General features: G+C 71.3%; 50 protein-coding genes and 1 pseudogene (2 of these 51 cut by a window edge). 29 read left to right on the top strand and 22 right to left on the bottom strand.

The window, feature by feature from the left end:
- Window positions 1-244 carry the 3' portion of a VOC family protein gene (locus tag ACXJKD_RS11640; RefSeq protein ID WP_457254718.1) on the top strand. It extends 149 nt beyond the left edge of the window, so the window shows 244 of its 393 coding nt (coding positions 150-393); its start codon lies beyond the left edge, outside the window; the stop codon is at window positions 242-244.
- Entirely contained in the window at window positions 244-1,293 is a 1,050-nt protein-coding gene (locus tag ACXJKD_RS11635) for a P1 family peptidase (RefSeq protein ID WP_457254716.1), read from the top strand. The genes ACXJKD_RS11640 and ACXJKD_RS11635 overlap by 1 nt, the downstream gene beginning before the upstream one ends.
- Here the strand turns inward: ACXJKD_RS11635 and ACXJKD_RS11630 are convergent.
- Window positions 1,290-1,727 (bottom strand): phage tail protein, encoded by a 438-nt coding sequence (locus ACXJKD_RS11630; RefSeq protein ID WP_457254714.1) that lies wholly within the window; start codon window positions 1,725-1,727, stop codon window positions 1,290-1,292. The two genes, ACXJKD_RS11635 and ACXJKD_RS11630, sit on opposite strands and share 4 nt — an antisense overlap.
- Before the next feature lie 245 nt (window positions 1,728-1,972).
- Here ACXJKD_RS11630 and groL point away from each other — a divergent pair, with 245 nt between their 5' ends.
- The 4 genes from groL to ACXJKD_RS11610 all read left to right on the top strand — a co-directional run bounded on the left by groL (window position 1,973) and on the right by ACXJKD_RS11610 (window position 9,035).
- A complete protein-coding gene (gene groL / locus ACXJKD_RS11625; RefSeq protein WP_457254713.1) occupies window positions 1,973-3,598 on the top strand; it encodes a chaperonin GroEL in 1,626 nt (541 codons plus the stop codon).
- Window positions 3,599-3,737: 139 nt separating this feature from the next.
- Window positions 3,738-5,435 (top strand): alkaline phosphatase D family protein, encoded by a 1,698-nt coding sequence (locus ACXJKD_RS11620; RefSeq protein ID WP_457254712.1) that lies wholly within the window; start codon window positions 3,738-3,740, stop codon window positions 5,433-5,435.
- A gap of 256 nt (window positions 5,436-5,691) precedes the next feature.
- Entirely contained in the window at window positions 5,692-6,492 is an 801-nt protein-coding gene (locus ACXJKD_RS11615; RefSeq protein WP_457254711.1) for an ABC transporter ATP-binding protein, read from the top strand.
- 2 nt (window positions 6,493-6,494) lie between these two features.
- The gene (locus ACXJKD_RS11610) at window positions 6,495-9,035 is read left to right on the top strand and encodes an ABC transporter permease (protein ID WP_457254710.1); all 2,541 of its coding nucleotides are present in this window, start codon (window positions 6,495-6,497) and stop codon (window positions 9,033-9,035) included.
- 80 nt (window positions 9,036-9,115) lie between these two features.
- Here the strand turns inward: ACXJKD_RS11610 and ACXJKD_RS11605 are convergent, their stop codons facing one another.
- Entirely contained in the window at window positions 9,116-9,406 is a 291-nt protein-coding gene (locus ACXJKD_RS11605; protein ID WP_457254709.1) for a WXG100 family type VII secretion target, read from the bottom strand.
- A gap of 122 nt (window positions 9,407-9,528) precedes the next feature.
- On the opposite strand from ACXJKD_RS11605, the gene ACXJKD_RS11600 reads away from it, so the two are divergent.
- Both ACXJKD_RS11600 and ACXJKD_RS11595 read left to right on the top strand, forming a co-directional pair.
- Window positions 9,529-10,269, top strand: coding sequence for a DUF4031 domain-containing protein (locus ACXJKD_RS11600; protein WP_457254708.1), 741 nt, complete (start codon window positions 9,529-9,531; stop codon window positions 10,267-10,269).
- Window positions 10,266-10,781: an NUDIX hydrolase gene (locus ACXJKD_RS11595; RefSeq protein ID WP_457254707.1), complete on the top strand. Its 516-nt coding sequence runs from the start codon at window positions 10,266-10,268 to the stop codon at window positions 10,779-10,781. Before ACXJKD_RS11600 ends, ACXJKD_RS11595 begins: the two co-directional genes overlap by 4 nt.
- Before the next feature lie 20 nt (window positions 10,782-10,801).
- Here ACXJKD_RS11595 and ACXJKD_RS11590 read toward each other — a convergent pair whose 3' ends face one another.
- The 7 genes from ACXJKD_RS11590 to ACXJKD_RS11560 all read right to left on the bottom strand — a co-directional run bounded on the left by ACXJKD_RS11590 (window position 10,802) and on the right by ACXJKD_RS11560 (window position 20,180).
- Window positions 10,802-11,452, bottom strand: a complete 651-nt coding sequence (locus ACXJKD_RS11590; protein ID WP_457254706.1) for an HD domain-containing protein — start codon at window positions 11,450-11,452, stop codon at window positions 10,802-10,804.
- 29 nt (window positions 11,453-11,481) lie between these two features.
- On the bottom strand, window positions 11,482-13,503 hold the full coding sequence (locus ACXJKD_RS11585; RefSeq protein WP_457254705.1) for a HelD family protein: 2,022 nt from the start codon (window positions 13,501-13,503) through the stop codon (window positions 11,482-11,484).
- A 364-nt stretch (window positions 13,504-13,867) separates the two neighbouring features.
- Complete coding sequence (locus ACXJKD_RS11580; protein WP_457254704.1) at window positions 13,868-15,367, bottom strand: S1C family serine protease; 1,500 nt, start codon at window positions 15,365-15,367, stop codon at window positions 13,868-13,870.
- Window positions 15,368-15,418: 51 nt separating this feature from the next.
- The gene (locus ACXJKD_RS11575; RefSeq protein WP_457254703.1) at window positions 15,419-16,954 is read right to left on the bottom strand and encodes a sensor histidine kinase; all 1,536 of its coding nucleotides are present in this window, start codon (window positions 16,952-16,954) and stop codon (window positions 15,419-15,421) included.
- Window positions 16,955-17,662 (bottom strand): response regulator transcription factor, encoded by a 708-nt coding sequence (locus ACXJKD_RS11570; RefSeq protein ID WP_457254702.1) that lies wholly within the window; start codon window positions 17,660-17,662, stop codon window positions 16,955-16,957.
- A gap of 64 nt (window positions 17,663-17,726) precedes the next feature.
- Complete coding sequence (locus ACXJKD_RS11565; RefSeq protein WP_457254701.1) at window positions 17,727-19,373, bottom strand: DNA repair helicase XPB; 1,647 nt, start codon at window positions 19,371-19,373, stop codon at window positions 17,727-17,729.
- Between the two features lie 3 nt (window positions 19,374-19,376).
- Window positions 19,377-20,180 (bottom strand): hypothetical protein, encoded by an 804-nt coding sequence (locus ACXJKD_RS11560; RefSeq protein WP_457254700.1) that lies wholly within the window; start codon window positions 20,178-20,180, stop codon window positions 19,377-19,379.
- A 100-nt stretch (window positions 20,181-20,280) separates the two neighbouring features.
- Between ACXJKD_RS11560 and ACXJKD_RS11555 the strand changes: the two genes are divergently transcribed.
- The 3 genes from ACXJKD_RS11555 to ACXJKD_RS11545 all read left to right on the top strand — a co-directional run bounded on the left by ACXJKD_RS11555 (window position 20,281) and on the right by ACXJKD_RS11545 (window position 22,405).
- Complete coding sequence (locus ACXJKD_RS11555; protein ID WP_457254857.1) at window positions 20,281-21,213, top strand: hydroxymethylglutaryl-CoA lyase; 933 nt, start codon at window positions 20,281-20,283, stop codon at window positions 21,211-21,213.
- Window positions 21,214-21,380: 167 nt separating this feature from the next.
- Window positions 21,381-22,184 carry a hypothetical protein gene (locus ACXJKD_RS11550; protein ID WP_457254699.1) on the top strand — a complete coding sequence of 268 codons (804 nt, stop codon included), beginning with the start codon at window positions 21,381-21,383 and terminating at the stop codon, window positions 22,182-22,184.
- Window positions 22,185-22,225: 41 nt separating this feature from the next.
- Window positions 22,226-22,405: a hypothetical protein gene (locus tag ACXJKD_RS11545; RefSeq protein ID WP_457254698.1), complete on the top strand. Its 180-nt coding sequence runs from the start codon at window positions 22,226-22,228 to the stop codon at window positions 22,403-22,405.
- 43 nt (window positions 22,406-22,448) lie between these two features.
- Here the strand turns inward: ACXJKD_RS11545 and ACXJKD_RS11540 are convergent, their stop codons facing one another.
- A complete protein-coding gene (locus ACXJKD_RS11540; protein ID WP_457254697.1) occupies window positions 22,449-24,785 on the bottom strand; it encodes a helicase-associated domain-containing protein in 2,337 nt (778 codons plus the stop codon).
- 102 nt (window positions 24,786-24,887) lie between these two features.
- Between ACXJKD_RS11540 and ACXJKD_RS11535 the strand changes: the two genes are divergently transcribed.
- A complete protein-coding gene (locus tag ACXJKD_RS11535) occupies window positions 24,888-25,799 on the top strand; it encodes a hypothetical protein (RefSeq protein WP_457254696.1) in 912 nt (303 codons plus the stop codon).
- Window positions 25,800-25,839: 40 nt separating this feature from the next.
- Window positions 25,840-26,769, top strand: coding sequence for an aldose 1-epimerase family protein (locus ACXJKD_RS11530; RefSeq protein WP_457254695.1), 930 nt, complete (start codon window positions 25,840-25,842; stop codon window positions 26,767-26,769).
- On the opposite strand, the gene ACXJKD_RS11525 is transcribed toward ACXJKD_RS11530, so the two are convergent.
- Complete coding sequence (locus tag ACXJKD_RS11525; RefSeq protein WP_457254693.1) at window positions 26,762-28,111, bottom strand: MFS transporter; 1,350 nt, start codon at window positions 28,109-28,111, stop codon at window positions 26,762-26,764. The genes ACXJKD_RS11530 and ACXJKD_RS11525 overlap by 8 nt on opposite strands.
- 115 nt (window positions 28,112-28,226) lie before the next feature.
- Here ACXJKD_RS11525 and ACXJKD_RS11520 point away from each other — a divergent pair, with 115 nt between their 5' ends.
- The 3 genes from ACXJKD_RS11520 to ACXJKD_RS11510 are packed head-to-tail and all read left to right on the top strand — an operon-like array spanning window position 28,227 to window position 30,282.
- Entirely contained in the window at window positions 28,227-28,622 is a 396-nt protein-coding gene (locus ACXJKD_RS11520) for a cold-shock protein (RefSeq protein WP_056922210.1), read from the top strand.
- Window positions 28,622-29,359: a DUF3027 domain-containing protein gene (locus ACXJKD_RS11515; RefSeq protein WP_457254692.1), complete on the top strand. Its 738-nt coding sequence runs from the start codon at window positions 28,622-28,624 to the stop codon at window positions 29,357-29,359. Before ACXJKD_RS11520 ends, ACXJKD_RS11515 begins: the two co-directional genes overlap by 1 nt.
- 17 nt (window positions 29,360-29,376) lie before the next feature.
- Window positions 29,377-30,282 carry a helix-turn-helix domain-containing protein gene (locus ACXJKD_RS11510; RefSeq protein ID WP_457254691.1) on the top strand — a complete coding sequence of 302 codons (906 nt, stop codon included), beginning with the start codon at window positions 29,377-29,379 and terminating at the stop codon, window positions 30,280-30,282.
- Between the two features lie 249 nt (window positions 30,283-30,531).
- Here the strand turns inward: ACXJKD_RS11510 and ACXJKD_RS11505 are convergent, their stop codons facing one another.
- Window positions 30,532-30,798 (bottom strand): DUF2530 domain-containing protein, encoded by a 267-nt coding sequence (locus ACXJKD_RS11505; RefSeq protein ID WP_457254690.1) that lies wholly within the window; start codon window positions 30,796-30,798, stop codon window positions 30,532-30,534.
- 54 nt (window positions 30,799-30,852) lie between these two features.
- Between ACXJKD_RS11505 and ACXJKD_RS11500 the strand changes: the two genes are divergently transcribed.
- The 3 genes from ACXJKD_RS11500 to ACXJKD_RS11490 all read left to right on the top strand — a co-directional run bounded on the left by ACXJKD_RS11500 (window position 30,853) and on the right by ACXJKD_RS11490 (window position 34,277).
- On the top strand, window positions 30,853-32,364 hold the full coding sequence (locus ACXJKD_RS11500; protein ID WP_457254689.1) for an NCS2 family permease: 1,512 nt from the start codon (window positions 30,853-30,855) through the stop codon (window positions 32,362-32,364).
- A 150-nt stretch (window positions 32,365-32,514) separates the two neighbouring features.
- Window positions 32,515-32,982 carry a MarR family winged helix-turn-helix transcriptional regulator gene (locus ACXJKD_RS11495; RefSeq protein ID WP_457254688.1) on the top strand — a complete coding sequence of 156 codons (468 nt, stop codon included), beginning with the start codon at window positions 32,515-32,517 and terminating at the stop codon, window positions 32,980-32,982.
- On the top strand, window positions 32,979-34,277 hold the full coding sequence (locus tag ACXJKD_RS11490; RefSeq protein WP_457254686.1) for an MFS transporter: 1,299 nt from the start codon (window positions 32,979-32,981) through the stop codon (window positions 34,275-34,277). The genes ACXJKD_RS11495 and ACXJKD_RS11490 overlap by 4 nt, the downstream gene beginning before the upstream one ends.
- Window positions 34,278-34,476: 199 nt before the next feature.
- On the opposite strand, the gene ACXJKD_RS11485 is transcribed toward ACXJKD_RS11490, so the two are convergent.
- From ACXJKD_RS11485 to ACXJKD_RS11475, 3 genes are all read right to left on the bottom strand, one after another.
- Complete coding sequence (locus ACXJKD_RS11485; RefSeq protein WP_457254685.1) at window positions 34,477-35,730, bottom strand: lytic transglycosylase domain-containing protein; 1,254 nt, start codon at window positions 35,728-35,730, stop codon at window positions 34,477-34,479.
- A 126-nt stretch (window positions 35,731-35,856) separates the two neighbouring features.
- Window positions 35,857-36,978, bottom strand: a complete 1,122-nt coding sequence (serC, locus tag ACXJKD_RS11480; RefSeq protein WP_457254684.1) for a phosphoserine transaminase — start codon at window positions 36,976-36,978, stop codon at window positions 35,857-35,859.
- A 164-nt stretch (window positions 36,979-37,142) separates the two neighbouring features.
- On the bottom strand, window positions 37,143-38,240 hold the full coding sequence (locus ACXJKD_RS11475) for a citrate synthase 2 (protein ID WP_457254682.1): 1,098 nt from the start codon (window positions 38,238-38,240) through the stop codon (window positions 37,143-37,145).
- A 91-nt stretch (window positions 38,241-38,331) separates the two neighbouring features.
- Between ACXJKD_RS11475 and ACXJKD_RS11470 the strand changes: the two genes are divergently transcribed.
- Window positions 38,332-38,931, top strand: coding sequence for a pentapeptide repeat-containing protein (locus tag ACXJKD_RS11470; RefSeq protein WP_457254681.1), 600 nt, complete (start codon window positions 38,332-38,334; stop codon window positions 38,929-38,931).
- Between the two features lie 9 nt (window positions 38,932-38,940).
- Here the strand turns inward: ACXJKD_RS11470 and ACXJKD_RS11465 are convergent, their stop codons facing one another.
- Window positions 38,941-39,816, bottom strand: a complete 876-nt coding sequence (locus ACXJKD_RS11465; RefSeq protein WP_457254680.1) for an NYN domain-containing protein — start codon at window positions 39,814-39,816, stop codon at window positions 38,941-38,943.
- Between the two features lie 59 nt (window positions 39,817-39,875).
- Here ACXJKD_RS11465 and ACXJKD_RS11460 point away from each other — a divergent pair, with 59 nt between their 5' ends.
- Window positions 39,876-41,150, top strand: coding sequence for an MFS transporter (locus ACXJKD_RS11460; protein ID WP_457254679.1), 1,275 nt, complete (start codon window positions 39,876-39,878; stop codon window positions 41,148-41,150).
- Window positions 41,151-41,267: 117 nt separating this feature from the next.
- Here ACXJKD_RS11460 and ACXJKD_RS11455 read toward each other — a convergent pair whose 3' ends face one another.
- Window positions 41,268-42,155 (bottom strand): oxygenase MpaB family protein, encoded by an 888-nt coding sequence (locus ACXJKD_RS11455; protein ID WP_457254856.1) that lies wholly within the window; start codon window positions 42,153-42,155, stop codon window positions 41,268-41,270.
- A gap of 23 nt (window positions 42,156-42,178) precedes the next feature.
- The gene (locus tag ACXJKD_RS11450) at window positions 42,179-42,580 is read right to left on the bottom strand and encodes a hypothetical protein (RefSeq protein ID WP_457254678.1); all 402 of its coding nucleotides are present in this window, start codon (window positions 42,578-42,580) and stop codon (window positions 42,179-42,181) included.
- Window positions 42,581-42,637: 57 nt separating this feature from the next.
- Between ACXJKD_RS11450 and pdxH the strand changes: the two genes are divergently transcribed.
- Complete coding sequence (pdxH, locus tag ACXJKD_RS11445; protein WP_457254677.1) at window positions 42,638-43,318, top strand: pyridoxamine 5'-phosphate oxidase; 681 nt, start codon at window positions 42,638-42,640, stop codon at window positions 43,316-43,318.
- 127 nt (window positions 43,319-43,445) lie between these two features.
- Here pdxH and ACXJKD_RS11440 read toward each other — a convergent pair whose 3' ends face one another.
- A complete protein-coding gene (locus ACXJKD_RS11440; protein WP_457254676.1) occupies window positions 43,446-43,949 on the bottom strand; it encodes a phosphate-starvation-inducible PsiE family protein in 504 nt (167 codons plus the stop codon).
- Between the two features lie 260 nt (window positions 43,950-44,209).
- Here ACXJKD_RS11440 and edd point away from each other — a divergent pair, with 260 nt between their 5' ends.
- Together edd and eda are read left to right on the top strand one after the other, a co-directional pair.
- Window positions 44,210-46,072 carry a phosphogluconate dehydratase gene (gene edd / locus ACXJKD_RS11435; protein ID WP_457254675.1) on the top strand — a complete coding sequence of 621 codons (1,863 nt, stop codon included), beginning with the start codon at window positions 44,210-44,212 and terminating at the stop codon, window positions 46,070-46,072.
- Entirely contained in the window at window positions 46,069-46,749 is a 681-nt protein-coding gene (eda, locus tag ACXJKD_RS11430; RefSeq protein ID WP_457254674.1) for a bifunctional 4-hydroxy-2-oxoglutarate aldolase/2-dehydro-3-deoxy-phosphogluconate aldolase, read from the top strand. Before edd ends, eda begins: the two co-directional genes overlap by 4 nt.
- A 394-nt stretch (window positions 46,750-47,143) precedes the next feature.
- Here the strand turns inward: eda and ACXJKD_RS11425 are convergent, their stop codons facing one another.
- The gene (locus ACXJKD_RS11425) at window positions 47,144-47,788 is read right to left on the bottom strand and encodes a malonic semialdehyde reductase (RefSeq protein ID WP_457254673.1); all 645 of its coding nucleotides are present in this window, start codon (window positions 47,786-47,788) and stop codon (window positions 47,144-47,146) included.
- Between the two features lie 299 nt (window positions 47,789-48,087).
- Between ACXJKD_RS11425 and ACXJKD_RS11420 the strand changes: the two genes are divergently transcribed.
- Together ACXJKD_RS11420 and ACXJKD_RS11415 are read left to right on the top strand one after the other, a co-directional pair.
- Window positions 48,088-51,477 carry a GH36-type glycosyl hydrolase domain-containing protein gene (locus tag ACXJKD_RS11420; RefSeq protein WP_457254672.1) on the top strand — a complete coding sequence of 1,130 codons (3,390 nt, stop codon included), beginning with the start codon at window positions 48,088-48,090 and terminating at the stop codon, window positions 51,475-51,477.
- Between the two features lie 104 nt (window positions 51,478-51,581).
- Entirely contained in the window at window positions 51,582-53,948 is a 2,367-nt protein-coding gene (locus ACXJKD_RS11415) for a beta-galactosidase (RefSeq protein WP_457254671.1), read from the top strand.
- Between the two features lie 64 nt (window positions 53,949-54,012).
- Here the strand turns inward: ACXJKD_RS11415 and ACXJKD_RS11410 are convergent, their stop codons facing one another.
- On the bottom strand, window positions 54,013-54,753 hold the full coding sequence (locus ACXJKD_RS11410) for an SDR family NAD(P)-dependent oxidoreductase (protein ID WP_457254670.1): 741 nt from the start codon (window positions 54,751-54,753) through the stop codon (window positions 54,013-54,015).
- Window positions 54,750-55,502 (bottom strand): hypothetical protein, encoded by a 753-nt coding sequence (locus tag ACXJKD_RS11405; RefSeq protein ID WP_457254669.1) that lies wholly within the window; start codon window positions 55,500-55,502, stop codon window positions 54,750-54,752. The genes ACXJKD_RS11410 and ACXJKD_RS11405 overlap by 4 nt, the downstream gene beginning before the upstream one ends.
- 112 nt (window positions 55,503-55,614) lie before the next feature.
- On the opposite strand from ACXJKD_RS11405, the pseudogene ACXJKD_RS11400 reads away from it, so the two are divergent.
- The 3 genes and pseudogenes from ACXJKD_RS11400 to ACXJKD_RS11390 all read left to right on the top strand — a co-directional run.
- Window positions 55,615-56,115: pseudogene (locus ACXJKD_RS11400) on the top strand (MFS transporter); the annotation flags it as partial.
- Window positions 56,116-56,159: 44 nt separating this feature from the next.
- A complete protein-coding gene (locus tag ACXJKD_RS11395; RefSeq protein ID WP_457254668.1) occupies window positions 56,160-56,903 on the top strand; it encodes an MFS transporter in 744 nt (247 codons plus the stop codon).
- A gap of 34 nt (window positions 56,904-56,937) precedes the next feature.
- Window positions 56,938-56,983, top strand: the start of a protein-coding gene (locus ACXJKD_RS11390) for an iron dependent repressor, metal binding and dimerization domain protein (protein WP_457254667.1). It continues 653 nt past the right edge of the window; the window shows 46 of its 699 coding nt (coding positions 1-46); it begins with the start codon at window positions 56,938-56,940; its stop codon lies off the right edge, out of view.

Here is a 56,983-nt window from a genome sequence, read left to right as displayed (position 1 = left end):
GCCCAACCTCTCGCTGAACCTCGGCGACACCCGACCCCTGCTGCACCCCCACATCCACCTCGACCTCTACGCCCACGACCAACAGGCCGAGATCGAGCGACTCGTCGGGTTGGGCGCCCACCTCGTCGAGGACTGGCACTACCCGGAGGGGGAGCGCGACTTCGAGGTGCTCGAGGACCCCGACGGCAACCGGTTCTGCATCATCGACGCGCGGCCTGACGCACCCGACGCGACCGACGACTGATGCGCCCGGGGCCCACGAACTCACTCACCGACGTCGCCGGGCTGCGGGTCGGCCACGCCACCCGCCGCGAGGAGGGCTGGCTCACCGGGTGCACCGTGGTGGTTGCCCCTGATGCGGGGGCCATGGCGGGCGTGGACGTCAGAGGTGGCGCGCCGGGCACGCGCGAGACCGACCTGCTCGACCCCCGCAACCTCGTCGACCGCGTCAACGCCGTGGTGCTCACCGGCGGGAGCGCGTTCGGCCTCGCCGTCGCCGACGGCGTCGTGCAGCAGCTGTATGCCGCCGGGCTGGGTTGGCCGATGGGCGAGCCCGGGCAGGTGGTCCCGATCGTCCCTGCGGCGGTGCTGTTCGACCTCGGGCGGGGTGGCGTGTTCGCGAACACCCCGACTGCCGCGGACGGTGCCGACGCGTTGGCTGTCGCGTCCGCCGACGCCGTGCTTCAGGGGTGTGTCGGCGCGGGGACGGGAGCGCGGGCCGGCGGGCTCAAGGGGGCGATCGGCTCGGCGAGCGCGGTCCTCGACGACGGCACGACCGTCGCGGCCCTCGTCGCGCTCAACTCGTTCGGCGCGCCCCACGACGATCGGACCGGTGAGCTGCTCGCGGCCCGCTACGGGCTCGGCGACGAGTTCGCCCACGTCGGGGTCCCGAGCGCGGACGAGCTGGCCGCGGCGCGCGCCCGGGCCGACGCGGCATACGAGGGGCAGCGGGTGCGGCCGGGGATGGCCACGGTGATCGGCGTCATCGCCACGGACGCGACGCTCACCAAGGCGCAGTGCGCGAAGGTCAGCGGGCTCGGGCACGACGGGCTCGCCCGGGCCATCCACCCGGTGCACACGCTGCTCGACGGCGACACGCTGTTCACCCTCGCGACCGGTGCGCGGCCGGCCCCGGAGCTGCCTGCCCTGCACTCCCTCATGGTGGCCGCCGGCGACTGCGTGAGCAGGGCCGTGGGCCACGCCGTGCTGGCCGCCGAGTCGGTCGCCAACGGCGCCGTCGACCTGCGGTCCTACCGCGACGCGTTCCCGTCGGCGGTCCGAACCTCCAGCTAGACCTCGACGTCCATGGAGTCGAAGGCGAGCTCGACCGTCTCGATGACGAGGTCGCTGGACGCGGCGTCGAGGGGGCTCAGCCGGTAGACGGCCGGGAAGGCGTTGCGGAACTTCCAGGTCAGGACGAGCTGACCGGTCCCGTCCAGCAGCTTCACGACGACGGTGCGGTCCACGGCGGGGTCGGCGTTGCGGGCGGCCTCCCACCAGTTCCAGAGGTCGAGGTTGGCGGTCAGGCCCCGACTGAGGACCAGGTGGGAGTAGCTGGCGAGCCCGGGCTGCTTGCGCGGCTCGTTCGCGCGGTCGTCGCCGGAGCGGTAGGCGACCTCGTCGAGCAGGGCCACCGGCAGGTCGACGTGGGAGAACGACGCGTCGTCCGTGCCGGCGAAGTCGACGATGAAGTTGGAGCCCTCGAGCGGGTCGGGGTGTGCGGCCATGTCTCAGGGTGGCACCAGCCGCACGCGACGGCGACCCCCAGCGCCGTTCGCCGGGCGCGGACACGTTTGCACTCTCCCGGTGAGAGTGCCAATAATGGCGTTAGCACTCTCACCCTGAGAGTGACAATCCAGGCCAGTCCAGGTGAGGTCCGGGGAACGCGGCGACGTGAGCCGCGCGAGCCGGGTCGTCCGTCGCGGGCACCCACTGGCCACCGCTTACGTTTCGCGTGGGAGGAACCACCCGAATGGCCAAGATCATCGCATTCGATGAAGAGGCTCGCCGCGGTCTCGAGCGGGGAATGAACATCCTCGCCGACGCCGTGCGCGTCACCCTCGGTCCGAAGGGCCGCAACGTCGTCCTCGAGAAGAAGTGGGGAGCCCCCACGATCACCAACGATGGTGTGTCCATCGCCAAGGAGATCGAGCTCGACGACCCGTACGAGAAGATCGGCGCAGAGCTGGTCAAGGAAGTTGCCAAGAAGACGGATGACGTCGCTGGCGACGGCACGACCACTGCCACCGTCCTCGCCCAGGCCCTCGTCAAGGAGGGTCTGCGCAACGTCGCCGCAGGCGCCAACCCGATGGCCCTCAAGCGTGGCATCGAGAAGGCCGTCGAGGCCGTCTCCGCCCAGCTGCTCGAGATGGCCAAGGACGTCGAGACCAAGGAGCAGATCGCTTCGACGGCCTCGATCTCCGCTGCTGACCCCCAGATCGGCGAGATGATCGCCGAGGCCATGGACAAGGTCGGCAAGGAAGGCGTCATCACCGTCGAGGAGTCCAACACCTTCGGCCTCGAGCTCGAGCTCACCGAGGGCATGCGCTTCGACAAGGGCTACATCAGCCACTACTTCGTCACCGACACCGAGCGCATGGAAGCCGTCCTCGAGGACCCCTACGTCCTCGTGGTCAACTCCAAGATCTCCGGCATCAAGGACCTGCTGCCCCTCCTCGAGAAGGTCATGCAGTCCGGCAAGCCGCTGCTGATCATCTCGGAGGACGTGGACGGCGAGGCGCTGTCGACCCTGGTGGTCAACAAGATCCGTGGCACCTTCAAGTCGGTCGCCGTGAAGGCCCCCGGCTTCGGTGACCGTCGCAAGGCCATGCTGGCCGACATCGCCATCCTCACCGGTGGCCAGGTCATCTCCGAGGAGGTCGGCCTCAAGCTCGACACCGCGGAGCTCGACCTGCTCGGCCGCGCCCGCAAGGTCGTCGTCACCAAGGACGAGACGACCATCGTCGAGGGTGCTGGCGACGCCGACCAGATCCAGGGTCGCGTCAACCAGATCCGCGCCGAGATCGAGAAGTCGGACAGCGACTACGACCGCGAGAAGCTGCAGGAGCGCCTGGCCAAGCTGGCCGGCGGTGTTGCGGTCATCAAGGCCGGTGCCGCGACCGAGGTCGAGCTCAAGGAGCGCAAGCACCGCATCGAGGATGCCGTGCGCAACGCCAAGGCTGCCGTCGAGGAGGGGATCGTCGCCGGTGGTGGCGTGGCCCTGCTCCAGGCGACCAAGGCCGCGTTCGAGAAGCTCGAGCTCGAAGGTGACGAGGCCACCGGTGCGAACATCGTTCGCGTCGCAGCCTCCGCTCCGCTCAAGCAGATCGCGATCAACGCTGGTCTCGAGGGTGGCGTCGTGACGGAGAAGGTCAGCACGCTCGCAGCTGGGTGGGGCCTCAACGCCGCCACCGGCGAGTACGTCGACCTCATCGCCGCGGGCATCATCGACCCGGCCAAGGTGACGCGTTCCGCGCTCCAGAACGCCGCGTCGATCGCCGCGCTGTTCCTCACCACCGAGGCCGTCATCGCCGACAAGCCCGAGAAGGCTGCGCCGATGGCCCCCGGTGGCGACGAGATGGGTGGCATGGGCTTCTGACGAAGCCAGCCACGCGGCATACGCCACACCGCTGAAGGGCGGTCCACCGAGAGGTGGGCCGCCCTTTCGCCATCCCCCGAACGGGTCGACGCCCGGCGACGTTACCCAAGCGGGGGGTATGCCGTGTAGAACGGTCCTCGTGCCGACTTCCCCTCCCGATGTTCCCCTCGTCCTGGGGCCGCTGCTCCGCTACATCGGTGAGAGGTCGGCGACGATCTGGGTCCAGACCCGTGATGCGGGCACGGTGCGGGTCCGCGCCTTCGGCCGGGAGTGGTCGGCGCCGACGTTCGGGGCGCACGGGCGCCACTACGCACTGGTCGTCCTCGACGGCCTGGAGCCGGGTTCGGCCAGCGACTACGAGGTCGACATCGACGACGAGCGGGTCTGGCCGGAGGCCGAGCCGGAGCGCACCGACCTGCCGCCCAGCCGGATCAGGACCCTGCTGCACAGCGAGCCCACCCGGCTCGCCTTCGGCTCCTGCCGCACGAGCGTGTCCCACGACGCCGAGGGGAACGCGAGCAACGGCGTGGACGCCCTGCGCGCTTACGCCCACCACCTGAGCCGGCCCGAGCGCCAGGAGGGCGACTGGCCACACCTGCTGTGCTTCCTCGGCGACCAGGTGTACGCCGACGAGACCAGCGGGCAGATGCGCGAGTACATCGCGTCCCGCCGCAGCCTCGACGAGCCGCCGGGCGAGGAGCTCAAGGACTTCGTGGAGTACTCGCACCTCTACTGGCTGGCGTGGACCGACCCGCTCAACCGCTGGCTGCTCTCGACGCTGCCGAGCGCGATGATCTTCGACGACCACGACATCCGGGACGACTGGAACACCTCGCAGAGCTGGCACCGCGAGATGAACCAGACCTCCTGGTGGCACGAGCGGATCGTGGGTGGGCTCTCCTCCTACTGGGTGTACCAGCACGTCGGCAACCTCTCGCCCGAGGAGCTGGCCGACGACGAGGTCTGGCAGCAGATCGTGGCCCACGCGGAGTCGGGCGCGACCGACGAGCCCGACCTGACGCAGGTGCTCGACCAGCTCGCCGAGCGGGTGGACGCCAAGCCGGAGACCTACCGGTGGAGCTACGCGCGCGACCTGGGCGAGTCCAAGCTGGTGGTGGTGGACTCCCGGGCGGCGCGGGTCCTGGCACCCGAACGACGCTCGATCCTCGACGACGACGAGCTCGCCTGGCTCGACGGTCAGCTGCGTGGCGACGTGGACCACCTGTTCATCGGCACCTCGCTGCCGTTCTTCATCGCGCAGGGCATCCACGACCTCGAGGCGATCAACGAGGCGATGGCCACCGGGGCCTGGGGCCCGTGGGTGGCGAACCTGGGCGAGAAGATGCGACGTGCGCTCGACCTCGAGCACTGGGCCGCCTTCCAGGAAGGCTTCGCCGCGGTGCTCGACATGGTGGTGCAGGTCGCGCACGGCGAGCGCGGGACGGCGCCCGGGACCATCACCTTCCTGTCCGGCGACGTGCACAACTCCTACGTGACCGAGATCGGCTCCGACCAGCTCGGGGGCGGCAGCAGCACGATCCTCCAGGCAGTGTGCTCACCCATCCGCAACCCGTTGCCACGTCAGGTCCGCATCGCGCAGGCCTTCCTCGGCAAGGGTCTGGCTCGTCCGCTCCAGTTCCTCGTGGGTCGCACCGAGAAGGTGCCCAGCGCGCCATACCGGTGGTCGGTGACCCACGGCCCCTGGTTCGACAACAACCTCGCCACCCTCGAGGTCCGCGGCCGGGGCCTGGTGATGCGCTGGGAGGCCGGCGAGGTCAGGGGCGACCGCTACGACGCCCCCGAGCTCCGTCAGGTGGCTCGGGTCTCGATCAGCTGAGCGCGACCGCCCCGCGTCGTCGGACTCGGGGTCGTCCCATGGTTCGGAGGATCCACCGGACCAGGACTCGGCGGATCTTCCGAACCAACCCGCCTTCGCTCGGGCACGTTCACACGCTGTCCACCGTTGGGTGGACAGCCGGTAGGCGGACTGGGGGTTCACTCAGGGTGGGCTCAGGGTCGAACCTGAATGCGTCGCAGCGGCCGCGTCCCTACCTTTGAGGAGAACGGAATCCACCATGAGCCGGGAGCCTGACATGACTGCGACACCCCTGACCGCCGACGCCCCCGTGGCGTCCACCACGCGCGCTGCTGCCGCCCGTGTCGTGAACCTGCACAAGATCTACGGCAAGGGCGAGGCCGAGGTCCGCGCCCTCGACGGGGTCAGCGTCGACCTGGCCCGCGGTGAGTTCACGGCGATCATGGGTCCGTCCGGGTCCGGCAAGTCGACGCTGATGCACTGCGCGGCCGGCCTCGACGCCGTGACCAGCGGCGAGGTCTACATCGGCGACGTCGACATCACCCGGCTCAAGGACAAGGCCCTGACCACCCTGCGCCGTGACCGGATCGGGTTCGTCTTCCAGTCCTTCAACCTCATCCCGACGCTCAACGCGGAGGAGAACATCCTCCTGCCGCTGGCGATTGCCGGGCGCAAGGCCGACCCGGCGTGGTTCGACACCGTCATCCAGACCGTCGGGCTGCGTGACCGGCTCAGCCACCGTCCCAACGAGCTCTCGGGCGGCCAGCAGCAGCGCGTCGCCTGCGCGCGTGCCCTCGTCAGCCAGCCCGAGATCGTCTTCGCCGACGAGCCCACCGGCAACCTCGACTCGACCTCCGGCGCGGAGGTGCTCGGCTTCCTGCGACGCAGCGTCGACGAGTTCGGCCAGACCATCGTCATGGTCACCCACGACCCGGTCGCCGCCGCCTACACCGACCGCGTGGTCTTCTTGGCGGACGGCCACGTCGTCGACGAGATGCGCGAGCCGACCGCCGACAAGATCCTCGAGCGGATGAAGCGCCTCGACGTACGGATGCAGCCTGACCCGGCAGGTGCCTGACCATGTTGCGCGCCAGCTGGAAGAGCCTGCTCGGCCGCAAGCTGCGGCTGTTCATGAGCGCCTTCGCCATCATCCTCGGCGTCTCGTTCGTCTCGGGGTCGTTCATCTTCACCGACACCCTGAGCCGGGCGTTCGACGGCATCGTCAACACCGTCGGGGAAGTCGTCGTCCGGCCCGACTCCGCGAGCAGTGACTTCGACTCCGGGCCCACGTCCAAGACCGTCCCGGGAAGCCTCGTGCAGACCATCGCGGGGCTGCCGGACGTGGCCCGCGCCGACGGCAACGTCACCGATCCCACGACCTTCGTCGTGTCCAAGAAGGGCAAGCTGATCGGGGGCGGTGGCCCTCCCGGGCTCGGCCTCTCCTGGAACGACGCACCCACCACCGGCGGTGACCCACCGGCGACGATCGCCGAAGGGCACTGGCCGAACAAGTCGGGCGAGGTGGTGCTGGACTCCGGCACCGCCCGCCGGGCCGACTACGTCGTGGGCGACACCGTCACCCTGGTGACCAGCGGCGCGAAGCCGAAGGTCACCGCCACCCTCGTCGGCCTCGCCGAGTTCAAGGGCGGGACGGTCGGCGCGACCCTGGCCTTCTTCGACACCAAGACCGCCCAGGACCTCTACTACGGCGGCAAGGACGAGTTCTCCGACGTGTGGGTGACGGCCAAGGACGGCACCAGCGCCGAGGACCTCGCCGCGAAGGTGCAGGCCTCATTGCCCAAGGGGTTCGAGGCTGTCACGGGCGCGTCGGTGGCCAAGGAGCAGGCGACCGGCATCAACCAGGCGCTCTCCTTCATCAACATCTTCCTGCTCGTCTTTGCCGGGATCGCCCTGTTCGTCGGGTCGTTCCTCATCATCAACACCTTCTCGATCCTCGTGGCGCAGCGCAGTCGTGAGCTCGCGATGCTCCGGGCCCTCGGCGCGGGGCGGCGGCAGGTGACCCGGTCGGTGCTGTTCGAGGCCTTCGTCGTCGGGCTCGTCGGGTCGACCATCGGCCTGGGCGCGGGCTTCCTGCTCGCGCTAGGCATCCAGGCGCTCTTCGCACGCTTCGGCCTCGACCTCAGCGGTTCGCCGCTCGTCTTCCAGCCGAGCACCGCCCTGATCGCGTATGCCGTGGGCATGGTCGTGACGATGCTCGCCGCCTACCTGCCCGCTCGCCGCGCAGGCAAGATGCCTCCGGTGGCGGCCATGCGCGATGACATCGCGCTGCCTGAGGCGACCCTGCACCGGCGCATCTGGATCGGCTCCGTCCTGTTCGTCATCGGACTCTGGAACACCTTCCTCGGTGCCTTCACGCCCATCGACCACTCGTCCTACTGGGTGGGCACCGGGGTCTTCGCCCTGGTGATGGCCGCGATCCTCACCAGTCCCGTCGTGGGCCGGCCGGTCATCCACCTGCTGGGTCTGGTCTACCGTCGGCTGTTCGGCGCGGTCGGGCTGATGGCCGAGCAGAACGCGACCCGCAACCCGCGCCGCACCGCGGCGACGGCGTCCGCCCTGATGATCGGGCTGACCCTCGTGGCGATGATGTCGGTCTTCGGCGCCTCTGCCAAGGCCAGCGTCGACAAGTCGATCAACGAGAACTTCGCTGCCGACTACGTGGTCTCCAACGCGATCGGCCAGCCGTTCTCGACGACGGTCACCCGTGACGTCGCGGCCGTCCCCGGCGTCGCAGTGGTCAGCCCGATGCGCTACCTGGGGGTCTCGGTCAACGACGACAGGGGTTTCGCTGCCGCAGTGGACCCGGTCGCCCTCGGCAAGGCCGTGCCGATCGACTTCACCAGTGGCTCGCTGGCCGCGTTGAAGCCGGGCACCCTGCTGCTCTCGGACCAGCGCGCCACCGAGCAGGGCGTGTCAGTCGGCAGCAAGGTCGACACCGACATCTCGGGCACCAAGGGGAGCGCCACGGTCGTAGGCATCTTCAAGAGCACCGCCGCCCTCCCCAACTCGATCATCGTCACGCTGGCCGACGCCGACGCTGCAGGGGTGCCGCAGCAGGACAGTGCCGCCTTCGTGGTGCGAGCTCCGGGGGCCGACCCCAAGGCGGTTGAGGCGGGTATCGAGAAGGTCATCGCCGACCTGCCGTCGGTCACGCTCAAGAACCAGGACGAGTTCGCCGCGGAGCAGCGGGCTCCGATCGACCAGCTGCTCTACATCATCTACGCGCTGCTCGGCCTGGCCGTGGTGATCGCCGTCCTCGGCATCATCAACACCCTCGCGCTGTCGGTGATCGAGCGGACTCGCGAGATCGGGCTGCTCCGGGCGGTGGGACTGAGTCGGCGACAGCTGCGGACGATGCTGCGGCTCGAGTCCGTCGCGATCGCGCTGCTCGGCGCGGTGCTCGGGGTCGCCCTCGGCCTCGCCGCCGGGTGGGCGCTGCAGCGCAGCCTCGCCGACGACGGCATCGACGTGTTGTCGATCCCGGGCGGCCAGCTGGCCATCTTCGTGGTGCTCGCCGGGATCGTGGGTGTGCTCGCAGCCCTCTGGCCGGGGCGCCGGGCCGCCCGGCTCGACGTCCTCAAGGCCATCACGACCGAGTAGCGGCGGGCGCTGGGAGTCGCGCCACCGCATACCGGGCGACGCTGCCCCGACCACCACGGTCGGGGCGGCGTCGCGACTGCTCAGCTGAACATGCGCAGGGTCTGGGCCTCGGTCTCGGCGTAGTGCGCTCCGGCCGCAGCGAGGACGCCACCGATCGAGTCGAGCGAGGCGCGGACCTGCTTCTGGGTGCCCTGCCACTCGCCCACGAGCGACTGGAACCGCGCCGCGGCGGATCCGGTCCAGGCTCCCTGGAGCCCGGACAGGCGGGCCATCATCGCCGTGACCTGGCTGTCGATCTCGGTCGAGATGCGGGCGATGTCGCCCGAGGCGGCCTGGATGCGCTCGGTGTCCACCGTGAACTGTGCCGACATGGTTGTCCTCCTGACGAGTGCGGCGCCCCCGTGGCCTCCGCCTGTGGCGAGGCTAGGGGCGTCACGCGGCTGGCCCGCCCGGTTGTCCACAGGCTCCTGCCCGGGCGGGTAGCGTCAGCCGGGTGACCATCTGGATCGACCCGCCTGCGTGGCCGGCGCATGGGCGGTTGTGGTCCCACCTCGTCAGCGACACGTCCTACGACGAGCTGCACGTCTTCGCTGCGGCACAAGGGATTCCGGCCCGTGGCTTCGAGGGTGACCACTACGACGTGCCCGAGGAGCGGTATGCCGCGCTGGTCGCGGCAGGTGCCACGCCGGTGGACGGCCGGGAGGTCGTGCGGATCCTCCAACGCAGCGGTCTGCGCATCCAGAAGCGGCGCCACGAGCGGGTCGTCCGGGCTGTTCCCGAGGCGCCCTGGCTGCCCCCGGGGTCACGGGCCGACGTGATCGCGTCGCGCCAGGACGAGGCGCCGGCCAACACGGTCGTGGTGCGCCTCGCCCTGCTGCGCGGGCCTGAACTCCTCGTCGTGGAGCGCCCCGACGGTGGGGTCGACCTCCCGTCACGGAGGGTGGGGGGCGACTCCGTGGCCGAGGCCCTCGGTCTCCTGGTGGGGGAGCTGATGGGCACGCCCACAGCCCTCGTCCCGCGCCTCGTGGGCTACGTCCGCAACACCGTGCCCAGCCCTGACGACGGGTATCCGTGGCCTGCACCAAAAGCGTGCTTCGCGGTCTTCGCGGACCGCATCACCGAGTCCGACGACGCTGAGGTCGGCACCTGGCGCCACCTCTCGGACCCGACGGACGACCTGTCCGGAAGGCACTGGTGGCCCCTCGTGGAGCACCTGGAACGGGTGGGTCGGTGAATCGGCTTATCGAGTCGGTCCCGGGGGCGACGTTCGCCGACGGCTCCATGGCCGATGTCGAGCTGTGGGTGTCGGCCGAACCCGTGGACGAGGAGCGCGTGTTCGTGGCCACGGTGGTCGTGACGGATGCGACGGGACGGTATGCGGTGGCCTACAGCCCGCGCCGCCGCGAGTGGAGCATCCCGGGCGGCTGGCGTGAGCCCGGGGAGTCGGTGCTCGAGTGCGCACTCCGTGAGGTCTGGGAGGAGACCAGCCTGCGGCTCGACGCGGACAGCCTGCAGATCTTCGGCCATGAGGACTACACCCCCCGGTCGCGGCACGGTCTCTGGCCTGAGGACGGAGGGTCGATGCAGGTCTTCCGCGCCACGCTCCCGGTGGCCGGGGACGAGCTCGTGGCGACCGAGCCCGACGCGGTGGACCCGAGGTGGGTGAGCGCCGAGGAGTTCGAGGCCCTGGCCGGGCGGCAGTTCTGGTGGCCTCTGGTGGCCGCAGCCATGACCGCGGACGAGTGACGGCGGAGGAGTGACGGGCGTCAGCCCGTGAGGAGTCCCAGCTCGGCGGCGAGGTTGACCCGGGCCGCGTCCTCCCAGGACTCCCGGGCGAACTCGGTGGCGTAGATGGTCTCGCGGTCGAGGAAAGGTCGCAGGATCGACGCCCTCGCCGCGCGGAACACGTCGTCGGGGACGGCGGCATACTCGTCACGCACCTGGACGGTGTACTCGTCGTAACGCCCGGGCGGTGAGCTGAGGATCCAGAGGTCGGCGTCGTGGAAGGCGCCGGCGAGGGGCGTGCCGGTGAGCTCGTGGTCGTGGGTCGAGAGCACGAGGTCGCGCACGGTCTCGACGTCCTCGGTCGTGAAACCCAGCGCCGAGAGGTCGCGCACGGCGAGGTCGGCGCTCTCGATCTCGTTCTCCCCACCCGAGTTCGTGGTGTCGTAGACGGCGTCGTGGAACCACGCCGCGATCCGGGCCAGGGCAGTCTCGCGAGCGGTCAGCACGCCGGCCTGTTCGAGGTCCTCGAGCGCCCAGAACATCTCCACGAGATGGCGGGCCGTGTGGTACCTGCGGTGCTCCTCGCCCAGCCGTCGCAGCAGGTCCTCCCCGACTGCCCGGACGGCGTCGGAGTGCGCTCCGGGGGCGAGGTCGGCGACGTCGAGCGTCCACCACGTGATCAGTGCCGGCACGAGCGCGATTCTGGCAGAGATCGAGCCGGTCAGGCGGGACCCAGCTGCGCGGGCAGCGGTTCGGCGTGCACGACGGTCAGGGCCGAGACCGCTCGGGTGAGCACGACGTAGAGGCGACGCAGCCCGGTGCGCTCGTCGGGCTCGGCCGCGGCGATGGCGGCGGGTTCGACCACGATGACCCGGTCGAACTCCAGTCCCTTGGCCACGGTGGCCGGGACCACGTCGACCTGGTGGTCGATGTCGCCGTGGTCCTGACCGAGCACGCCGTGGTCGATCCCGTTGCGCTGCAACGACGCTGACAGCGCATCGACCATGGCGTCGGGAGCGATGACACCGACGGAACCGGGCTCCTCCAGCTCGGCGGCGACGACGGCACCCACCCGCTCGTGGAGGCTGGCAGCGTCGGTCGACACGATGTCCAGCCGGCCGGGGTTGTCTCGCACCGAGACGGGAGTGCCGAGTCCGGGCGCCATGTGGGGGAGCAGCTGGGCCGCGTACTCGATGACGCTGGCGGGCACGCGGAACCCCCGGTCGAGGACCTCGATGTGGCTGCCGGGCTTGCCGAGGTGGTGCAGGGACGACTCCCACGAGTCGGTCGCCCACGGCGTGGTGCCCTGGGCGATGTCGCCGAGGACGGTTGCGGCGCCGGTGGAACAGCGTCGACCGACGGCCCGCAGCTGCATCGGGGAGAGGTCCTGGGCCTCGTCGAGCACGACGTGACCGAGGGAGGGGGTGCGGGCGATGTGGTCGCCGAGCTCGTCCAGCAGCACGGTGTCGGCGCGCGACCACTTGGCGGAGCCCTTGGAGCGAGCCGCGTTGTCCCACACCAGGATCCGTCGCTCGTCGTCGCTCAGCAGGTCCGTCGAGTGGCGCTCCAGCTGGTCGAGGTCTGACAGGAGGGAGAAGAGCACCGCCTTGGCGTCGAGCGTCGGCCAGAGCGTCGTGACGTACTTCTTCACCACCGCCGAGCGGGCGACCTGGTCCTGCACGCGGTCGTCGGGGGAGTCGCCGGACCCCTCCATCTTCAGCAGGACCGCGTGGGCGAGGCGCTGCGGGAGCATCTGCCGCGCCGCGTCGTAGCGCACGCCGCGTGAGCGCAGCTCGTCGAGGATCTCGTTGACCTCGTATGCCGGCACGCGCCACTTGCGCACGCCGCGCGGCACCACGAGCGGCTCGGTCGCGGGCTGCACGGCCGACCACACGGCATAACGGAGCACCTCGGCGAGGCGCGCGTCGCCCTTCAGGATCGCGGTCTCGGTGGGGTCGGTGCCACGGACCGGCACGGAGGCGACAAGCTCCTCGATGGTGGTGTGGCCGACGGCGACCTCGCCGAGGGCCGGCAGGACCGCGCCGATGTGTTCGAGGAAGGCGCGGTTGGGGCCGATCACGAGGACGCCGGAGCGGGCCAGGCGGTCGCGGAACGCGTAGAGCAGCCAGGCGGCTCGGTGCAGGCCGACGGCGGTCTTGCCCGTGCCCGGGGCGCCCTGGACGCAGATGGTCTGCTCCGCGCCGGCCCGGACGATCTCGTCCTGCTCGGGCTGGATGGTGGCCACGATGTCGCGCATCGGCCCCACGCGCGGGCGCTCGATCTCCTCGGCGAGGATCTGGCTGCGGACGTCGTGCTCGGCCCGGTCCTGGAGGTGCTCGTCCTCGTAGGCGGTGATGGCGCCACGGTCCAGCCCGAACCGTCGGCGCAGGGTGACGCCCATCGGCTCGGTGCGCGACGCCCGGTAGAAGGCGGTCGACATGCCCGCCCGCCAGTCGATGACGAGCGGGTCGCCGGCGGTGTCCGCGACGTGGCGTCGGCCGATGTACCAGCGCTCGTCCGTGTCGGTGTCGATCCGCCCGAAGAAGAGGGTGGTCGAGGGGTCGTCCTGGAGGGAGGCGGCCCGCAGGTGCAGCGTGCGGGCGAGGTGCTCCGCCGAGATCGGGTCGTGGGCCTGGACCTTGAGCGAGAGGGTCTGCTCGCGCATCGCGGCGAGGGCCGCACGGGCGGCGCCGAGGTAGTCCTGCTCGCGCTTCAGTTCCGGGGTGGGGGCGGTAGCAGACACAAGGGTCTACCTTGCCACCGAGTCGGCACCGCGTCGAACGGTTTTGGCTCGGTGGCCGGCCGCTGGTTGGGCCGCACTGGCGCCCGGGGGCTAGAGAGGAAGTAGTTCAGAAGGACTATTTCCTTTAGTTAGATGTTAATAAGACAGTGGTGCGGAGCTTCCACGCAGCAACTCGCCGAAGGCGTGCAGACATGGCCAGGCCGGGCCCACTCGTCGGCGTCCATCCAACAGACGAGACGAGGGGCCCGGCCCGGCATCCGGTCCACTGTCCGCACGATCAGCGGCCCGGGTCACCGGTCGAGGCGAGGTCGGCCCGATCGGTGACTGGTGGTCGGCGCCCGGAGGCGCCGACCGGCTTGGTGGGTCAGCTGGTGGCAGCGGCCTTGGCGACCAGGGTGGCGGTCAGGTCGACCTGCTTGCCGTCCCGCAGCACGCGCAGCGTGACCTTGTCGCCGACGGCGCGTTCGCGGATGTTGGCCACCAGCGACAGGGCCGAGTCGACCCGCTCGCCGTCGACCGCGACGACGACGTCGCCCTTCTGCAGACCCGCGTTCGCGGCCGGGGTGTTGGCCGAGATCTGGGTGATCTCCGCGCCGGCCCGCTGGCTGGTGCCGTCAGACGCCGTGCCGTCGCCCAGGCTGACCCCGAGGAAGGCGTGCTCGGCCTTGCCCGACGAGATCAGCTGCGAGGCGATGCTCTTGGCCTCGTTGGCCGGGATCGCGAACCCGATGCCGATGCTGCCGCTCTGGCCGCTGCTCGACGAGCCGAGGCTGGCGATCGACGAGTTGATGCCGACCAGCTGACCGGAGGCGTTGACGAGCGCGCCGCCGGAGTTGCCGGGGTTGATCGCGGCCGACGTCTGGATCGCGTTGGTCACGACGTCGCTGCCGTCGCTGCCGGTCGAGGGCTGCCCCTGCCCCGGAATGCTCTGTCCGAACGGGTCCTGCGGCTGGCTGTCCTCAGCGGCGGTCGTCACCGGGCGGTTGAGCGCGCTGACGATGCCGGTCGTGACGGTGCCGGCCAGTCCCAGGGGGTTGCCGATCGCCATCACCGGGTCGCCCACCTTGAGGTCGTCGGAGTTGCCGATCGCGATGGCCTTGAGGTCGCTCGGGGCGTTGGACAGGGTGATGACGGCGAGGTCGGTGCTCGGGTCGGTGCCGGCGACGGTGGCCTTGTAGGTGCGTCCGTCGTTGAGCGTCACGGTGATGACCGTGCCGGAGCCGACGCCGCTCACGACGTGGTTGTTGGTGAGGACGTGGCCCTTGCCGTCGATGATCACGCCGGAGCCCTGCGCCTCGCTCTGACCGGACTTCACGGTGATCGACACGACGCTGGGCGCCACGGCAGCCGCGGTAGCCGTCCAGTTCGGGTTCGTGGCGTCGGCTTGGACCACCGGTCCGGCGTCTGCGCCGCGGCCCAGGGATGACGCGCTCGCAGGGGAGGAGGCCTGCGGACCGTCACCCAGCTGGACCGCGGCGTAGGTGCCGCCGCTCGCAAGGAGGGCGGCGAGCGCCGCGACGGCGGTGAGTTCCGTCAGTCGGCGCCGTTTGCCCGGCTGGGCAGGCTCTGCCCCGTCCCGAGTGGGAAAGGAAGGGGGCGGCCCAGCCGGAGGAGTGGTGAGCGGCGGGTATGCCGTGGTGGCACCGGCCGCTGCAAGTGTTGGATCTCCTGCTGCGCCCGGAAGCCCGAGAGCCGCGTGGTCGCGCGGGATCTCGTGGGTCTGGCCAAACCAGACCGGGGTCGTCGGCTCGCCCTGCTGGGACCACGGGTCCTGGGCGGCGGTGGGAGCCGGCGTGACAGGAGGCTGAGGCTGACCATCGTCACCGGTGGTGTCCGGTCGGGTGTCCGGGTGGATCTGGGTCATGGTGGTGCGCTCCTTGGTGTGGCTTGGTGACGTCAGTCAACCGGTCCAACGTCAAGGGGTGCTGGGCGCTGCCTGAGAGTTGTCTGTGGGCAGCTCGACGATGAAGGTCGCGCCACCGCCCGCCGTCTGGGAGACCCCGATCCGGCCCCGGTGGGCGTTGACGATGGCGGCCGCGATGGCCAGGCCCAGTCCGTTCCCCCCACCCGCGCCACGGACCCGTGACGGGTCGGCGCGGTAGAACCGCTCGAACACCTTGCGGGCCTTGTCAGGGTCGACGCCCGGGCCGTGGTCGCGCACCTCGATGACGACGTGTTGGTCGGATTCCCTTGTGCCCACGGCGATTTCGAGGGGTGAGCCAGCAGGGGTGTGGTTGAGGGCATTCGACAGGAGGTTGGAAAGGAGCTGTCGCAGCCGGGCGTCGTCGCCAGGAGCCACGGTGGGCCCCAACGGTCCCGTCAGGCCCGAGACGGTGATCTGCCGGTGCGGGTCGATGGCCCGTGCGTCCTGCGCCGCGTCGGCGGCGAGCACGGTCAGATCGACGGGGGCGAAGCGCATCGGTCGCTGGTCGTCGAGCCGCGCCAACATGAGCAGGTCCTCGACCAGCCCGCCCATCCGGGTCGCCTCGCCCTCGATGCGCGTCATCGCGCTCGCGACGTCCGTCGGCTCCCTGACCGCTCCCTGACGGTAGAGCTCGGCGTAGCCCCGCACCGCGGCCAGCGGGGTGCGCAGCTCGTGGGAGGCGTCGGCGACGAACTGGCGCATCCGCTCTTCGGACGCCTCACGGGCGGCGAAGGACTGCTCGATCTGGGCGAGCATGACGTTGAGCGACCGCGCCAGCGAGGTGACCTCGTCCTTGGCGGTCCGCGTCGGGATGCGGCGGGCGAGGTCACCATCGGCGATGGCCGCGGCGGTGTCCTCGATCTCGCGCAGGGGCCGGAAGGCGCGCTGCACGGCATACCACCCTCCGATGGCGCACGCCGCGAGGAGGGCGAGACCGATGAGGAGCTCCACGAGCACGAGCCGACGCACCGTGTGGCTGACACTCGCCAGCGGCACCGCCACGATGAACGTCGCGGAGTCGTCCCTCAACCGACCGGCCACGGCACGCCACTGGCCGGACCCGTCCTTGGTGCCGATGGTGAACGCTTCGGGGGAGTCGACGCGAGCGTCGGTGAGCGGCAGCTTGTCAGGGACGCCGGGGCGGGCACTGGCGCCAGTCGGGTCGATCTCGACTGCGGGGGTGCCGTCGGTCGGGTAGAAGACCACGGCATACCCGCTCGGCAGGCGGTTGCGGGCAGGTGCCCGCAACGTGTCGAGGGCCTGTTGCGCCACTGTCGGGTAGGCCCGCTGCAGGTCGCCGTCGACGCGGCCCATCAAGTCACGGCGCATCAGGGCCGCGGTGGCCGCGGCAGTCAGGGTGAGGGCCACCAACAGGAGGACGAGCATCACGGCGACCAGGCGCACCCGCAACGGGAGCAGCTCCAGCTGCTCCTTGGCCCGGGCCACAGCGATCCGTGCGGGCTGGCTTGGAGCTGGCGCGGCGGGTGCGGGGGTGTCCGCGGGAGCGGGGCTCGTGGGCGCCGTCATCTACGCCTCCGGGGGCTTGCGCAACACGTAGCCGACGCCGCGCTTGGTGTGGATGAGCGGCGGAACCCCGTCGAGGTCGATCTTGCGCCGCAGGTAGGAGATGTAGGACTCGACGATGCCGCTCTCGCCGCGGAAGTCGTAGTCCCACACGTGGTCGAGGATCTGCGCCTTAGACAGCACCCGGTTGGGGTTGAGCATGAGGTAGCGCAGGAGCTTGAACTCGGTGGGGGACACGTCGATCGAGCGGCCGGCGCGGCTGACCTCGTGGGAGTCCTCGTCGAGCTCGAGGTCCTCGAAGCGCAGCGAGCTGGCGTCGTCGACCTCGCCCCTGGTGCGGCGCAGGACGGCTCGGATGCGGGCCACGACCTCCTCGAGGCTGAACGGCTTGGTGACGTAGTCGTCGCCGCCGACGGTCAGCCCCTTGATCTTGTCGTCGACCGAGTCGCGCGCGGTCACGAACACGATGGGCAGCTGACGCCCCGTGTCGCGCAGCTTGCGGGTCACCGTGAAGCCGTCCATGTCGGGGAGCATCACGTCGAGGACGACGAGGTCGGGCTCGTGGACCGTGGCGAGGTGGAGGGCGGTCGCGCCGTCGGCGGCGACGTGCACCTCGAACCCCGCGAACCGCAGGGAGGTGGCGAGGAGCTCACGGATGTTGGGCTCGTCCTCGACGACGAGGAGCCGGGCCTCGGGTTGGGCATTGGTCACGTCACCCAGTCTCGGGCCTGAGTCTGGGAGTTGTCTGTATGCCGTCTGGACGCGCCCGCGCGCGTCAGGCGGTGGCGTCCACGTCGTCGGCGTCGACGATCCGGTAGGCGTAGCCCTGCTCGGCGAGGAACCGCTGGCGGTGTGCTGCGAACTCGGCGTCGACGGTGTCGCGCGAGACGACCGTGTAGAAGTGCGCAGTGCGGCCGTCGCCCTTCGGCCGCAGCACCCGGCCGAGGCGCTGGGCCTCCTCCTGCCGCGAGCCGAAGGTGCCGGACACCTGGATCGCCACGCTCGCCTCCGGCAGGTCGATCGAGAAGTTGGCGACCTTCGACACGACGAGCAGGCTGATCTCGCCGACCCGGAACGCCTGGAAGAGCTTCTGCCGCTGGGAGACCGGGGTCTCGCCCGTGATGACATCGGCGTCCAGCCGCTCGGACAGCTCGGCGAGCTGGTCGAGGTACTGGCCGATGACGAGCGTGGGCTCACCGCGGTGCTGCGCCACGATCCGCTCGACGACGGCGTTCTTGACGGGGCTGCACGAGGACAGCCGGTAGCGGTCCTCCGGTTCGGCCACGGCATACGCGAGGCGCTCGCTGTCGGGGAGCGTGACCCGCACCTCGACGCAGTCGGCGGGCGCGATGTAGCCCTGCGCCTCGATGTCCTTCCACGGTGCGTCGTAGCGCTTCGGGCCGATCAGCGAGAACACGTCGGCCTCGCGGCCGTCCTCGCGCACGAGGGTCGCGGTGAGGCCCAGGCGCCGACGGGCCTGGAGGTCGGCGGTCATCCGGAAGATCGGCGCGGGGAGCAGGTGCACCTCGTCGTAGATGATCAGGCCCCAGTCGCGGGCGTCGAGCAGGTCGAGGTGCGTGTAGACGCCCTTCCGGCGGGTCGTCAGCACCTGGTAGGTCGCGATGGTGACCGGGCGGATCTCCTTGCGGGCACCGGAGTACTCGCCGATCTCCTCGTCGGTGAGGCTGGTCCGCTTGAGCAGCTCGTCACGCCACTGCCGCGCCGACACCGTGTTGGTGACGAGGATCAGCGTCGTCGCCTTGGCCACCGCCATGGCGCCCGCGCCGACCAGGGTCTTGCCGGCGCCACACGGCAGCACGACCACCCCGGAGCCGCCGTGCCAGAACCCGTCGACGGCCTGCTGCTGGTAGGGGCGCAGCGACCAGTCGGCGTTGTCGAGCCCGATGGGATGGGCCTCGCCGTCGACGTAGCCCGCTTCGTCCTCGGCCGGCCAGCCGACCTTGAGCAGCTCCTGCTTGAGGTGGCCCCGCTCCGAGGGGTGCACCGCCACTCGGTCGTCGTCGATCCGCTCGCCGATGAGCGGCTTGATCTTCTTGTGCCGCAACACTTCCTCGAGCACAGGACGGTCTGTCGTACGCAGGACCAGTCCGTGGTCGGGGTCCTTCTCGAGGGTGAGCCGACCGTAGCGATCCATCGTGTCGGCGACATCGACGAGCAGGGCGTGCGGCACGGCATACCTGCTGTAGGTGATCAGGGCGTTGACCACCTGCTCGGCGTCGTGGCCCGCGGCCCGTGCGTTCCACAGGCCCAGTGGCGTCACCCGGTAGGTGTGGATGTGCTCCGGCGCGCGCTCGAGCTCGGCGAAGGGTGCGATCGCCCGGCGCGCCTCCTCGGCGTTCGGGTGGTCGACCTCCAGCAGCAGCGTCTTGTCGCTCTGGACGATCAGCGGGCCATCAGGCAAGGGCTAGTACCCCGAGTCGAAACTGGATGAGCTGCTGCCGGCGATGGCCACGAGGAAGATGACGATCACGGCAATGGTGAGGAACAGACCGACCGCCAGCGCGATCCAGCCCCAGCGGGTGAACTTCGCCGACTCGGCCGGCTGGTCCTTCTTGGTCGCCGCCACGATCGCGAAGACCAGGGCGACGATGCCGAAGCCGCAGCCGAGGGTGGTCAGGCCGGAGACGACCAGCAGCGCGATCGTGTTGCCGCTCATCGACTGGGGCGCGGCATAGGTAGGTTGCCCGTAGCCGGGGGCGCCGTAGACCGGCGTGCCATAGGCCGGGGCGGGGCCGTAGCCCTGCCCGCCCTGACCGGGAGCGCCCTGACCGGGCGCACCCTGACCCGGCGCGCCGTAGCCCTGGGCGCCGTAGCCCTGCTGGACCTGCCCCTGGGTGGGGTACTGCTGTCCGCCGTAGGGGTTCTGGGGGGCCGCGCTCGGGGCGCTGCCATAGGGGTTGTGCGGAGGGGGCGGCGGCGCACCCGCGGCGGTCGACGGCGCGCCATACGGGTTCTGCGGCGTGCTTGCCGGCGGACCGTAGGGCGGCTGACCGCCGCCGGGGTGGACCGCGGGCGGCGGCGGAGGGCTCGCCGCGGCCGGTGGCACCGGCGGGACCGCCTGCGTCACGTCGGTGTCGATGGCTGCGGTCTGGTCGAACGACTCGTCGGAGTCGGAGAGGCCCTCGTCGTCGCTCGGCGCCGTCGGGTCGCTGGGCGCCGTGGGGTCGCGGTACTCCGGGGTGTCGTCGTTGCGAGGTGTGTCGCTCATCGTGCGTCCCTTCGGGCGTCGTGCGGTTCCGTGCAAATCTAACCCCCCGCAGCACGGGTGAAGACCGGGAGTCCGGGAATGGCAGGATCAAGGGGTGAGCATCGGACTTCCCCAGCGCGAGCCGAACCCGGAACTGCCGAGCCGGGTGACCATCTACGAGGTCGGTCCGCGCGACGGCCTCCAGAACGAGAAGGCCGTCGTCCCGGCCGCGGTGAAGGCGGAGTTCATCCGGCGACTGGCGGCCGCCGGCCTGGAGACGATCGAGACCACGTCCTTCGTCCCGCCGACGTGGGTGCCGCAGCTCGCCGATGCCCGTGAGGTGCTCGAGGACCTCGGCGAGCTCGGCCGCGGACCTCGTCGCCCGGTGCTCGTGCCCAACGAGCGCGGCCTCGACGACGCCCTCGCGGCCGGCGTGGGAGCGGTCGCCATCTTCGGCAGCGCGACCGAGACCTTCGCCCGCAAGAACCTCAACCGCACCGTCGACGAGTCGGTCGACATGTTCGCCCCGGTCGTCGCGCGCGCCAAGGACGCCGGGCTGTGGGTGCGGGCTTACGTCTCGATGTGCTTCGGCGACCCCTGGGAGGGGCCGGTGCCGGTCGACCAGGTCGTCTCGGTCTCGCAGCGGCTGATGGACCTCGGCGCCGACCAGCTCTCGCTCGGCGACACCATCGGCACGGGCACGACCGGTCACGTGAGCCGCCTGCTCGATGCCCTCGACGCGCGCGGGATCGGCGCCGACCGCATCGGCGTGCACTTCCACGACACCTACGGGCAGGCGCTCGCCAACACCATGACCGCGCTGCGCCACGGCGTCACCGTCGTGGACGCCTCCACCGGCGGGCTCGGCGGCTGCCCCTACGCCAAGAGCGCCACCGGCAACCTCGCCACCGAGGACCTCGTCTGGGCCCTCGACGGTGCCGGCGTCGAGACCGGCGTCGACCTGGCCCAGCTCGTGGAGACGAGCGTCTGGATGGCCGGCCACCTGGGCCGCCCGTCGCCCTCCGGAGTCGTCCGAGCCCTCGCCGGCGGCTGACCGCGCCGGCCTGAGGCGCTGGTCGGCTCAGCCCTGTGCTGCCCCAGCCTGCATCTGCCTAACACGTCCAACGATATGCTTCTAGACGCAAACGCTAGCCAATGTTCACCTATCTATGACAAACTTTCTGAGTGAACTCAGTCAGTTTCATAGGATTGGGAGGACATATGCAGTTGAAGAAGGTGTTGGTCGTCGGAGCGATGGCCTTGGCTCTTGTGGGTAACGGTTCCGCCGCTTGGGGTGCTCCAAGAGGGGATGACGCCCAAGTGGAACGAATTATCGAGGTGAAGACGGGTCAGGTCGGACAGGCTGTCCCACCTTCGGGTCTCGAGCGGGGTGGCCACAAGATCAAGCCCGCCAAGGGCCTCAAGACCTGGGTCCAGACCGAAGGCTCCAACGTCCGCCTCGTAGCAAGGCTGACTGAGGGTCAGTCTTCTGGGGTGTTCGAGGATGTGGTGCCGGAGGACTGGACCATCCACGAGGCTGTGGATGGTGCCTTCGATGTGCGAGACGCGGACGGCCGTGCGACGGGTACCCGCATTCTTGCGCCGTGGGCGGTAGATGCCGTCGGCCGCGCACTGCCGACCCACTTTGAGGTCCGGGGCCAGAGCCTGCGCCAGGTGGTTGACACCACCGACGCGGTCTATCCGGTGGTGATGGACCCGACGGTGACATCCGGGTGGTACTACTTCACCCCGGTGGCCTACATCAAGTTCAACTGGTCCGAAACCTGGAAGCTGAAGGCGTACATCAACGACAACAGGACGCTGGTCGCTGGTCTCATCTGCAACTTCCTGCCCGACCCGATCTCACGGACGACGTGCCAGGCCATCTTCATCCTCGTCCGAGCCGACATCATCAGCACAGTCGACAGCGCCATCGCGCACGGCAAGTGTTACAAGGTGAGAATGCCGACAACCGGCGGTGCCGCCGGCCTGGCTGCCTACGATTCCTACTACGTAACCTGTTGAGAGGGGCGACGTATATGAACTGGCCGTCCGAGCCATGCACCATGGGCAAGGCTCTCAACGTCGCGTGCCTCGAGGCCACGGTCGTCGTCTGCGCATGGCTGGGGTTCTGCATGGTGACGAGCGCGCCGCTCCCGTCGTGGTCGGCAATCGGGTTCTTCGCTGTCGGCTGGTTCGTGGTCACCGCCATCCGGCATCTAATCGTCAGTCGCAAACACCCTTGACCCCATGGGGAGGCCTTTCCACCGGGACGGGGAAGGCCCCCGCTCAGCCCTGGACTGCGCCGGTCACGCGGTGGATCGACAGCGTCCGCGCGGACCCGTCGGCGGTGCCGTGCACCCGGCCGCCTTCCACCCGGTCGGGGTAGAACAGGATCCGCTGGGTGCGACCGTCCGCGTCGGAGTAGCCGATCCAGACCGCCTGCCGGTCCGCCGCCGCGTCGCGCAGCACGGCAAGCGTCGTGGTCGGGTCGGTGCTCGGGAGGCTCGGTCCGGGTCGGCTGGCCACCTGCTCGCGCTGGTATGCCGCCGCCTCCTCGCCGGCTCGCAGCGCACCGACCATCGTCGTCACCAGCTCGTCGTCAACCTTCTGTGCCGTCACCGGGGTGGGGCGGCGTTGGAGCGGCGTGCGGTGGGCCCCGGTGGTGGGCACGATGATGCCGCCGTCGGGAGTCTCGGCGGCCGGCGCAAATCCGTTCTCCCGCAAGAACTCCAGCACCGTCTCAGCCGCGACGGGTGAGACCAGGATCGTCGGCGCGATGCTGCGCAGCTGGAGGGGCGACAGCTCACGGTCGGCAACCATCGCGCCGAGGGTGGCCTCGTCGTCGCACCGGATGTAGGCCCGCATGGCCCCGACCCGGGCCTGCCCGTGGCGGCGCGCGACGTCGCGGATGAGGTAGTCGAGGGGCTGCGGGATGGGGGTGTGGCTGGCGTCGCCGAGCGCGCCCAGGACCTGGTCGACCGACCAGCCTGCATCGAGACCTCGACGCACGGAGTCCGGGTTGAAGCGGTAGACGGTCGCCCCGCCCCGCGACTCCACGTCGGCCACCAGCCGCATGAAGGTGGCCAGCCCACCGGCCAACGGACCGGGGGCGATGGCGGTCAGGTCGGCCTGGAGCAGCACGTGTTCCACGGGCTCGGGGAGGTGGGGCTGCATGGCCGCGGCGAGGTCGGCGTCGGACCTGGCGTCGAGCAGGGCCCGGCCGGCGCTCGAGATCGCGCCGCGACCCGTCACCCCCAACCACTCCGCCTCGCCCAGGACGGCGGCCACGACGACGTCGAGGCTCGAGGGCACGCGGCGCGGCCGGTTCCAGCCGAGGGCGGTCGCGACGCTCGCTCGGTCGGGGGACAACCCCGGCGCGGCGGCGGCGAGCTGGTCGATGACGTCCTTGCGCAGGCCGCGGGCAGGGGGCCAGTGGGCGTCGGGGCCGAGGGCGTTGACCGTCCCCGAGGCGCCCGCTGGCGTCGTGCCGACGAGGTGGGGGGCGCGGGTGGTGAGCAGCCAGGCCTGGGCGAGCACCGCCCAGCGCTGGTGGCCCGGGTGCTGCTGCCACTCGTCGTACGCGGGCGTCGGCGCCCACGACGGGTCGAGCGAGCCGTCGTCGGCCAGGAGGCCCGCGGCATACGTGAGCTCGGCGACGAACGCCGCGCGAGCCTCGTCGACGTCGAGCACCGACGCCAGCCGCTTGAGGTCGCGGACGGCGAGTCCGCCGGACCGCAGCACGCGCGGCGGACGCAGCCCCCACTCCGCGGCGAGCTCGTCGACCAGCGCGAGGAGGTCGGTGACCTGCTGGCCGGCGGCGGCGTCGACCTCGGAGTCCTGGCGCAACGCTCCCTCGAGAGCCGGCGGCCGCAGCGCGGGCGAGGCGTGGCTACGGCCGTGCCGCAGCGCGAGCGCGACCTCGCGGGGCAGCACGAGCTGGTCGGCCCCGGGCGCGAAGACGAGGTGCTGCTCGAGCAACCAGCGCGCCCCCGTGGCCACCCGGTCGGGAGTCCCCGGGGGCAGCACGGCCAGGGGCGGCCCCCAGGTGAGGCGGTCGAGGATGGCGCGGGCGGCTGGTGGCGCCTCGTCGAGGAGGGCAGCCACGGAGTCCGCCGTCGGCACCTCGACGAAGCTGTCGGCCGCGCGCGGACCGAGTCCGGCGGGGTGGGGGAGGACCTCGGAGACGGTGCGGGCGACCCGCAGGCCCTCGGGGCTGCGCCACAGGAGCGCGAGGGTCCAGAGGTCGTCGAGGACTGGCTCCACCTCGGAGGCCTCGACCCCGAGCAGCGCACCGACCGCCGGGGGCTCGACCGGTGAGGTCGTGGCCAGGGCCGCCTCGAGGACCTGCAGGTGCGCGAGGTCGAGCGAGTCGACCGCCCGCTGGACGCTGGCCCGGGTGCCTGCCCTCGCGGCCAGCGACGACAGATCGGCGGGGGCGGGTCGGGCCAGGTCCTGGCGCCGGCGCAGGAGGTCGGCGAGCTGGTCGTCGGTCCGCTCCCGCACGTCGTCGGCCATCGACCGGGCCGTCGAGGTCGTCACGCCCGACCGGCCGGACCGCGAGGCGGACGACCCCGAGCCCGTCACGGAACCGGTCGGTCGACGGGGAGAGGAGATGGCGGCCACCGCACCACGGTAGTCGCCTCAGCCGGGCGGTCAGACTCTCAGCCATTTCCCATGCCACGCACAGGCTCGTCACCCACACTGGTGGGAACGAGAGGAGGCGCCATGTCGGAGCCCACCGGACCCGCCAAGCCCCGCAGTACCAAGGGGTCGCCGAAGGCGAGCCAGGATCCGTCGGCCGGCGACTCCCAGGCCGCTGACTCGCAGACCACCGAGCCACAGCCCACGAGCGCCATACCGTCCGCCACGCAGCCCCTGCCCGCCGTCTCCGAGGCCGCCCCGGCCGGGCCTCCGGCCGCCGGTCCACCTGCCGGCACTCCGGCCGGACCGCCCGCCGGGACTCCCGGTGGTCCGCCGCCGGCCGGCCCTCCCGCTGGTCCGTTCGGACCCGCCACCGGTGGTCCCGGAGGACCGCCCCCGAAGGGCCCCGGTCTCTGGCGCCAGGCGACCTCGACCACTGGCGGCCTGATCGCCGTGGTCGTCGCGGGTGCGCTGGCTGCCCTGCTGGTGCTCGGCGTCGTCGCGACCGTCGGCCTGGTCGCCGTGCGGGCTGCGCACCACGATGGCAACGACCGGATGGAACAGGTCCGTGAGGACGGCCGACAAGGACTTCCGCCCGGCCAGCAGAAGAAGCTCGACCGTCTGCCGAAGGGGCCGCAGGGACCGGAGGTTCCGCGCCGCCAGGGCGACGGGCTCGGTGACGGCCAGGACAACGGGATGGGTGGCATGGGCGGCCTCCTGCGTGGGGCCATGGGCCTGGGCAACGTCCAGCACGGCGAGTTCACCGTCGAGCAGGACGGCAAGGCGGTCGTGATGACGGTCCAGCGCGGGACGGTCACCAAGTCCAGTGCCACCTCCGTCACGGTCAAGAGCGACGACGCGTTCACCGCGTCCTACGTCATCGGCACCGACACCCGGACCCGGAACGGCGCTCCGGCCGTGGGTGACTCGGTGCTCGTGGTCGCCGAGAAGACCGGCGCGAAGGCGGTCATCATCGCGGCGACCCGCAAGGGCTGACCGCGGACGGTGCATTGACGGCCGCACTAGCGTGAGCGGCGTGACGACCTCTCCCAGCGGCGAGCAGTGGACCCTTCGGGACGGGCGCCAGGAGGCCACCGTCGTGGAGGTGGGCGGCGGCCTGCGCACCTACCGCGTCGACGGCACCGACGTCGTGGCCGGCTACGCCGACGACGAGGTATGCCGCGCGGGTCGCGGACAGGTGCTCATGCCCTGGCCCAACCGGATCCGCGACGGGAAGTACTCGTTCGAGGGGTCGGACCTCCAGCTCGGCCTCAGCGAGCCCTTGCTGCACAACGCCAGCCACGGCCTGGTGCGCTGGGCCACCTGGCAGCTGCACTGGCACGCCGACGACTGGTCGGCGCTCACCGTGCGCACCCGCCTGCACCCCCAGCCGGGCTGGGACGCGACCCTGGACCTCAGCGTCAACTACGTCCTCGAGCCGCACGGGCTGGTCGTCAGCGTGCACGCGTCGAACGTGGGCGACAGGGCGGCCCCCTTCGGCTTCGGAGCCCACCCCTACGTCGCTCTCGGGGACACCCCGTTGGCGGAGGTCGAGCTCACCATCCCGGCCGGGCTCGAGGTGCTGGTCGACGAGCAGCTGGTCCCGACCGGGACCGCCGCGGTGCGACCCGAGGTCGACTTCCGCACGCGGCGGAAGCTCGGCGCCACGGCCCTCGACACCGCCTTCACCGACCTGACCCGCACCCGGGACGACGGCGGGTGGGAGGTCGTCGTCGGAGGTCTCGGGACGGGCGACGTCTGCGTCTGGGGTGACGGGTCGCTCGACTGGGCGCAGGTCTTCACCGCGAAGGGCAAGGACACCGGGGTCGACGGAGTGCGCGGCATCGCCGTCGAGCCCATGTCGTGCCCCGCCAACGCCTTCAACACCGGGGAGGGCCTGGTCGTGCTCGCACCCGGCGACTCCTGGTCGGCCCGGTGGGGGATCGAGCCGGCCTCGCTCAGCTGAGGCGCGGGTCGGCCAAGGACGGCTCGGTCGTCTCGGACGACTCGGAGGTCGGCACGGCGGTGGGCGTCGACGCCTCGTCCTGAAGCCCGTTGACGAACGGGGTGATCCGGCGCTCCAAGGTCAGCGACAGCACCACCATCACCCCGCAGCCGGCCACGATCATCGCCACGAAACCGGTCGACCACTCGTGGTTGAGCATGAACCCAGCCACCACCGGGCCGAGGATCGTGCCGGCCTGGAACGCGCCGGCGTTGACCGCGTTGTAGCGGCCTCGCAGGTGGTCGGGGGCCATGTCGTTGGTGATCGCCGGGATGGTCGGCTGGAGCAACGTCTCGCCGAGGGCGAACAGCGCGTGGAAGAGCAGCACCCCGGCGGAGGCCGCCACCGTGCCGCTCACGAGTCCGGTGAGGCCCAGCACGATCCAGGCCACCGACCACAGGGCGACCATCACGATCAGCACCCGCGTGCGTCGCTTGCCGCTGATCCGGCGCAGCACGAAGAACTGCAGGCCGACGATCACGGCGGTGTTGACGGCGAAGGCGAACCCGATGACCCACGTCGAGACGTCGCTGACCTGACGGGCGAACGCAGGGAAGCCGGCCTCCATCTGGCCGTAGCCGATGAACACGCCGAGGAAGGTCATCAGCGTCAGCCACAGCACGGCCGGCTTGCGCAGGATCGCCAGGTAGGAGCCCTCGCCCACCTCCGCGTCCTCCGGCTTCTCGGCCCGGCCGTGCACGTGACGCAGGGGCCCCAGCAGGAGCCCGATCGGCACCAGCATGCTGACCGCGTCGGCCAGGAAGATCACCGTGAACGACGTCGGGTTGTCGACGTCGGCGTAGAGCCCACCGATCACCCCGCCCAACCCGATGCCGAGGTTGACCAGCGCGAAGTTGATGCCGAAGTACTGCTGCCGCGCCTGCCCCGTGACCACGGCCGCGACCAGGGCGTTGAAGGCCGGCCACGAGACCCCGAAGTTGAACCCGAGGAACAGGAACCCGACCGCGACCACCAGCGGCGTGGTGGCGAAGGCCAGCACGACGCAGCCGACGAGCTGCGCGGACGTGCCCCAGAGCAGCATGGTGCGGGCGCCCAGGCGGTCGGTGAGGGCGCCGGCCGGGCCGGTGACCGCCAGCGCGACGACGGCGATGAAGGCCATCAGCAGCCCGGCGAGGTCGAGCGAGATGCCGCGCACCTCGTGCAGGTAGATCACCGTGAAGGGCAGCGTCAGGCCCCTGCCGAGGGTCTGCACCGCGACCGTCGACAGCAGCCAGCGCCCCGCGGGAGGGAGCTCTCCCCAGAACTCACGGATGCTGTGCCCCGACGTCGACTGCTCGCTCACCGGTGAATCCTCCCCCACGCCACCGACAACACTCAAAAGGATTTGGACGCACCCGATAACCTTGCGAGTGCGCATGGGCGCACCACACACTTTTTTCGAGGCAAGAGGAAGTCAAGTGCCTACTGGCAAGGTCAAGTGGTATGACGCGGAGAAGGGCTTCGGCTTCATCTCCGACGACGACGGAAGCGACGTGTTCCTGCACGCGAACGCTCTTCCCGAGGGCGTCGCGACGCTCAAGGGCGGCACCCGCGTGGAGTTCAGCGTGGCCGAGGGCCGTCGCGGCACGCAGGCGCTGCAGGTAACCCTGCTCGAGGCCGCCCCGACCGTCACGGCCGGCAAGCGCGAGGCGTCGCGCAAGTCCCCCGAGGACCTCGCGCCGCTGGTCGAGGACGCCATCAAGCTGCTCGACAACGCGTCCAACTCGCTGCGCCGCGGCCGACGTCCCGAGAAGGACCACGCCACCAAGCTCGCAGCCGTCCTGCGCTTCCTCGCCGACCAGATCGACCCGTGATGGCTGCCTTCAAGGCGGACGCAGTCCTCGCCGCAGCCGTCGACCTCGCCCGCGAGGCCGCCGAGTCGATCGCGGAGCGCGGCACCGTCGGCGACCACCTCGGCATGGAGATGGACGACGAGCGGCTCGCCACCCACTACTTCGCGTGCACCGCGAGCTCCTACCCGGGCTGGCGCTGGGCGATCACCATCGCCCGCGTGCCGCGCGGCAAGGTGGCGACGGTGTGCGAGACCAACCTGGTCCCGGGTGACGGAGCACTGCTCTCGCCCGAGTGGCTCCCGTATGCCGATCGGCTGGCTCCCGGCGACCTCGGCGCGGGCGACGTGCTCCCCTACAAGGAGGACGACCCGCTGCTCGAGCCCGGGTTCGAGGCGACCGGTGACGAGGAGGTCGACGAGCTGGCCGCCTACGAGCTGGGTCTGGGCCGCAAGCGCGTGCTGTCGGCCGAGGGTCGTGAGGCCGCGGCACAGCGGTGGTACGAGGGGGAGAGCGGCCCGCACGCCGATGTCGCCGAGAAGGCTCCTGCGCCCTGTTCGTCGTGCGGCTACTTCCTCCCGATGGCCGGTGCACTTCGCTCTTTTTTCGGCGTGTGCGCCAACGCCTGGTCACCTTCCGACGGTCGCGTCGTAAGTCTTGACCACGGCTGCGGCGCCCACTCCGAGGTCGACGCCGAGCCCGCCGAGCCGATGTCGGTCGGGCAGCCCATCGTGGACGAGATCGCCTACGACCTCGTCTGACCGGCAGAGCTGAGCAGGTGCCTCCGCCCAAGGGAGATCGAGAGCGCGGAATCGCGCTGCCGCGCGACTGGAGCTCGATCCGGGAGCTGCGGCAGGCGAGGGGCATCTCGCAGTCGCGACTGGCCGAGCAGTCCGGTGTCAGCGAGCGGACCGTCCGAGCCATCGAAGGCGGCGCCGTGGGTCGCCCCCAGCACGAGTCGCTGCGCCGCATCGCCACCGTGCTCGCCTACGGCGAGACCCACCGCGCCCGCCTGGTGGAACGGTGGACGGGGAGCGCTGCCCAGATCACCCCAGACGCTATCGGCATCCCCGACTGGGAGGTGCTCTACCGACGGATGGGCACTCGCACGCCGCAGGACGGCGGCCAGATGTCGACGGCGATCTGCCACCTCACCGTCGGGGCGAACCGCCTGCCACAGCTCCTTCGCTACGTGCACGCCCACGAGCCGATGAGCGCATCGGGTCCGCCCGTGGTCTGGAAGCTCACCAGTGGGCTGCCCTTCGACCTCTCCACGGTCCGGTTCGAGGTGGTGACCGGCGGCGTCCTGGACGACTTCTTCGTCCACGGCGACATGGCCGCGCTGGCCATCCGCCCCGATCCGCGCCAGGCCCAGACGGGACCCTTCGTGGTGGAGTACTCGGTCGACTTCAGCGGCGTCGAGCCGGTCGGCGACGTCGTGGAGCGTGAGTGGATGTTCGCCTCGACCTCACCGCTGCAGCTCGGGGCCATGATCGTGCGGTTCATGGGGCGGGTGCCGGAGCGGCTGTGGTCGATGCGGGGGACGTCGGCCACCACCGCGGAGCGGCAGGGGCGGATCCAGGTCGACCCCGACGGGAGTGTCCAGGTCTGCTTCCAGGACCTGGTGGGCGTCTTCGGCATGCAGTGGGAGTGGGGCGACGAGACCCCGGCAGAGCGGCAGTAATCCCGGCAGAAACGCGTCCAGGGCTCCACACGGACGGCTCGGTGGGGGCACTCTGGTCCCGGCCTGCTCCTCAGGGGCGGTCCTGCCGGTGACCGTGTGTCTGCCGGTGAGGGACCGCGCCGGACGAACGGCTGCAGGGGGGATGTAGGAGGGGCTGGTTGGCACGGTGACCACGCAGCCGGTGGCCGTGCCAACCAGCGCTGCTCCGCGCGCCGACGCCAGTGCGGCCGTGGGCCCGCGAGGGTGGTGCTACTGGGCGCCGGCGGCGTTGCCGCGACCGCGGCGCACGTACGAGAACCCGATCAGGCCCAGCGCGATGCCGGCGACCGGGACCCAGGGCCACCAGTCGCGCTCGCCCTCGTGCAGTGACGGGACGGCGAGGATGACGGCCAGCGCCACGACCCAGGCGAGCTCGCCCCAGAGCACGACGCGGGCAGTGCTGACGGCGAGCGGCTCCAGCTCGGCCTCAGGCTCCCCCTCCGTGCCCGGTCGGGCCCGACCCTGCGACTCGCTCATGCGGGCAGCGTAGCCTTCACGATTCGGAAACACGCAGGCCCTACCCTGCTGCTCATGGCCAAGCCCTCATCCCCGCCCAAGGCGGCGCAACGTCCCTCCCCGGCCAGGTCCGGTGGACTCGACGGCTTCTTCCGGATCACCGAGCGTGGCTCGACCCTCAGCCGTGAGGTCCGCGGTGGGTTGGTCACCTTCTTCACGATGGCGTACATCGTGGTCCTCAACCCGCTGATCATCGGCACCCAGCAGGACGGGGTCGGCCAGTTCCTGGGCGGTGGTGACATCGTCAAGGCGCAGACCCTCGTCGCGGCGGGCACGGCCCTCGTCGCCGGGGTGATGACCCTGCTCATGGGCATCGTCGCGAACTACCCACTCGCGCTCGCGACCGGCCTCGGCCTCAACGCCTTCGTCACCTTCGGCATCGCCAAGCTGCCCGAGATGACCTGGGCCGACGCCATGGGCCTGATCGTCATCGAGGGTGTGATCATCCTCGTGCTCGTGCTGACCGGGTTCCGGCAGGCCGTGTTCAGGGCGATCCCCGGCCAGCTGAAGACCGCGATCTCGGTGGGCATCGGCCTGTTCATCACGATCATCGGCCTGGTCGACGCCGGTTTCGTGCGTCGCACCGGCACCGGCCCCGTCCCGGTGGAGCTCGGCATCGGCGGCACGCTTAACGGCTGGCCGCTGCTCGTCTTCGTCCTCGGGTTCCTGGCGATCGTCATCATGATGGTCCGCAAGGTGAAGGCCGCCATCCTCTACGGCATCCTCGGTGGCACCGTCCTGGCGATCATCGTCGAGGCGATCGGCAACATCGGCGGCCAGTTCGACGCCACCGGCAAGTTCGTCAACCCGGCCGGCTGGGGCCTCAACGTGCCCGCGCTGCCTGACCAGGTCGTCGACGTCCCCGACTTCTCCCTCATCGGCAACTTCAACCTGCTCGGGTCCTTCGACAAGCTCGGCTTCGTCGCGGCGCTGCTGCTGGTCTTCACCCTCCTGCTCGCCGACTTCTTCGACACGATGGGCACGATGGTCGCGGTCGGCGCCGAGGGCAACCTGCTCGACGAGCACGGCAACCCCCCGAACTCCGACAAGATCCTGCTCGTCGACTCGGTCGCCGCGATCGCCGGTGGCGCGGGGTCCGTCTCGTCGAACACGTCCTACATCGAGTCGGCTGCCGGTGTCGGCGAGGGCGCCCGCACCGGTCTCGCGTCGGTCGTGACCGGCGTGATGTTCCTGTTCGCCACGTTCCTCGCCCCGCTGGTCAAGGTGGTCCCCTACGAGGCCGCCACCCCGGCGCTCGTGGTCGTCGGTTTCCTCATGATGCAGCAGGTCAAGGGCATCGACTGGGACGACCTCGACATCGCGGTGCCGGCGTTCCTGACGATCGTCCTCATGCCGTTCACCTACTCCATCACCGTGGGCATCGGCGCCGGCTTCGTCATGTACACCCTGATCAAGGTGGTGCGCGGCAAGGCCTCGGTGATCCACCCCCTGCTGTGGACCGTGTCGGCCCTGTTCCTCCTCTACTTCGCGATCACCCCGGTCAAGGAGGTCCTCGGCGTGGGCTGACCCCCAGCCCCGCCCAGACCCGCAACGCAGGTATGCCGCGTGGCCCCGTGAGGGGGCCACGCGGCATACCTGTCTCTGGTGGTGCGCCCGTGGACCAGAAATACTTAGCACAGGTAATGAGTTATGCTAAGTATCGACAAGGAGAGAACCATGACCCCACCCCCCGCACGCGCGCGCCGCGCTGCTGACGCTGGTCTCTCGCCCTCCGCCGTCTTCGCCCTCGCCGGTGAGCTGCGACTTGCCTGCATGCGCATCAGCCGCCGGGTGCGGTTCGAGAGCACGCATGTTGTTGCGCCGCACCAGTTCTCGGTGCTCTGCCGCCTCGAGGAGGCGCCGCGCACCCCGAGCGAGCTCGCGGAGATCGAGAAGGTGAGCGCGCCCAGCATGACCCGCACCGTTGCCGCCCTGGTCGAGCGCGGGCTCGTCGAGCGCACCGCTGACCCCGCCGACCGCCGCCAGGTGTTCCTGTCGCTCAGTCGCGAGGCGACCACCCTGCTCAAGGACATCCGCCGCAAGCGCGACGCCTGGATGTCCGTCCGCGTCGGTCGTCTCACCGCCGAGGACCAGGACATCCTGCGCCAGGCCTCGGCCATCCTCACCCGGGTGGCCAACGAGTGAGCCCGACCTTCTCCTCGCTCGACGTCCGCAACTACCGCATCTACGCCGCTGGTGCGTTCATCTCCAACATCGGCACGTGGATGGGCCGGGTCGCCCAGGACTGGCTGGTGCTCACCGAGCTGACCAACCACTCGTCCTCAGCACTGGGCATCGTGACCGGGCTTCAGTTCCTGCCGTTCCTGCTGCTCGCCCCGTGGGCCGGCATGATCGCCGACCGCTACCCCAAGCGTCGGATCCTGGCGATCACCCAGACCTCTCTCGCACTGTCGTCGCTGGCCCTCGGCCTGCTGGTCGTCAGCGGCGCCGCCGAGCTCTGGATGGTCTACGGCATCGCGCTGTTCACCGGCGTCGCCACTGCCGTCGACAACCCGGCCCGCCAGACCTTCGTCTCCGAGATGGTGCCCCGCGACCGCCTCGCCAACGCCGTGTCGCTCAACAGCGCGTCGTTCAACGCCGGCCGACTGGTCGGCCCCGGCGTGGCAGGACTGACCATCGCGGCGTTCAGCACCGGCTGGACCCTGATGCTCAACACGCTGACCTTCGTGGCGGTGCTGATCGCGCTCGCGTCGATGCGGCGCAGCGAGTTGCGGCCCGCCCCCGCCCTGGCCCGCGGCAAGGGCGCCATCCGGGAGGGCGTCGCCTACGTCCGCAGTCGCCCCGACATCCAGCTCGTCATGGTGCTGGTCTTCGTGCTCGGCACGTTCGGCATGAACTTCCAGATCACCACCGCGCTGATGGCCACCAAGGAGTTCGGCAAGGGCCCCGAGGAGTACGGCCTGCTCGGCTCGGTGATGGCGATCGGGTCGCTCACCGCCGCGCTGCTGTCCGCCCGCCGGGCCAAGCCGCGGCTGCGGATCCTGCTCGTCGCGCTGGTCGGCTTCACCATCTCGAGCGGGCTGGCCGCGATGGCGCCCAGCTACGCGCTCTTCGCCCTGGCCCTGGTGCCGGTGGGCCTGTCCGCGCTCACCGCGCTGACGACCGCGAACGCCATGGTCCAGCTCCGCGTCGACTCGGCGATGCGTGGTCGGGTGATGGCGCTCTACATGGCGATCTTCATGGGCGGCACCCCGCTCGGGGCGCCCCTCATCGGCTGGATCGGTGACGTCTGGGGTCCGCGGTGGACGATCGGCATCGGCACCATCGCGATCGGGATCACCCTGGTGGTGGTGTCGGTCTGGATGGCCAGGCACGAGAATGTGCAGGTGACCTACGAGTCCCAGCGCCGCCCGCGCATCCGGATCCGCACCCTCCCGCAGCCCGAGGTCTCGGAGCCGGTACCCGAGGCGGCTCGATGACGCCGGTCTTCCGGCGCCGGGTGACTATCGCGGTGCTCGTCATCGTCGTCGCCGCCGCGGTCATCGCCAGCTTCCTGCGCTGACCCGTCGCCCTCTCATGCAAAAGGCGAGTTAGCGCCGCCCACCCCGGCGCTAACTCGCCTTTTGCATGAGATAGCGACGCGCGGGTGGCCCGGGGGCGGGGGTCAGGGGTAACGGGTTACTGGTGCAGGGTGCAGGTGATGACGATGCCCAGGGCGTTGAGGCCCGGGTCGTAGCCGGCGGGGCACTTTCCGCCGACCGGCAGCACCGTCAACGGCAGGGGCGGTGTGGTCGGGGTCGGCGTCGTGCTGCTCGGCGTGGGTGTGGGTGTCGGGGTCGGCGTGGGGGTGCTCCCCGTGATGCCACCGACGACGCCACCCACGATCCCGCCCACCACGCCGGTGCCGGAGCCGCCACTGGTCGCCGAGGGCGTGGGCGTCGGGCTGGACGAACCACCCGTGCCGCCGCTGGTCCCGCCACTGCCGGGCTTCGCGGCCGATCCGCCGGGCTTGGACGACGACCCCGCAGCGGGCTGGGAGGCCTGCACCGGGTCGTAGCTCGCCATCGGCCGCGGCTCGCCGGACGGGAGGTACGGGGAGCCGTTGCGCTGCGACTCGCTGAGGTCGGAGCCGGGTACGACGGTGTAGCCACCGCGGTAGCCGGCGGCGATCGCCAGCACCTGGTCGGCGTAGGCGTCGCTGTGGTTGTAGCGAAGCACGGCCGAACGCGCTCCGGAGTCGGTGCTGAGGTCGCCGGGGCCGGAGCAGAGGTAGACGGCGGTGGCCGTCGCGGCGTCGGCGATGTTCTGCGGGTCCTTGCGGCCGTCACCGTTGGCGTCCACGCCGACCACGCGCCAGGTGCCGGGGATGAACTGCATCGGCCCGACGGCGCGGTCCCACGTGACGTCGCGGTCGTACGCGCCGCCGTCGGTGTCGTGGATGGTCGCGGTGTTGTTGCTGCCGTTCAGGGGTATGCCGTAGATGCCGGGGCGGACCGTACCGTCCCGGTCGATGCCGTTCCCGCCGTAGCGCCCGTGGTTGGACTCGACCTTGCCGATGGCGGCGATCAGCGCCCAGTCGATGCGGCACTCCGCGTCGGCGGCGTCCACGATGGTGGCGGCCCGGCGGTAGGCGGCGAGGGCGGCGGCGGGAATGCCGTTGGCGCTCATCGACGAGGGCAGCCCCGCAGGCTCGTAGAGCGGCGTGGGGCCGGCCTCGGCCGGGGCCGGGAGCTCGGGCAGCGACGGCAGCACGGGCGCTTCGAGCCGGTTTAGCGCGGTGTCGGGCACGGTGACCAGCGGCGACGAGTCGGCGACGATGTCGGTCGCCGGGTTGCCACCGGTCGCGGCGAGGGCGATCCCGCCCGCGACGAGGACGATTGCCGGCACGGCTCCGGCGGCAGTCCGCCATGGCAGTCGCATCGTGCGTGTCATCGTCCGGCTCCTCGACGTCGCTGTCTCGACCGTGGGGTGTCCACCAGGGTCACATGAGGGTCAACGAGTGGTTCGGCTCGAGGTTACGCGTCGAGGTGCTGCTCACACCGGAAAATGAGCAGGAAATCAGCCCACAACGTGCTCAATGCACGCAATCAGGGCCGACACGTCCTCGGGATCCACGGCGGGGAAGGTCGCCACCCGGAGCTGGTTGCGCCCCAGCTTGCGGTAGGGCTCGACGTCGACCACGCCGTGGGCCCGCAGCGTCTTGGCGATGGCGCTCGCGTCCACCTCGTCGGCGAAGTCGATGGTGGCCACCACCTGCGAGCGCGCGGCCGGGTCCGCGACGTACGGCGTCGTGTAGGCGCTGCGCTCGGCCCAGTCGTACAGGCGTCCGCTGGAGTCGGCGGTGCGCTTCACGGCCCAGTCGAGTCCGCCCTGGCCGTTGATCCAGTCCACCTGGCTGCGCAGCAGCGCGAGGGTGCCGAGGGCGGGCGTGTTGTAGGTCTGGTTGAGGCGGCTGTTGGTCACGGCCGTCGGCAGGCTGAAGAAGTCGGGCACCCAGCGACCCGATGCGGCGATCTCGTCGACCCGGGCGAGCGCTGCGGGGGAGAAGGCTGCGAGCCACAGGCCACCGTCGGCCGCGAAGCACTTCTGCGGGCCGAAGTAGTAGACGTCCGACTCGGCGACGTCGACCGGCAGCCCACCTGCGCCCGAGGTCGCGTCGACCAGCACGAGGGCGCCGTCGTCGGCCCCCTCGACGCGCGTGACCGGAGCCATCACGCCGGTGGAGGTCTCGTTGTGCGGCCAGGCGTAGACGTCGACTCCGGCCTCGGCGCGCGGGGCGGCCAGCGTGCCCGGGTCGGCCTTGATGACCGTGGAGTCGCCGAGGAAGGGCGCGTTCTGCGTCACCGACGCGAACTTCGAGGAGAACTCGCCGAAGGCCAGGTGCTGGGCGCGCTCGCGCACCAGCCCGAACGCGGCGATGTCCCAGAAGGCCGTCGAGCCACCGTTGCCGAGGATGATCTCGTAGCCCTCGGGCAGGCTGAACAGCTCCGACAGGCCCTCCCGGACCGCGCCGACGAGGTTCTTCACCGGGGCCTGGCGGTGCGAGGTGCCGAGCAAGGTGGTCCCCAGGCTGGCGAGGTAGTCGACCTGCTCGGGTCGCACCTTGGAGGGCCCGGAGCCGAACCGGCCGTCCTTGGGCAGCAGGTCGGCGGGGATCGTGGGCGTCGCAGTCTCGGTCACGCGGTCAGTCTCTCACCCCGTCCCGAGGCGTGGGACGTGAGGTCCACCACCCGGGACGCAGCACGGCGGATGCCCTCCGTTCGAGGTATTCGGCGACCAGATCCCGGTAGCGAAATACCTCGAACCGGGGCTGGGGGCCGGGGCTGGGGGCTGGGGGCCGGGGCTCAGCCCTGGTAGCCCTTGACGGCGTCGAGCCCGCGCGGGCCCTCGCCGATGTAGCGCGCGGACGGACGGATGAGGCGGCCGGTCTTCTTCTGCTCGAGGATGTGCGCCGACCAGCCGGCGGTGCGCGCCGACACGAACAGCGGCGTCATCATGTCGCCGGGGACGTCGGCGAAGTCGAGCAGCACGGCGGCCCAGTAGTCGACGTTCGTCTCCAGGACGCGGTCGGGCTGGCGCTCGCGCAGCTCGGTGAGCGCAGCCTGCTCGAGCTCGAGGGCCACCTCGTAGCGCGGGGCTCCGAGTCGCTTGCAGGTGTCGCGCAGGACGGCCGCCCGCGGGTCGTAGGCGCGGTAGACGCGGTGGCCGAAGCCCATCAGGCGCTCGCCGCGGTCGAGGACGTCCTTGACGTAGGCCCGGGCGTCGCCGGTGCGCTCGACGCCCTCGATCATGTGCTGCGCGCGGGAGGGGGCGCCACCGTGGAGCGGGCCGGACAGGGCGCCGATCGCGCCCGACAGGCAGGCAGCCACATCGGCACCCGTCGAGGCGATCACCCGGGCGGTGAAGGTCGAGGCGTTCATGCCGTGCTCGGCCGCGGAGGTGAAGTAGGAGTCGATCGCCTCGACGTGCTTGGGATCGGGCTCGCCGCGCCAGCGGATCATGAAGCGCTCGACGATCGTGCGGCCCTCGTCGACGCGGGCCTGGGGCACCATCGGGCTGTGCTGGCCGTGGGCCGACTGCGCGATGAAGGACAGGATCATCACCGACGCGCGGGCCAGGTCGTCCCGGGCCTGCTCGGGGGAGATGTCCAGCAGGGGCTGGAAGCCCCAGAGCGGCGCGAGCTGGGCGATCGCGGACTGGGCGTCGACGCGGATGTCGCCGGTGTGCACGGGCAGCGGGAACGGCTCGGCCGGGGGGAGGCCGGGGTCGAACTCGTTGTCGACCAGCAGTCCCCAGACCTGCCCGAAGCTGACCTTGCCGACGAGGTCCTTGAGGTCGACGCCGCGGTAGCGCAGCGAACCGCCTTCCTTGTCGGGTTCGGCGATCTCTGACTCGAAGGCGATGACGCCCTCGAGGCCCGGCTTGAAGTCGCTGTCGGACATCGGTGTCCTCTCGGCATTCTGGTGTCGGTGGGGGCAGCCCGGTGGGGCGCCCACATTCCTACTGGCGGGTTCATTCTGCACTGTCTGCCCGATGGGCCACTATGGGCCGATGCTCAAGGCCGAGACGGACTACGACGGAGAGGTCTTCACCGACGACCTCAGCGGCTCCTCGGCGGGCGGTGCGCGGTTCCTCGAGTGCACCTTCCAGCGGTGTGACCTCAGCGAGCTGCGCGCCCCTCGCGCGCGGTTCTCCGAGACCAGCCTGTATGCCGTGCACGGAGCAGGCCTCGACCTCGCCGAGTCGACGTGGGCCGACTGCCTCGTGCAGGGTGCGCGGCTTGGGGCGGTGGCGTTCCACGGGTCGGAGCTGGCCCGGGTGCGGTTCGAGGGGTGCAAGGTCGAGTTCCTCAACCTGAGGGGTGCGACGCTGCTCGACGTCGAGTTCGTCGACTGCCAGCTGGTGGAGGCCGACTTCGGCGAGGCCACGCTGACGAGGGTGTCGTTCGAGGGGTGCCGGCTGGTCTCACCCGACTTCACCAAGGGCACCTTCAAGGACGTCGACCTCACCGGCGCCGACCTCGCGGGGCCGCGCGGGGTGGCGGGGCTGCGTGGGGCCACGGTGTCCGCGCTCCAGCTGATCGACCTCGGCCCGGCGCTGGCCCACGAGCTCGGTCTCGAGGTCGCCGACTGACCGAACGCGCTAGGCCTTGCGGGCCTGGCGCTTGTCGCGCACCGACATGGTGTTGCCGATGGTGCGGACCTCGAACAGCTCGGTGGCCTTGAGCAGCTTGCTCAGGGACGCATAGCCGTGGTTGCGGGAGTCGAAGGACGACTGGTTCGAGATGCTGTTGCCGACCGCGCCGACGCTCGCCCAGCCGTCGTCGTCGGCGGCGCGGGAGACGGCGTTGCGCAGCAGCCGCACGAGTCCGTTGTCCTGGCGCAGCTCCGCCGTGGTCCGGCGGGCCGGGCTGGGCTCCGCCTTGGGAGCAGCCTTCGCCGCATCCTTGGTGGCGCCCTTCTTGGCCACCGCCCGGGCGGCGGTGGCCTTCTTGGTGCGTCCGCCGGCCGCGGGCTCGGTCGGGGCGTCTGCAGTCTGGGAGGGGGCGTCGGGCGACACGGAGGTGTCAGCGACCTCGTCGGGTTCGGCCAGCTGGTCGAGGAAGAGGAACTTCGTGCAGGCCGAGCGGAACGGCTCAGGCGTCTTGCGCTCGCCGAACCCGTAGACGGCAGCACCCTTCTCGCGCAGGTGCATCACCAGCGGCGTGAAGTCGGCGTCGGACGAGACGATCCCGAACGCGTCAGGGTGGTCGTTGTAGAGCAGGGCCATCGCGTCGACGACCATCGCCATGTCGCTGGCGTTCTTGCCGCGGCTGTAGTCGTACTGCTGCACCGGCCGGATAGCCCGCGGGTGCAGGACGTCGGCCCACGGTCGCAGCCCTGCCTTGGTCCAGTTGCCGTACGCGCGTCGGATGCTGGTCTCGCCGTAGGCGCTGAGCTCGTTGAGGATCAGGTCGATCTTCGTGGCTGAGGAGTTGTCGGCGTCGATGAGCAAGGCGATCCGGGCGCGGGGGTCCATGGACCCGACGCTACGGCACCCGGCGGCGCGGTCGTGACGACGCGGCATACAGTCGCTTCGTGCCGTTGCTCCTCGACCTGACTCCCTTGCGGGACAACGCGCCGTACCGGCGACTGTATGCCGGGTTCACCCTCTCGAACGTCGGCTCGCAGATGGCCGTGGTCGCGATCGGGTTGCAGGTCTACGAGATCACCCGCTCCACGGCGGCGGTCGGCCTCGTCGGGCTGTGCGCCCTGGTGCCGCTGGTCTTCATGGGTCTGTACGGCGGCACGCTCGTCGATCACTTCGACCGGCGCAAGGTCGGGCTGATCGGGCAGGCCGTCGGCTTCGGGTCCAGCCTCCTGTGTGCCATGCAGGCCTGGCTGGGCAACACCCACGTCTGGGTGCTCTACGCGTTGGTCGGGTTGTGGAACGGGGCCTTCGCGGTCTCGTCGGCGGCCCGGTCGTCGATCTACCCGCGCATCCTCGAGCGCGACCTGCTCCCCGCGGCGAACGCGTTGTCGGTGTTCGCGATGAGCGCGTCGATGACCGTCGGGCCGCTGCTGGCCGGCGTCCTCGTCGACTGGGGCGGTTTCAAGGCCGCCTACACCGCGGACGCCCTCATCACGACCGCCGCCCTGTGGGGCCTGGCGAGGCTGCCGTCCCTGCCGCCGGAGCCCGAGGAGGGCGCCGCTCCCACCCGTCCGGGGCTGCGCTCGGTGCTCGACGGGTTCGCGTTCCTGACGACGCGACCCAACGTGCGCATGACCTTCGTCGCCGACATCTGCGCCATGCTGCTGGCCCAGCCGCGGGTGCTGTTCCCTGCGGCGGGTGCGCTGATCTTCGGTGGCGGGGCCAAGACGGTCGGCGCGCTGTCGGCCGCCGCTGCCGTCGGCGGGATCCTGGCGATGTTCTTCTCGGGTCAGCTCGGCCACGTGCGACGGCAGGGCCTCGCGATCCTCGTGTCGATCGTGGGCTGGGGGTTCGCGATCGCCGGGTTCGGTGCCGCGATGCTCGCCGCGGGTGGGGTGCTGTCGCGGGGTGCGGCGCTGTGGCTGGGGCTGGTGGCGATGGCCGTCGCCGGGGCGTCCGACTCGGTCAGTGCCGTCTTCCGCACCACGATCCTGCAGGCGGCCACCCCCGACCACCTGCGCGGGCGGCTGCAGGGCGTGTTCATCGTCGTCGTGGCGGGTGGGCCCAGGCTCGGCGAGATGGCCGGCGGCTTCCTCGCCAACGGCATCGGGGAGGCGCGCACCGCCGTGGTCGGTGGGTTCGCCTGCGTCCTGGCGATCGTCGTGCTCGCCCGGCTCCAACCGGGTTTCGTGCGCTACGACTCGCGCCACCCGACACCCTGAGACCTCCCCCCGCCAGTCCCCCTAACTTCTGCTAGCAGAAGCTAGCTCACTCAGCAGAGGCTGCCGCGTCTGCTGAGTGAGCCAAGCCCTGCTAGCAGAGCTTCGGGGGTGGGGCGGTCAGACCGAGCTGCCGCGCCGTTCGGCGACCCGACGTCGCTCGTCGGTCGCGTCGGCCATCGCCCACCGCACGGTCGAGGTGGCTACCCCGCCCAGCGGCCGGCCGACCAGCCGTTCCGTCACCGGGAGCCACGGCAGCCGCAGCGGCTGACGCGCCCACCGCGGGAGCATCGCCACGGCGCCCGCTGCCAGCGCGGCATACCCGGGCCTGGCAGCCAGCGGCAGCGGCGGGTGGACGAGCAGGAAGCGCGCTGCTTCACGCGCCGCGGCGGTCGACTCGAGCTCGGGTCGGTAGCCCTCGATGGTCGCGCGCAGGGCAGCGACGGTGGTGGGTGGGTCGACCACCCCCAGGGCGGCCGCGACGATGCCGCCCTGCTCGACGTAGCGGTCGGCCTCCGCGTCGCTCAGTGGCGTGACGGCGTAGCGCTGGTAGGCCGTCAGGAAGCTGTCGGCCTCGGTCGCGTGCACCCAGGCCAGGAGGTGCGGGTCGGCGGCGGAGTAGGGGCGCCCGTCGGCCGCCTTGCCGCGCACCCGGTCGTGGATCGAGCGGACCCGGGCGATCTGCTCCTGCGCGTGGTCGATGGTGCCGAAGGTCGTGGTGGCCAGGAACTCGCTGGTGCGCTGGAGCCGTCCCCACGGGTCGCCCTGGTAGCCCGAGTGCCCCGCGACCCCCGCCATCGCGAGCGGGTGCAGCGACTGGAGCAGCAGGGCGCGGATGCCGCCCGGGAACATCGCCGCGTCGGCGTGCACCCGCCAGATGGGGTCGTCCGGCGTGAACCAGCGCGGTCCTTCGGCGCCCCAGATGCGCTCGGCCTTGACCTGGGCGTCGGTGCCGGCGACCCGTGACCGCAGGGCCGACGCGAGCTGGCGTCGGGCGCCGTCGGCCATCGGCGCGAGGGGCGCCAGCAGGGTCACTGGGAGCGCCTGGTCCGGCGTCGCGGAAGCTCCTTCAGGCGCGCGGCGGGCGTGGGGAGGTCGGCCGGGCGCACCCGGGTGGACAGGTCGCTGTTCGCGATCAGCTCGGCGATCGGCGTCGTGGAGGTGGGGTGCGCGGCGATGGGGTCGTCGCCGGAGAACACCACCCAGACCGGCTCGCTGTGGTCGGCGCGCGGGTCGAACGTCTTGAGCACCGTCCCCTCGCGCACCGTCGCCGCGTGCTCGATCGCGCGGCGCCGGGCCTTCTGCCGGTCGAGCGCGGTCTGGGCGGCCTTCATCGCCGGTTCCTTGGCCTGCTGCGCCAGCACCACGACGTGGGGGCCGTACTTGATGCCCCACTTCACGAGGTTGCCGACTGCCTTGCCTTTGCTGGGCATGCTGCCTCCCTGACTGGTCCGACCCTCACCCTAATCTCGGACGCCTAGTCTTCGAGCATGAGCGACGTCCTGCGCACCGACTACAGCGGCGAAGGCCTCTCCGAGGCCGAGGTCGCGCCCACCCCGTGGCAGCAGGCCCGGCTCTGGGTCGACGACGCCGTGGCGCGGGCGCAGGTGCAGGCCGACGTGCCGGAGCCCTACGCCCTCTCGGTCGCGACGGTCGACGCCGCCGGGCGACCCAACGTCCGCACCGTGCTGATGCGGTTCTTCGACGACCGCGGCCCGGGCTTCGTGACCGGCACCGAGTCGACCAAGGGCCTGGAGATCGCCGCGACCGGCGGCATCGCGGCGGCGCTGACCTGGCCGGCGATGTTCCGGGCGATCCGATTCCGCGGGGTGGCGGAGCAGCTGTCCCGCGAGGAGGTCGGCGGCTACTTCGGCTCGCGGCCGTGGGCCTCGCGGATCTCCGCGTGGGCCTCGCGCCAGTCCCAGCCCATCGAGGGGAGACAGGGACTCGAGGACGCCTACGCGAGGTATGCCGCGCAGTTCCCCGACCACGGCGACCCCACCGACGTGCCCGTCCCCGACTTCTGGGGCGGCTACCGGGTGGTCTGCGACGAGGTCGAGTTCTGGGGTGGCCGCCGCAACCGGCTGCACGACCGGCTCGTCTTCAGCCGCGTCGCGCCGGGCTCGCTCGACGACGCCGACGCCTGGACCCTGAGCCGCCGCCAGCCCTGAGCTCTCCCGCCGGCCCGAGTCGCCACCCCCGAGCAGCGACGCCATCTCATGCAAAAGGCGAGTTAGCGCCGCTCGGAGCGGCGCTAACTCGCCTTTTGCATGGATGAGCGACGCCGGAGGAGGGCGGTCAGGCCGGGTCGGGCTGGGATCCCTTCTGGACCTCTTCGTCGGCGCCGTGACCGGAGTTGGCGCCCTCACTGGGCTCCCGCTCCTTGCGGCGCAGCAGCCACGACGCCAGGGCCAGCAGGATGATCGTGCCCGACAGCAGCCCCATCAGCCGGAGCGTGTCGGCGAACTCGGGCTTGCCCAGCAGGTCGGGGGCCTTCACCGACAGGACGACGATCTCCTTGATCGAGGCGATGATGCCCACGAGGAGGAACGGCTCGGCCACCAGCTCGCGCCGGTTCAGCGTCGTGCGCACCGCGAACAACAGCTCCACCACGATGAAGACGAGCAGGAGCAGGTCGAGGATGTCGGCCGCCACCTCGACGACGGTGCCGCTGCCCAGGTCGCCGAACGTCAGGGCCGTCTTGCCGATCACGACGGCTGCGACCGCGAACAGGATCACCGCCACCGCGAGGTAGACGACGTTCTCCACCCGCTCGATGGTGTCCTCGATCCAGTCCGTCATGGCGCTCATCCTGTCTGACCTGCGCCGATCCGTCACTCGTGCGCGGCGGCCGGGTCGCGCGTGCCTACCCGTCCGTATCCCGGGACGGTCTGAGACCAGCGGGTGGCCTGCCTCACACTTGTGAACGGAATCACACGCGCGCGTCAGTGTCGCCGTTCGCGCGGTCCCCGTCCCGACCGCCGAATCCGAGGAGCCTCATGGCGCCCGCCGACCACACCGCCGTTCCACCGACCCCTCCGAGACCCACCCTCCACCCCGTCGTGGCTGACGTCACCGCGCGGGTGACCGACCGCAGCCGGGCCAGCCGCACGGCATACCTGCAGCGGATCTCGCGCGCTGCCTCCGAGCTGAGCCTGCGCCCCGCGCGCACCGACCTCGGCTGCTCCAACCTCGCCCACGCGGTCGCCGCGTGCGGCGGCAGCGACCGCACCGTGATGGCCGCCGACACCGGCGTCAGCCTCGGCATCATCACGTCCTACAACGACATGCTCTCGGCCCACGCGCCGTTCGAGCACTACCCCGCAGCCATGAAGCAGACCGCGCGCGAGGTCGGCGCCGTCGCCCGCGTGGCCGGCGGTGTGCCCGCCATGTGCGACGGCATCACCCAAGGCCGGGCCGGCATGGAGCTCAGCCTCTTCAGCCGCGACGTCATCGCGATGTCGGCCGCCATCGCGCTCAGCCACGACGTGTTCGACGGCGTCCTCATGCTCGGCGTCTGCGACAAGATCGTGCCCGGGCTGGTCGCCGGCGCCTTGGCGTTCGGCCACCTGCCGACCGCCCTCGTGCCCGCGGGTCCGATGGCCTCGGGTCGCTCGAACGCCGAGAAGGCCGAGACCCGCAAGGCCTACGCGGCCGGTGAGGTCGGGCGCGACGAGCTGCTCGGGAGCGAGGTCGCGTCCTACCACTCGCCCGGCACGTGCACCTTCTACGGCACCGCCAACTCCAACCAGATGCTCATGGACGTCATGGGCCTGCACCTGCCCGGTGCGGCGTTCATCCACCCCGACGACCCGGTGCGTGACGCCCTGACGGCGGCGACCACCGTGCGGGTCGCCGAGATCGCCGCCTCCGACGCGCCCTACGGCATCGGCCAGGTCGTCGACGAGAAGGCGATCGTCAACGGCGTCGTCGCGCTGCTCGCCACGGGCGGCTCGACCAACCACACGATGCACCTCATCTCGATCGCCGCTGCCGCCGGCATCGACCTCACGTGGGAGGACTTCGACGACCTGTCGACCGTCGTCCCGTCCGTCGCCCGCATCTACCCCAACGGTCCGGCCGACGTGAACCACTTCCACGCGGCCGGCGGCACGGCCTTCCTCGTGCGCACCCTCATCGACAACGGCCTCGTCCACGAAGACGTCCTGACCCTCGCCGGGCCCGGGCTGCGGCGCTACACCCAGCGTCCGGTGCTGGTCGACGGTCGGCTCGAGTTCGTCGAGGCCGCAACGGAGTCCGGCGACCCCGAGGTGCTGCGTGCGGCAGACGACCCGTTCAGCGTCGACGGTGGCCTGCGGGTCCTCGGCGGCACCCTGGGCCACGCGGTCATCAAGGTCTCCGCGGTGGCGCCCGAGCACCGGGTCGTCGAGGCACCGGCCCGGGTCTTCACCGACCAGGTCGGCTTCCTCCAGGCGTTCTCGCGGCGCGAGCTCGACCGCGACGTCGTCGTGGTCATCCGCGAGCAGGGCCCCTCGGCCAACGGCATGCCCGAGCTGCACGCCCTCACCCCTTCACTCGGCGTGCTCCAGAAGCGCGGGTATGCCGTGGCGCTGGTCACCGACGGCCGCATGAGTGGGGCGTCGGGCGCGATTCCCGCAGCCATCCACGTCACGCCCGAGTCGGTGCACGCCGGGCCGATCTCGAAGCTCCAGGACGGCGACGTCGTGCGGGTCGACTCGCTGACCGGGCGCCTCGACGTGCTGGTCGACGAGGACGAGTTCGCGGCGCGCGTGCCCTCGCCGCGGGTCAGCGAGGAAGGCATCGGCACCGGCCGTGAGCTGTTCGCGGCCATGCGTGGCGCGGTCGGCCGGGCCGACGAGGGGGCCCACGTCTTCGGCAGCCTCGGACGGCTGTGGGAGAAGGCCGACGCCGCACCGTTCCTGACCCAGGAGGAGACCCGATGACCACCACCAGCGTGACGTCCACCGACCCGGTGGCGAGCCGACCCGCCCTGCGCGACGGCGCCGACGTCCTCGCCCTGGCCCCGGTGATCCCTGTCGTCGTGGTCGACACCGTCGAGCAGGCGGTGCCGCTGGCGCGCGCCCTGGTGCGCGGCGGCATACCGGTCATCGAGATCACGCTCCGCAGCGAGGCGGGGCTCGGCGCGATCGAGGCGGTGGCGTCGCAGGTCGAGGGCATGGTCGTCGGTGCGGGCACGGTGGTGACGCCCGCGCAGGTGCAGCAGGTCAAGGACGCGGGCGCGCAGTTCCTGGTCACCCCCGGCTCCCCGCCGCGGCTGCTCGAGGCGGCCCTGGCCAGCGGGCTCCCGCTGCTCGCCGGCGCGGGCACGCTGACCGAGATGCTGACCCTCGCCGAGGCCGGTCTCGAGGCGATGAAGTTCTTCCCGGCCGAGGCCAGTGGTGGTCGCCCCTACCTGTCGGCGGTCTCCGGTCCGTGTCCGCAGCTGCGGTTCTGCCCGACCGGCGGCATCACCCCCGAGACGGCCGCCGCCTGGCTCGCGCTGCCCAATGTCGGCTGTGTCGGCGGCTCCTGGCTGACGCCGAAGGACGCTGTGGCCCAAGGGGACTGGTCACGGATCGAGGCCCTGGCGGCTGAGGCTGCCGCCCTGCGCCTCCCCTGAAGCACGGGTGGCAACGCGTCGCGTGAGGGGCGACGTGTTGCCACCCGGTAGTCACCAGGCCGGCCAGGACCGGGTTCGTGGGGATCGGCGGGCAACAGGTCGCCGGGCATGGAACAGCCCGTGGGCCTCGCCTGGCCACGTTCGAGCGGCTCGGCGTGCGCAGGGGACGACCTGCGCGGCCCACGGGCTGCGGTGAACTGCTTGGGATTGCGCCGGATGGCGGACCTCGAGCAGTCGAGGTGCGCTAGCGCGCAGTCACCTCACGCGTCCAAATTGAAATCACTTCTTGGACCACCTCCCTTCCGTGTAGCTCGACGCTAAGACGGGAAGGTCGCCCTGTGCAACAGCTTTCTCGAAGTGATCGTGGAGAAGCGGGGTCTGGCGACAGCCGCGGTCAGACGGAGGTGACGACCTCGTCGTAGTCGAGGCGGGGCAGGCGGTCCATCCAGGCGCCCTCGGCGGGGCGGCCGATGTTGACCACGGCGATGGTGCGGTGCGCGCCGTCCGGGAAGAACTCGCGGTCCACGCCGTCCGCGTCGAAACCGGTCATCGGGCCGGCAGCGAGGCCCGCCGCGCGGACGCCGAGGATGAAGTAGGCGACCTGGAGGGTGGCGTTGAGCGTGGCGGTACCTTCGCGCATCTCGGCGTTGCCGGCGAAGAGGTCGCGGGCGCCCTCGAAGTGCGGGAACACCTTGCCGAGCTCGTCGTGGAAGTCGGTGTCGGCGGCGAGGACGGCCACCAGGGGAGCGGTGGAGGTCTTGGCCTTGTTGTTGCCACTCATCAGCTCGACGAGCCGACCGCGGGCCTCGGGGGTGCGCACGAGGACGATCCGTAGCGGCTGGTTGTTCATCGACGTCGGGGCCCACTTGACCAGGTCGTAGATGGCGCGCACCTGCTCCTCCGACACCGGCTCGTCGGTGAAGGTGTTGGCGGTGCGGGCGTCACGGAACAGCAGGTCCTGGGCCTCGGGGGAGAGCTCGAGGTGGTCAGCGGCGAACTGGGCCTCGAGCGCGGTCAGGGAGTCGTGGGTCTGGGTCATGAGTGATTGAACAGTCAACTGCATGGTTGCATTCCTCAACCACGAAGGTGCAGGTCAGCCGCCTGACGACCGGCAGACGACCACGGTCTGGGCAGCCGCAGTCCCGACCTCCGGTCCGTCCCACGAGCAGCCGGACGACGGTAACCGTGTCGCAGCCCTCGATCGGCGTGTGGGGCGAGCGCGGTGTGGCATTTGAAAGCACGTTCGTGGACTCCGCTCGTGCTCAGCGATTGAGTTTCATTTATTTACAAGGGATTTCGGCTTGTCCTTCCAGGTGCCGAGACTGCTATACACAAGGGGTGCCTTTCCCGACGAATGCGATGACGCGTGGCCACCATGAGCTCTCCAGTGACTCCGGGCTGCGGGCGGTGTTCACCGGCGACGCCTGTCTGGCCCGCCTCGACGCTGCCGAGACGTCGCTGGTGATGTATCCGGGGAGCGCCCACGAAGCAGGACCAGCCAACCTGTACCTGCGCCGGCTCGACGGTGACACAGCGGCCTGGGTGCCGCTGCTCGGGCCGTCCAGCCGCAGCGTCGTGACGTGGTCGGAGCACGGCCCGGTCGCGACGGGCGAGTGGGAGGGCCTGCGGTATGCCGCGCGCTTCCGTCTGGCGGAGGGCGCGCCGGCGTGGTTCTGGCACGTCAGCGTCGAGAACACCCGCGACACCGGGGCGGTCGTGGACGTGGTCCTCGCCCACGACCCCGGTCTGGCGCCGTACGACGCGATCCGCACCAACGAGTACTACGTCAGCCAGTACCTCGACCTGACGCCCGTCACCACTGCCCACGGGACCGCCCTCGCAGTGCGGCAGAACATGCCCGGTCAGGCGGTGCCCTGGCTGCTGCTGGGGTCGCTGGCGCAGGGGCAGGGGTGGGCAACCGACACCCTCCAGCTCGTGCGGGGTGCGGCCAGGCCGGGCGTGCCGGAAGCACTGTCCACCGCGGTCCTCCCCTCGCACCGCCTCCAGCACGAGCACGCCCTCGCGGTGCTCCAGGACGCCCCGGTGCAGCTGGCCCCCGGCGCGCGCCACGACACCGGCTTCTACGGGATCTTCAGTCCCGACCACCCCGACGCGACGTCGGACGCGGACGCCGCGTGGGCGACCCAGGCCCTCGCCCAGCCCGAGGCTGAGGCCGGCACTGTCCCGTCGCTGGGCGCCGCCGACGGTGGCCCGCGTGGCGGCGAATCGGGCTCCCTCTTCAGCGCGGCCCCCGCCTTCGTCGTCGACGACCTCGACGCCGACACCCTCGCCGAGCTGACCGGCCACTCCGACCCGCGGCACGTCGAGACGGACGCTGACGGCGGGGTGCTCTCGTGGTTCGGCGGCGACGGCTCCCACGTCGTCACCGCCGCCAAGGAGCGCCGGGTGCTGCGCCCGCACGGACACGTGCTGCGCACCGGTGACGCCCTCGTCCCCGACACGGGCTCGCTGACCTCCACGCTCTGGATGACCGGTGCGTTCCACTCCCAGCTGACCCGTGGACACGTCGGCCGGGACCGGCTGCTGTCGACCCGGCGCGGCTACCTCGGGGTCCAGCGCGCCCACGGCCTGCGCGTCTTCGTCGAGGACCCGATGACGCCCCGGGGCTGGTCGCTCCTCGAGCTGCCGAGCGCCTGGGCGCTGCGCACCGACGGAGCCACCTGGTGGTACGCCCACGACGACCTGGCCCTCGAGGTCAGCTCCACCGCCGTGCCAGGCGCGCACGAGCTCGGGCTGTCGGTCAGCTGGCTGTCCGGCACACCGCGCCGCCTGCTCGTGGCGCTCAACGTCGCCCTGTCCGGCGACGACGGCCTCGACCCCGCGGCCTACGACGTCGTATGGCACGAGGCGGGTGCCGAGGTGGGCGACGGCCTCACCACCCTGCACCTCGGGTGGTCGGCCGGCGCCGTGTCCGTCGCTGCCGACGGCCCCCTCTTCGCGGACGGCGAGGACCGCGGCACGCCGTGGGTGACGCTCGCGGTCGAGCCAGGCGGACGCTTCTCGCTCACCCTCGCCGTCACGTCCGACGTCCCCGACCGCGAGGTGCACCCCACCTCCGACCAGCACCTCGGGACGCAGTGGCCGGCCACGGTCGCCGGTGCGCTGCGGCTCACGCCCGGCGCGGCCGATGCGGGGCTGGCTGCCGAGGTGGCGCGCATCGACACCGCCCTGCCGTGGTTCACCCAGAACGCCCTCGTGCACTACCTCTCGCCCCGAGGGCTGGAGCAGTTCTCGGGTGGCGCCTGGGGCACGCGTGACGTCTGCCAGGGGCCAGTCGGGCTCCTCACCGCACTGGGGCGCGACGACGAGCAGCGCGACGTCCTGCTGCGGGTCCTTCGTGCCCAGAACGTCCGGGGCGACTGGCCGCAGGCGTTCGACTTCCTGCCGCCCCTCGCGGAGAGCGGCCAGCACGACGCACACGGTGACGTCCTCTACTGGCCCCTGCTCGCGGTCGGCGACTACCTGCAGGCGACGCGCGACGGCTCGCTGCTGAGCGAGGGCCTGCCCTTCGTCGGCGACGACGGGCTGACCGCCCCTGCTTCGGTGGAGGAGCACCTGCGCCGCGCGCTCGACCGAGTCGCCGAGGTGCGGGTGCCGGGTTCGCCCCTTCCCGCCTACGGCCACGGCGACTGGAACGACTCGCTCCAGCCGGCCGACCCCCACCTCGCCGCCCGGCTGGTGTCCACGTGGACCACCGTGCTGCTGGTGACGGCGCTGCGTTCGCTCGCCGAGGGCCTGGAGTCGTGCGGGTTCGCTCCCGACCTCGTCACGCGCGCTCGTGCCGCGGCCGATGCGGCCCACGCCGCGATCACCGAGGACCTCGTCGTCGACGGCGTGCTGCCCGGCTACGTCCTGCTCAACGACGACGGGACCTCCGAGCCGCTGGTGCACCCCCGCGACACCCGCACCGGACTCACCTACGGCGTGCTGCCCTGGATCCACGCGATCTCGGCCGACCTGCTCAGCCCCGAGCAGGCGCGCCACCACCTCGACCTCATCGAGGAGCACCTGCTCGGCCCCGACGGTGCGCGCCTGTTCGACCGCCCCGTCACCTACCGGGGCGGACCGATGACCGTCTTCCAGCGCGCCGAGGCGAGCACGTTCTGGGGTCGGGAGATCGGGCTCATGTACATGCACGCGCACCTGCGCTACGCCGAGGCGCTCGCGCGGGTCGGCGATGCCGACCGGCTCTTCGCCGCGCTCTGCCAGGCCAACCCGATCGGCGTCCCCGAGCGCGTGCCGCGCGCCCGGCCGCGCCAGAGCACGACCTACTACTCCTCGTCCGACGGCGTCTTCGACGACCGCCTCGACGCCAGCGAGCGGTATGCCGCGCTGATGGCCGGCGACGTCGACCTCGAAGGTGGGTGGCGGGTCTACTCCTCCGGGCCCGGTCTCTACCTGCGACTCCTGGCGGAGACGCTGCTCGGCGTTCGGTCGCGGGGCGATCGGGTGGACCTCGACCCCGTGCTCGCGCCCGGTCTCGACGGACTGACCGCGCGGATCCCCTTGGGGGACAAGCGACTTCGACTGACCTACCAGGTCGGTGGCATCGGCTCCGGGGTGGTCCGGGTGACCTCGGGTGGTCGCGAGCTCACGACCTCGCCGTTGGCCAACCCCTACCGCGCCGCCGGCGTGAGTGTGGCTCGAGCCGACCTGCTCACAGGAGCGTCGGGCGGCGACATCGAGCTCACGGTGGAGCTCTCCTGAGATGAACGACGACCAGACCGACGCGCAGCTGGCCGCCGGGAGCATCGGCTCCCCGCTGTCCATCACCGTCGCCCCCTGACCGACGTCCCCCCACGGAAAGCGTCATGATCCAGATCCAGGACAACCAGATCCTCATCGACGGCCGACCCCGCGTGGTGATGTCCGGCGAGGTCCACTACTTCAGGGTGGCCCGCGACGAGTGGGAGCAACGCATCCTGCTGCTCAAGGAGACTGGCTGCAACGCGGTGGCCTCCTACATCCCGTGGCTGTGGCACGAGCTGCCCGACGGCACCATCGACGTCACCGGCGCCACGCGGGCCGAGCGCGACGTCGCGGCGTTCATCGACCTCTGCGCGCAGCACGACCTGTGGTTCATCGCCAGGCCCGGCCCGTTCATCATGGCCGAGCTGAAGAACGAGGGACTCCCCTTCCGGCTCTACACCGAGCACCCCGAGATCGTCCCGTCAGGCTGGGACGGCAAGCCGGCCCCGAGCCGCACGGTCGACTACCTCGCGCCGGCCTACCTGGCGGAATGCGAGCGGTGGTTCGGCGCGATCCTGCCGCTCATCGCCGCCCGCACCCAGCCGCGCGGCGACAACGTCATCGCGGTCCAGCTCGACAACGAGATCGGGATGCTCGCGTGGGTGACCAACAGCCCCGACCTGACCGACCACCTCGTCGAGGACTTCTGCACCTTGGTTCAGGGGGCGCGGACCGGTGAGGTGCCGTATCCCCTGACGGCAGAGGCGGTCCGGTCGCCGCAGGAGGCATGGGCTGGCGTGTTGCGCCAGGACCTCGCCGTCTTCATGCGCGACCGGTTCCGTCGTTACGTCGAGGCACTGCGGGCGATGGCCGAGGCGCAGGACGTGGTCGACGTGCCGTTCCTCATCAACATCCACGGCACCGAGGGGGGCAGCGGCGAGCCGTTCCCGATCGGCATCAGCCAGCTGGTCGAGACCTATGCCGGGGTGCCCGGCGTGCTCTCCGGCTCCGACCACTACCTGGGCGACATGACGCTCAACACCACCACGGACCTCTACGTCATCAACGCCTTCATGGCCGCGGTGCACGGTCCCGGACAGCCCACCACCTCGCTGGAGTTCGAAGCGGGCTCGGGCGACTACGGCGGTGGCGTCGACCACCAGTACGACCCCTCCACGGTCGAGCTCAAGACCCGTCGCTCCCTCGCCCAGGGCAACCGGATGGTCAACTACTACCTCTTCGCCGGCGGCATCAACCCGCCGCTCGAGGAGAAGGTCGGCGACGGCAACGACCGGATCAGCTTCACCGGTGAGCGCCACGGCACGGCGGCCCCCGTCGGCCCCGAGGGCCAGAAGGGCATGACGTATGCCGCGACGGCCAGGGCCGTGCAGGCCGTGCGGCTGCACGAGCGCTGGCTCTCCCGGATGACGGAGGACCACGACGACGTGCAGCTCGGCCTGGTGCTGGACTCCTACGCCACGGAGTACCACCATCCCGACAGCGCGGTGATGACCGAGGTCGTTGCGGACCTGGTGCGGCACCGTGGCGCCGGGCCGCGCCGCGCCCTGGTCCGCTCGATGCTGCTCGGCGGCTACCGCTTCGGCGCGGTCCACCTGCAGCGCGACGAGCCGACCGGAGTCGTCGCCCTCGCGAGCGGCCGTCACCTCTCCCCGGAGGTGCAGCAGGGCCTGGTCGACCACGTGACCCGCGGTGGGGGACTGCTCCTGCTGGGGCGCGTCCCCGACCGCGACCTCGAAGGCCGTCCCTGCACCGTCCTCGCCGACGCCCTCGGGGTCCGCGGTGCGGAGATCACCTGGGCCAACCACCACTACTACCCGTCGGCGGTCGCGAGCGGCTGGGCGGCGCCGTGGCCCGAGACCCGGGTCGGGTGGTTCCAGGGCCTGGCGCACCAGCGCGGCGACGCCGTCCTCCACGACGTCGAGGGCGCGGTCATCGGCCTCGACGTCGAGGTGGGCGCCGGACGAGCGGTGCTCATCACGGCCGAGCTCCCGTCGGACGTCCAGCTGTTCGGTCGGGCGCTGCGCCGACTCGGGGCCAGCCCCGGGCTGGAGCTGGCGAGCGACGTCCCCGGGATCTTCGCGACGACGTCGAGTACGGCCGACGGTGAGCGGATGCTGCACCTGACCAACATCACCGGCCACCACAACGGCGTCCGCCTCTCCCTCGACGGCCAGCAGCTCGGCGGTCAGGGTCTCGGGGGTGGCGACCTGCGGGTGCCGCCGCGCACCAGCGCCTTCCTCGCCCTGGGCCTCGACACCCCCGTGGGTCGGGTCGAGTGGGCCAACGCCGAGCTCACCGCCATCGAGGCGGATGTCCTGGCGTTCGGGCCGCCGCTCGGTGACGGGACGACCGTGGTCCTGCGCGGCGCGCCGGACGTGCTGGTCGACGGCGCCACGGTCCGCCGGGTGGGCGACCTGCAGACCGTCACCGCACCGGCAGGCGTCCTGGTCCGGGTCGTCCCCGCCTGACCCAGGTCGTGTGCCTGATCCAAGTCGTGTGCCTGAGACGGACCCGCCTCAGGCAGACGCCCCGTCAGGACTCGCGGTGCACCTTGTGCGGAGCGGCCTGGACGCGCGGCTTGATGACCAGCAGGTCGATGTTGACGTGCGCCGGCCGCGAGACCATCCACCCGATCGCGTCGGCGATGTCCTGCGCCACCAACGGCTCGGAGACGCCGGCGTAGACCTTGTCGGCCCGCTCCTGGTCGCCCCCGAACCGGGTCAGCGCGAACTCCTCGGTGCGCACCATCCCGGGTGCGATCTCCTCGACCCGCACCGGCTGGTCGACCAGCTCGAGCCGCAGCGTCTCGGTCAGCGCCGCCACGGCGTGCTTCGCGGCGACGTAGCCCGACCCGCCCTCGTAGGCGACCCGTCCCGCGATCGACCCGACGTTGAGGATCGTGCCGGCGCCCGAGGCGACGAGGGCCGGCAACAGCGCCTGGGTGACCTGGAGCGTGCCGATCACGTTGGACTCGAACATGCCCCGCCAGTCCGCCACGTCGGTGTCAGCAGCGGGCGCGAGCCCCAACGCCCCACCGGCGTTGTTGACGAGCACGTCGAGGCGCTGACCCACCTCGGCGGCGAGTCGCCCCACGTCGTCGGCGGAGGTCACATCGCACACGACCGCCCGGCCACCGATCTCGGCCGCCACGGCCTCGATCCGGTCGACCCGCCTCGCGGCGCAGATCACCTCGAAGCCGTCCGCGGCGAGGCGACGGGCGGTGGCCTCCCCGATGCCGCTGCTGGCTCCGGTCACCACGGCGAGCTTCGTCATGCGCTACCTCCTGCGGGTCGAACTGCACTGGAGTCTCGAAATGCACTGGGGTCAATGGCGATCCACGTCGCCTCCGCCTGGGCGAGCAGGCGGCCGTCGGCGGCATACAGGGCCGTGCCGCTGTGGTACTTGCGGCCCTCGCCGCCGCGCGGCCACGCCAGCACGACGTGTTCCTCGCCGACGGTGGGGAGGCTCGTGACCTGCGCGGTCATCGTGCCGAGCACCATCGGCCGCCCGGCGATGCCGGAGGCCCAGCCGCCGGGGCAGTCCAGCGCGGCCCACACCGTCTCGACGGTGACGTCCGCGGCGGGGACCCACGCGGCGGCATATGCACCGTCGCCATCGGCGAGCCGGCCCGGCTGGAGCCGCAGTCCGTCGCCGGGCTCGCGACGGGTGCCACACGAGAAACAGGTGGGGAAGGGATGGTCGACGAGCCCCTCGTAACCCTCACCGGCCGCCGTGGCCTCGGCGAACGACACCGGCGCGGGTAGGCCGGCCTGCTCCAGGGCGGCAGCGGTCGTGGCCTGCGCGACCGGGTGGTCACCGTCGACGACCTCGAGGGTGCGCCGGCCGTCGGACTGGCCGGGCACGACCTGCAGCTCACGGTCGAGCGGGGGAGGGGTGCGCAGCCGCACGGTGACCGACTCGTCCGGCCCCGCCTCGAGGAGGGCGGCGACGTGGCCGCTGACCCAACCCCCGTTGCCCGACTCGGGCGGACCACAGAACCGCGACGGCACGACGAAACCCATGTCCCTGAACCTACTGGGCCACGCCTGCGCCCGGTGGCGGCCGGCAGTCCGCTCCATCGCGAGCGTGGACCCGTGCGGCCCCTGATGGGGGGACGGTCCAGAATGGGCGGTGATGTCACGACCCGCTCCCGACGCCACGAGCTCCGACCCGAACGGTGCGGACTTCAGCCTGCGCCGCATCGCGGTCCCGGCTTACGGGCCGACCATCATCGCGGCCATCGGCAGCGGGGCGGTCGTGCCGATCGTCGCGTTGAGCGCCCTCGACCTCGGGGCGTCGCAGTCGGTCGCCGCCCTCACCGTCGGGCTCGGGCTGATCGCCGAGCTGTTCTTCGCGGTGCCCGCCGGAGCGCTGGTCCACCGGGTGGGGGAGCGACGAGCCCTGCTGTGGGCGAGCGCCGTCGACGCAGTGGGTGCGTTCGTGGCACTCACCGCCCCGTCGCTCCTCGTCCTCATGGCGACCGTGTTCGCGATGGGGTTCACGGCGTCGGTGTTCCTCGTCGCCCGGCAGGCGTACCTCATCGACGCCGTGCCGACCACGATGCGGGCGCGGGCGCTGTCGACGCTCGGCGGCGTGAACCGGATCGGCATGTTCATCGGGCCGTTCATCGGAGCGCCCATCATCCACTTCTGGGGTCCGCCGCCGGGTTCGCCGTCGCGGTGGCGGCTGGTCTGGGCGCCGCCGCCCTGGTCCAGTTCGGGCCCGACCTCACGGCCGCGCACGAGGCGCAGGCCACGGCGGAGTCGCGCGACCGCGCCCCGGCCAGCACCGCCCGCGTGCTGTGGGACCACCGCAGCACCTACCTCACCCTCGGGCTGGGGATCATGGTCATCGGTGCTGCCCGGTCCGCCCGGCTCGTGCTGCTGCCGCTCTGGGCCAACCACGTCGGGCTCTCCGCGACCACGACGGCGATCATCTTCGGCATCGTCGGCGGGGTCGAGATGCTGCTGTTCTACCCGGCCGGCTCGGTGATGGACCGGTTCGGCCGGATCTGGGTCGCGGTGCCGTGCGTCGTCCTGCTCGGTATCGGCATGCTCTCGCTCCCGCTCACCCACAGCGCGCTCGCGGTGACGGTCGTCGCGCTCGTGGCCGCCGTGGGCAACGGCATGGGGTCGGGCATCGTCATGACCCTGGGTGCGGACAGCGCGCCGGAGTGGGGGCGGTCGCAGTTCCTCGGCGGCTGGCGGTTCGTCTCCGTCGTCGGCGGGAGCGGCTCCCCGGCCCTGATCAGCCTCATCACCGCGCAGGCCGGGCTGGCCGCCGCCTGCGTCTCCCTGGGGGGCCTCGCGCTGGTCGGGACGGGCTGGCTGGCCTACTGGGTGCCGCGCTTCGACCCGGTCCGGCGGGCGGCTCGAGAAGAGGTCGGGGGGCAGCTCGAGAAGAGGTCGACGGGCGATCGGTGACGCGCTGACGGTCGCAGGTGAGAGGCTGGGGCCTGTGACCGACCTGATCGACACCACCGAGATGTACCTCAAGACGATCT

The sequence above is a fragment of the Pedococcus sp. P5_B7 genome (genome assembly GCF_054049895.1).
The sequence above is the reverse complement of the archived record's forward strand: the minus strand, read 5'-3'. Positions and strand labels throughout refer to the sequence as shown.

Coding starts and splice junctions, on each gene's coding strand:
- ACXJKD_RS11635 (WP_457254716.1), top strand. CDS start 244: ATGCGCCCGGGGCCCACGAACTCACTCACCGACGTCGCCGGGCTGCGG.
- ACXJKD_RS11615 (WP_457254711.1), top strand. CDS start 5,692: ATGACTGCGACACCCCTGACCGCCGACGCCCCCGTGGCGTCCACCACG.
- ACXJKD_RS11485 (WP_457254685.1), bottom strand. CDS start 35,730: ATGACACGCACGATGCGACTGCCATGGCGGACTGCCGCCGGAGCCGTG.
- ACXJKD_RS11550 (WP_457254699.1), top strand. CDS start 21,381: ATGCAGTTGAAGAAGGTGTTGGTCGTCGGAGCGATGGCCTTGGCTCTT.
- ACXJKD_RS11500 (WP_457254689.1), top strand. CDS start 30,853: ATGGCCAAGCCCTCATCCCCGCCCAAGGCGGCGCAACGTCCCTCCCCG.
- ACXJKD_RS11465 (WP_457254680.1), bottom strand. CDS start 39,816: ATGGACCCCCGCGCCCGGATCGCCTTGCTCATCGACGCCGACAACTCC.
- ACXJKD_RS11450 (WP_457254678.1), bottom strand. CDS start 42,580: ATGCCCAGCAAAGGCAAGGCAGTCGGCAACCTCGTGAAGTGGGGCATC.
- ACXJKD_RS11455 (WP_457254856.1), bottom strand. CDS start 42,155: ATGGCCGACGGCGCCCGACGCCAGCTCGCGTCGGCCCTGCGGTCACGG.
- ACXJKD_RS11410 (WP_457254670.1), bottom strand. CDS start 54,753: ATGACGAAGCTCGCCGTGGTGACCGGAGCCAGCAGCGGCATCGGGGAG.
- ACXJKD_RS11560 (WP_457254700.1), bottom strand. CDS start 20,180: ATGAGCGACACACCTCGCAACGACGACACCCCGGAGTACCGCGACCCC.
- pdxH (WP_457254677.1), top strand. CDS start 42,638: ATGAGCGACGTCCTGCGCACCGACTACAGCGGCGAAGGCCTCTCCGAG.
- ACXJKD_RS11610 (WP_457254710.1), top strand. CDS start 6,495: ATGTTGCGCGCCAGCTGGAAGAGCCTGCTCGGCCGCAAGCTGCGGCTG.
- ACXJKD_RS11425 (WP_457254673.1), bottom strand. CDS start 47,788: ATGACCCAGACCCACGACTCCCTGACCGCGCTCGAGGCCCAGTTCGCC.
- groL (WP_457254713.1), top strand. CDS start 1,973: ATGGCCAAGATCATCGCATTCGATGAAGAGGCTCGCCGCGGTCTCGAG.
- ACXJKD_RS11605 (WP_457254709.1), bottom strand. CDS start 9,406: ATGTCGGCACAGTTCACGGTGGACACCGAGCGCATCCAGGCCGCCTCG.
- ACXJKD_RS11575 (WP_457254703.1), bottom strand. CDS start 16,954: ATGACGGCGCCCACGAGCCCCGCTCCCGCGGACACCCCCGCACCCGCC.
- ACXJKD_RS11515 (WP_457254692.1), top strand. CDS start 28,622: ATGGCTGCCTTCAAGGCGGACGCAGTCCTCGCCGCAGCCGTCGACCTC.
- ACXJKD_RS11535 (WP_457254696.1), top strand. CDS start 24,888: ATGTCGGAGCCCACCGGACCCGCCAAGCCCCGCAGTACCAAGGGGTCG.
- ACXJKD_RS11505 (WP_457254690.1), bottom strand. CDS start 30,798: ATGAGCGAGTCGCAGGGTCGGGCCCGACCGGGCACGGAGGGGGAGCCT.
- ACXJKD_RS11470 (WP_457254681.1), top strand. CDS start 38,332: ATGGGCCACTATGGGCCGATGCTCAAGGCCGAGACGGACTACGACGGA.
- ACXJKD_RS11630 (WP_457254714.1), bottom strand. CDS start 1,727: ATGGCCGCACACCCCGACCCGCTCGAGGGCTCCAACTTCATCGTCGAC.
- ACXJKD_RS11415 (WP_457254671.1), top strand. CDS start 51,582: ATGATCCAGATCCAGGACAACCAGATCCTCATCGACGGCCGACCCCGC.
- eda (WP_457254674.1), top strand. CDS start 46,069: ATGACCACCACCAGCGTGACGTCCACCGACCCGGTGGCGAGCCGACCC.
- ACXJKD_RS11545 (WP_457254698.1), top strand. CDS start 22,226: ATGGGCAAGGCTCTCAACGTCGCGTGCCTCGAGGCCACGGTCGTCGTC.
- ACXJKD_RS11440 (WP_457254676.1), bottom strand. CDS start 43,949: ATGACGGACTGGATCGAGGACACCATCGAGCGGGTGGAGAACGTCGTC.
- ACXJKD_RS11405 (WP_457254669.1), bottom strand. CDS start 55,502: ATGGGTTTCGTCGTGCCGTCGCGGTTCTGTGGTCCGCCCGAGTCGGGC.
- ACXJKD_RS11495 (WP_457254688.1), top strand. CDS start 32,515: ATGACCCCACCCCCCGCACGCGCGCGCCGCGCTGCTGACGCTGGTCTC.
- ACXJKD_RS11475 (WP_457254682.1), bottom strand. CDS start 38,240: ATGTCCGACAGCGACTTCAAGCCGGGCCTCGAGGGCGTCATCGCCTTC.
- ACXJKD_RS11580 (WP_457254704.1), bottom strand. CDS start 15,367: ATGACCCAGATCCACCCGGACACCCGACCGGACACCACCGGTGACGAT.